Source organism: Neisseria sp. HMSC068C12, from assembly GCF_001814095.1.
Lineage (GTDB): Bacteria > Pseudomonadota > Gammaproteobacteria > Burkholderiales > Neisseriaceae > Neisseria > Neisseria perflava.
In genome coordinates this window covers 121,670-178,290 of the sequence record NZ_KV814829.1, presented here as the reverse complement: position 1 = coordinate 178,290, position 56,621 = coordinate 121,670, and the positions used below count along the sequence as shown (strand labels likewise).

Genomic DNA, 56,621 nt, shown 5'->3' with positions numbered 1-56,621 from the left:
CAGCCAGCGCGCGCAGCAATGAAGTTTTACCGCAACCGCTCGGGCCGCGTATCAACAGGGAATTGCCGCTTTTGAGGTTGATGTTGATGCCGTCTAATAAAACTTCGCCGTTGTGGCGGTATAGGGCGACGTTTTCCAAGATCAGGCCATCTGAAACTTCAGTAAGCTCGGGTTGTTGTGCAGTGTGTTGTTCTTCCGTGCTCAGCAAAAAGCCGTATAGACGTTCCAATCGGGCGCGGTAGGCGGTGAATTTGTTGTAGAACATCCGGAAGAAAGACAGCGCGTTTTGCAGTCGTGCGAAGGCTTGGACGGTTTGCTGGATGTCGCCGATTTTGATTTGTCCGGCAAACAGGCGCGGGGCTTGCAAAATAATGGGGAAGAGCTTGATACCGTTGGTGAACATATCGTTAAAGCCGCTTAAGCAGACGCTTTGCCGCGCGATGCGCCAACGGTTGCGGATGATGGCTTTGAAGCGGTCGGCAAGCTGGTCGTGTTCGTGTTTTTCGCCGTTGTAAAACGCGACGCTTTCGGCATGGTCGCGCACGCGGACAAGGGAATAACGGTAGTCGCCGTTGAGTTTTTCGTTTTCATAATTAAAACGAATCAAAGGGTTGCCTATCCACATGGCGATAAAGGTCGCCAAAATTACAAACATATAGACAAACCAAACGATGCCGTGCGGAATATCGAAGCCGAACACGGTCAGGATGCCCGCCAAACCCCACAAAACAACGGCAAATTCCAGCGAGGTAACGACCGAATTGACCATGCCGCGCACAAATTCGATGGTCGAAGCGATGAATTCCTGCGCGTCCTGTTGGATACGCTGGTCGATATTGTCCGGCGCATGGCGGCGCATTTGCAGGCGGTAGTAGTTTTTGTCGGCAAGCCAGCGCGAAGTCAAAACTTCATTGAGCCGCTCCGACCATTTAATCGCCAAGCCTTGATCGAGAAAGTCGTTGACGACGTTGTTAAACGCCCGTATCAGCACCACGCCCGCATTCATCGCTGCAAACATCCAAAACGCGGAGGCGTTCAAATCCTGCATCGAGTCGTAAAGCCCTTTGGACATAAATGTACTCAACACATTCAGCCGCACTTCGGTTAACAGCAACGTAATCATCGCCGTAATCAGCAGCAATACTTTAACTGCACTTTTCGGCGTCAGGCAAAGGCGCAGGATATAGCTAAACTCGCGCCCGAAGCGTGTGTTGCGTGCAAAAAACAGAATCACCGCCGAAGCTGCGGCGACCATCAACAAGGTCTGCACCAACCAAGACGGTGAGGAATAAAGCTCGGTTTGCCATTTTTGCATGGGTGTATTCTCTAAAAGGGTCGTAAAGGCCGTCTGAAAAGGACGGCAAATTTATTAAATTATGATCACTATGAAAATAGTTTTTCAAACTGTTGTATTTTTGTATTTACAAACAGTTCTTATTTGTTTTTGTGGAAAGTAGGAATCTTATCAAATATAATCACAAAGCTAAATTACTTTGTAATTTTTTACCCGATATAAGAATTATTAATATTTCAACTCAGAAGGAATTTATGAAAAGCAAATTAGCCTTAATGCCGCTTGTGGTTGCAAGCGCATTCGCCTACGCCGCCGATGAAGCCACTCCTGCTCCCGAAGCCCATGCAGAAGTGCAGGAAGTCAAAGTCCACGCCAACGCCAAACGCGTGAAGGCCGCACGCTCGTATTCTATTGCCAGTGACGGCGATATGCGCGACCGTGTGAATTTGGGTGTATTGGGTAAAGCCAATGCCTTTACCGCACCGATTACCGTGGTCAATTACGACGAAAAAGCCCTCAATAATACCGAAGCGCGTACTTTGGTAGATGCCGTAGCGAAAAAAGACGCTTCCGTTTGGCAGTTTGGCGGCGAAAGTAATACCTTGACCGGCCTGTATTTCCGCGGTTATCAGCTTGACTCGCGCCAATTCAGCGTCAACGGCTTGGCCGGTATGTATGGCACACAAGGTACGGCCAGCGTGCAAGCCGGCTCCGCACAACTGATTAAAGGCGCGTCCACCGCCGTAAACGGCATGGACCCTGAAGGCGCGGTATCCGGTTCCGTCAATATCGAAACCAAAAAAGCCGCCGACGAAGGCAACCGCAAAATCGGTTTGGGCTGGTTCAGCAACAACCGCGCCCAAGGTACGTTCGACTTGGGCCAACGCTTCGGCGAAAACAAAGAATTCGGCGTACGCGCCAACGGCAAACTGCGCCACGGCGACACCCCGCGCCACGGTTACAGCGAAGACAACAAAGAATTTGCTTTAAATGCCGACTACCGCGGCGAAAAAGTGCGCGTGGCGTTCGACTCCATCTACGCGAAACGCAAAACCAACGGCGGCCGCGCGCGTATGCAGGACATTCAAAACCTGCAAGGCCGTCTGTTTGATGCACCTGACGGTAAAACCAACCTGCTGCCTTCTTGGAACTGGCAAAACACCGTCGGCCAAACCAATATGCTGACGTTTGAATGGGATGCGTTCGACAATGCACAGATTACAGGCGGTATCGGCTACAACAAAGCGCGTTATTACGGTACGCTGATTTCCCCTACTGTATGTTTGAATGCCACCAGTACTTGTACCGATGCGCAAAACACAAACGCCAGCGGCAAAGTAACGGCCCGCAACTATGACTACAACACCGGTACGGCCCGTCTGACCGACCAATACTTCCGCACTTTAAGCATGAACCTGTCTGCGCGAGGCGAATTTGAAACCGGTCCGGTTACGCATAACTGGAGTACGGCTTTTGACCGTGTTATCCGTCAACGCGCCACTACGCGCGGTTTGTCAGCAGGCAGCAGCAGCGCGAAAATTTCTGCAAGCGGCGATATTGCTGAGCAACTTGATTCTTTCCAACCGGACTATGCAACCGATTGGGAAAGCTCTGCCAATCTTGATGCCAATATCAAAGTCAACAGCTTAGCCTTGTCTGATACACTGGGCTTTGCCGACAACAAATACCGTCTGACTTTGGGCGGTCGTTTCCAAGCGGTTGAATATACCGATAAAAAAGCAGGCCAAAGCGGCGATGCCAAACGCTTCAGTCCTATGTTTATGGCCGCGTGGGTGCCGCAACCTGATTTGGTCGTTTACGGCAACTACATGGAAGACTTGGAGCCTGCGGATATCAAAACCGACGATGACGGTAATACCACCATGTCTAAACCGCGTGTCAGCCGTCAGTTTGAAGTGGGTGTGCGTAAAAACTGGGGCAATTTCGTGACCACGTTAAACGCGTTCCAAATCAAACGTCCGGGCTACTGGCGCGGTTCTACCACCGGCAAAACAGACTTTGCCGCGTATAAAGCTTTGGGCGGCGCGGCAGGCGACAAACAAGGCATGGAACGCAGCCGCGGTATTGAGTTCAATACCTACGCGAACTTGCTCAACAATACTTTGCGTCCGACTTTGGGCCTGATGTATCTGCAATCGACCGTGAAAGACTACCCAAATTCACGTGATATGCTGGTTAACGGCGTACAAGTTGCCAATCCGCGCGTAATTGCCAAAGCAGGTTTGGAATGGGATACCCCGTTTACCAAAGGCTTGACCTTGAGCAGCAATGTTTCGTATTTTGGTAAGTCTTACCAAGACACGCAAAAACAATACGCCTTCCCGTCCTATACCTTGGTTGACGTAGGCGCGCGCTACAAAACCAAGCTCGGCAAAAATACTTTAACCGTCAGCAGCTCGGTAGAAAACCTGTTCAACAAAAACTACTGGCAGGTACAACGCGGCCAATACGACCGCAGCTTCGCCGTTGTCGGTATGCCGCGTACTTATTGGCTGAAAGCGGAATTGGATTTCTAATCTGATTTCGGTTTGACCGTAATAGCAGGCCGTCTGAAAGGGAATGATAAAAAGCAAAAATTTGTTTTTTATCCCTTTTCAGACGGCCTGATTTGATTGCCTTATGTTTTTTGCTTGAAAAATCTTACATGTTTTTTATGGATTTCACGCGAAACAAGGTTAATATTCCATTTTCACAATACATTATTCGAGAAAACATATGAAAAAATCCATCAAACTGACCCTGTGCGCCCTCGCACTCTCACTTTCCGTGCAAGCGCAAGCGGTTACCCATGCCGTGATTGAAACCAATATGGGCAACATCCAACTGGAATTGGATGAAGTCAAAGCGCCGAAAACCGTGGCAAACTTTGTCAATTATGCCAAAAAAGGTTTTTACGACAACACGATTTTCCACCGCGTTATCGACAATTTTATGATACAAGGCGGCGGATTTACCGAGAAAATGGTTCAAAAATCCACCGATAAAGCCATCAACAACGAAGCAGACAACGGCTTGAAAAATAACGTCGGCACCATCGCCATGGCGCGCACCGGCGATCCGAATTCCGCAACCAGCCAGTTCTTTATCAATACGGCCGACAACGATTTTTTGAATTTCAAAAGCAAAACCCCTCAAGGCTACGGCTATGCCGTTTTCGGTAAAGTTACTTCCGGCATGGACGTTGTCCGTAAAATCAGCAAAGTGAAAACAGCGACACGCGGTTTCCATCAAGATGTACCGACCGAAGCCGTGATTATCCGCAAAGTCAGCATCAAATAATTTTGATTGTTTGAATCCAAACAACAGGCCGTCTGAAACATTCAGACGGCCTGAATTTATTTATTTGATAATAAGCGGCAATTTGGGCGATAATTCAGCATCTACTATTTAAGGAGTCGATTATGCAAACCCGCCTGCCTTTTTTCGGCGTTGTCCGTGTCAGCGGTGAAGACAGAGCTTCATTTCTTCATGGCCAATTATCCAACGATATTAATAATTTAGCTTCCGGTCAGGCATGTTACGCCACATACAATACGCCTAAGGGCCGTGTGTTGGCGAATATGCTGGTCGTCAATCGCGGAGAAGATTTACTGTTGGTCATGGCGCAAGATTTGACCGAAGCCATCGTCAAACGCCTGAGAATGTTTGTTTTGCGTGCAAAAGTCGTCTTCGAGTTGATGCCTGATTTAGCAGTCAGCGGCGAGTTGGCAGACAATGCAGCACCACATCCTGCTGCCGAACCGCAACTGTCTTTCCCGGCCCAAATTCAAGCAAACACCGTAGAAATCGCCTTGCCGCACACAGGCCGTCTGAAAATTTCAGCAGCCGAAAACGCAGCAGAATATCAAGCAGAAGCCGAAAACGCATGGAACCTGCACGAAATACGCAGCGGCTATCCGTGGATTTGCGCCGCAACCAAAGAAGCGGCCGTTGCCCAAATGCTCAACCAACACATCATCGGCGCCGTCCATTTCCGTAAAGGCTGCTACCCCGGCCAAGAAATCATCGCCCGCGCCCAATACCGAGGCCAAGTCAAACGCGGCCTGGCCGTATTAAGCGGCGATTCTTTGGAAGCTGCCGGTATTGCCGTCAAAATCGGCGAGGAAGAAGCAGGCGTTATCCTCAATGCGGCACTGACTGAACAAGGCAGCCTCAGCCTCGCCGTTATCAAGTTTTCCGCAGCAGAAGCAGCATTGACCGATGCAGACGGTAATGCTTTGAAACAGGAAGCACTGTTTTTTACGGTTGAGAAAGATTGATGTTAGATGATTGAATAAAAAGCTTAAATTTAAGGATTAATCAGCTTGAAATGAAAACAGAAAGGCCGTCTGAAAATTATTTTTCAGACGGCCTTTGATATTAAGTTTTGTTGGGTCATGACCCAAGCTGCGTTTGCTGCCGACTGGATTACGGCATGATTTGAAATCATTCGGTAGCAACAAAAACCGCGTGCGTGCGTACCACACACACCCTACACCTCAATCTTAAGGTTTGCGTCGCCCGCAGTGGTAGGGTGTGTGGTCTAGCCACGCACGCGGTTGACAGGGGTGCGGGCTACAGCTTGCTGCGCCAGTGTCGGGCTGAAATAACCCGCCCCGCAGCCCACTTCCAAAATGCGGTGGTGCGGCGCAAGGTACAGCCGTTACACGATTTGTTGCGGCGAAAGCGCCCAGTTGCGCAAAGGAATTAGTAGCGTGAATGCAAGCTGATGCGGGAAGATTTTGCCTTTTTGCGTAAGTCCCTGCCAAATGCTTTTGAGCGTCTTAAACATGGGGATTCCTTTGGGTAGTTTGTTTCGCCGTGTACCTGCACAATATACAGTATAAAAATAGTGTGCGTTTTTTCTAATCATCACAAAAAGCAGCCTGCATTTCGATTTTTGAAAGTGCAGGCTGCTTTCGATAGAGAGGGGCCGTCTGAAAATTATTTTTCAGACGGCCTTTGATATTCAGTTCCGTTGGGTACATGACCCAAGCTGCGTTTGCTGCCGACTGAATTACGGCATGGTTTGAAATCATTCGGTAGCAACAAAAACCGCGTGCGTGCGTACCACACACACCCTACACCTCAATCTTAAGGTTTGCGTCGCTAGCAGGTAGGGTATGTGACATGGCAACGCACGCGATTAGTGGAAATGCAAAGCTACAACTTGCTATGCTTGTTGATAGCTTTAAAATTCAATTCATTTTTATTTGTACTATTTTCATTTGTTTCATTTTGTAATACATTATTGTCAATGTCGATACTTTTATCTGTATTTCTAACGGCAAGATTCTTAGTCAATTCTTCATTATTTCTGTTAGGTAGATTTATAGTTCTTACTAAATTATTATATTTACCTTCAAAATCATTTTTTAATTCTTCAAGTTTTTGTTTAAAATCGTTACTGAGTTTTTCAGTTAATTTTTCTTTAAGTTCATCAATTTCATCTAATGCTTCATTAATTATTTCAGTTGATTTTTCTTTAAATTCATCAATTTCATCTAATGCTTTATCAATTCTTTGTGACTCTCTCAATGAGAAAAATATAGAAATTACAGTTATTAATACTGCGTATAAAGAAACTGAAAATGTTAGGGAGTTAATTATTTTATCTTGGTTATCTATTTTTATTTGTATATTTTCTATATATTCCTTTTGAATTTCATACCTAATTTGCTGGATTTTTTGTTGTATAACTTGACATTCACTTTTACTCTTACAAGTATATATCATATTCTTGGATGAAATTTCCTCTAGATAATTTTTATTGCTTTGTGTATTGTTGAAGTATATAAAAATTATTGGACTTATGCATAATAAAAATATGATCGTCATCCAAGAAATATTCCAAACAACATTCCAAATTTTATTATTTTTAGGTATAGATTCAGTTTTATTTTCATTAGACATTATTGAGTACCATTATTCAGATAAAAATTCATTTTTTAAGGAAGCAATACTTTCCTGTATGGCTGCCAGTGCGCGCTCAATTTTTCTATGTGAAATCTCTTCTTCTTCATCAATAAATATATCAACAAAGCAAATAGCAGTCTTTTCTTCTTGAAGTATAGTCCATTTAATTAACTTTTTTGTTAAATTTTCCTTAAGCAAGGTTTCTTGAATGTCATTACAAATTGGATTTAACTTTAAAACAGAAAAAAATTGTATAAAATCACCACCTTCTTGAATAGAGATTACTTGCATGAATCTCATATCCTGCTGTTCTTCGATGGAAAAACCTAATAAAAAACCATTAACTTCTTCATCGTATTTATATTTTAAAGAGTTCTTATTTAAATATGATATAATTTTTTTCTTTGTTGATTCAGTATTATATGCCATAATAATATCCTTTGCTGAGATTATTGTTTAACTTAAAACCAAATATAGAATAATTTGCCCATCTAGTTTTCTAATGTTTTTCACTAAAACTTAAATGAAATTAGATTTTTAAAAGGAGGTCGTGTGAGAGTTTTTTAGACGACCTCCTTTATCTACATATCACTCATTGTCAAAAACAAGTTTACTGTTCACCCAACCTTCCACGCTTCCCAGCATTTCAGGCAGTTTCGCAGCATCCGTACCGCCTGCCTGCGCCAAGTCAGGACGGCCGCCGCCTTTGCCGCCGACTTGTTCGGCTGCAAATTTAACCAGATCGCCTGCTTTGACTTTGGCAGTCAGCGGTTTCGATACGCCGGCGCACAGGGAGACTTTGCCGTCGTTTACTGCCGCTAAAAGAATCACGGCGTTGTCGGATTTGCCGGTTAAATCGGTCACGATTTCGCGCAGGGCTGCGGCATCGGCTTCGATTTGGGCGGCAACGAGTTTGGCTGAGCCCAGGTCTTTTGCATCGTCCAAGAGTTTGGCGCCTGCGTGGACGGCGAGTTCGGCTTTGGCGCGTGCCAATTCTTTTTCCAATGCTTTGGCGTGTGCTGCGCCTGCTTGGATTTTCGCCAGTACGTCTTTTTCGGTTTGGGCTTTGGTTTCGGCAATAATGTCTTTAACCAAACGCTCTTGATCTTGCGCCCATTTGAGTGCGTTCAGGCCAGTGATGGCTTCGATACGGCGCACGCCTGCGGCAATACCGCCTTCGCTAATGATTTTGAAGAGGCCGATGTCGCCGGTGCGTGAAACATGCGTGCCGCCACACAATTCGGTAGAGAAACCGCCCATTTGCAGCACGCGCACTTCGTCGCCGTATTTTTCGCCGAAGAGCATCATGGCGCCAGTTTTTTGGGCGTCTTCCATGCTCATAATGGCTGCGTTGACGGCAACGTTGGCCAAAATGGCTTCGTTGACGCGGCGTTCTACTTCGGCGATTTCTTCGGCAGTTACCGCTTGAGGATGGGAAATGTCGAAACGGGTGGATTCGGCGGTAACCAAAGAGCCTTTTTGTTCAACGTGTTCGCCCAATACATCGCGCAGGGCTTTGTGCATCAAGTGGGTGGCGCTGTGGTTGCGCATATTGGCATTGCGGATTTCGTCATCCACTTTGGCGGTAACGCTGTCGCCGACTTTCAGACGGCCTGAAGTTTGTACGCCGAATTGGCCGAATACGGCCGCTTTGATTTTTTGGGTGTCGCGTACTTCGAAGCGGTTTTCGCCTGCGAAGATATAGCCGACGTCGCCGACTTGACCGCCGGATTCTGCATAGAACGGGGTAAAGTCGATAACGACGGCACCTTCGTCGCCTTCGTTCAATTCGTTGACTTGCTCTCCGTTTTTGTAGAGGGCGAGGACTTTGGATTCGGTTTGGCGTTCGCTATAACCTTTAAACTCGGTGTCCTGACCTTCGTAAGGCAGTTGGGCGTTGGCTTTGAAACTTTGTGCGGCGCGTGCGCGTGCGCGTTGGGCTTCCATCTCGCGCTCGAAGCCTGCTTCGTCCAGTTCGATATTGCGTTCGCGGCAGATGTCGGCAGTCAAGTCGTATGGGAAACCGTAGGTATCGTAGAGTTTGAAGATGATTTCGCCATTTAAAACAGAAGAGGAAGATTCCAACTCTTTAGTAAAATATTTTTGAAGGGCTACTACATATTTTTTAGCAGTATTACTGTCCCAGTTATCACTTGATAATAATAATGAGCTGTCATTAAAAACTACAATAATATTTCCATTATCAATAGGTACAGCTCTAAAACATTTACCAATTTCATTATTTTGGTCAATGGTTAAAGGGTATTCTTCAATTGAATACTTAACAATAGGGATATCAATACCATATTCAATCTTCCAATTATTTAAAATAGCACTATCAACATCATTTATCGAAACAGCTTTAGCCCTTTTCGACAAACTATTCCAATTACTTGATAAATACAATTGGTTAATTGCTTTATTGAACAAGCCCATACCTTTTTCTAGTGTTTCACCGAAACGGCTTTCTTCGTTTTTCAACGCTTCTTCGATTTGGGCTTGTTTTTCTTTCAATTCAGGGTAGGCATCGCCCATCTCTTTGACCAAATCAGCCACCAGTTTGTGGAAGAATGGTTTGCTTTGACCCAATTTGTAGCCATGACGTACGGCGCGGCGGATAATGCGGCGCAATACGTAGCCGCGGCCTTCGTTGGAAGGCAATACGCCGTCTGCAATCAGGAACGAGCAGGAGCGGATGTGGTCGGCGATGACTTTCAGGCTTGGTTCTTCCATGCTGAAAGCTGCGCCGGTTTCGCGGGCAACGGCTTTGAGCAGGTCTTGGAACAGGTCGATTTCGTAGTTGCTGTGAACATGCTGCATGACGGCCGCCATGCGCTCCAAGCCCATGCCGGTATCGACGGACGGCTTAGGCAGCGGGTTCATATTGCCTTGCTCGTCGCGGTTGAACTGCATGAATACGCAGTTCCAAATTTCAATCCAGCGGTCGCCGTCTTCTTCAGGGCTGCCCGGAATGCCGCCCCAGATTTCTTCGCCGTGGTCGTAGAAAATTTCGGAGCAGGGGCCGCAAGGGCCGGTGTCGCCCATTTGCCAGAAGTTGTCGGATGCGTATTTTGCGCCTTTGTTGTCGCCGATGCGGACGATGCGTTCGGCAGGCATACCGATTTCGTTCAACCAGATGTTGTAGGCTTCGTCGTCTTCTGCGTAAACAGTCGCCAAGAGTTTGTCTTTAGGGATGTTCAACCATTCAGGGGAGGTCAGGAATTCCCAAGCGAAGTGGATCGCGTCGCGTTTGAAGTAGTCGCCGAAGGAGAAGTTACCCATCATTTCAAAGAAGGTGTGGTGGCGGGCGGTGTAGCCGACGTTTTCCAAGTCGTTGTGTTTGCCGCCTGCGCGTACGCATTTTTGCGCGGTAGTGGCGCGGTTGTAGGGGCGTTTGTCAAAGCCGAGGAATACGTCTTTAAATTGGTTCATGCCTGCGTTGGTAAACAGCAGGGTCGGGTCGTCGTGTGGCACGAGCGAGGAGGAGCGGACGATGGTGTGGCCTTTAGATTCGAAAAATTTTAGGAATTTTTGGCGTAGTTCGGTGGTTTTCATAATGTCTCGATAAATTTTTTACAAGGATTTCAGACGGCCCGGACGGCGCGTTGCGATTAAAAACGAATGGGCGTTATCTTACCGCAAAACCATATTTCAAGCTATCGGCAGAAAGGTTTTAAGTTGGCTGCAACCTATCTTTCAGACGGCCTTAAGCGGGACGATATCTTTTAACAATGAAGCCTATCCGCTCGGGCTTGCCTGCTTTATAATGCCTCTCTATTTTCAACCGGATACGCAAGGAATGATAATGACCAAACATCTGCCCCTCATCGTACTGACTGCGCTGGCGCTGGCCGGCTGCGGCGGCTCGGACAAAACTTCTGCCGACAAGGCGGCTCAAACCGATAATCAAAAGGTATTGAGCATTTACAACTGGTCGGAATATGTCGATCCCGAGACGGTTGCCGCGTTTGAGAAAAAACACGGTATCGCAGTAACTTACGATGTATATGACAGCGATGAAACGCTGGAAAGCAAGGTATTGACCGGCAAGTCGGGTTACGACATCGTGGGTCCTTCCAATGCGTTTGTCGGTAGGCAGATTAAGGCAGGTGCGTATCAAAAAATCGACAAATCCCTTATTCCCAACTATAAAAACTTGAATCCACAACTGATGAAGCTGATGGAAGGTGTCGATCCGGGGCATGAATATGCCGTTCCGTTTTATTGGGGTACTAACACCTTCGCTATCAATACCGAGCGTGTGAAAAAGGCTTTGGGCACGGATCAGCTGCCGGACAATCAATGGGATTTGGTGTTTAACCCCGAATACACGTCCAAACTCAAGCAATGCGGCATCAGCTATTTGGACAGCGCGGCGGAAATTTATCCTATGGTGTTGAACTATATGGGTAAAAATCCAAACAGCAGCGAAACGGCTGATATTAAGGCGGCTACGGAAGTCTTGAAGAAAAACCGTCCGTACATCAAGCGGTTTACCTCGTCCGGTTTTATCGATGATTTGGCACGCGGCGATACTTGTGTAACGATTGGTTTTGGCGGTGATTTGAACATTGCCAAACGCCGTGCGGAAGAAGCAGGCGGCAAGGAAAAAATCCGTGTGATGATGCCGAAAGAAGGCGTGGGGATTTGGGTGGATTCGTTTGTGATTCCGAAAGATGCCAAACATGTGGCCAATGCCCATGCATATATCAATGATTTCTTAGATCCTGAAGTTGCGGCGAAAAACGGCAATTTTGTTACTTATGCGCCGTCCAGCAAACCGGCTCAAGAGCTGATGGATGAAGAGTTTAGAAACGACAATACGATTTTCCCGACTGATGAAGATTTGAAAAACAGCTTTATCATGGTACCTATCCAACCGGCGGCGTTGAAATTTATGGTCCGCCAATGGCAAAGCGTGAAAGCAGGGACATAAGCTGATTTAAACGTATTAAGGCCGTCTGAATGGTGTAACCGAAATCCTTAATTTCATTTTACGGCTGTTCAGACGGCCTTTGTTTTGTGTCAGATTGGCTTGGGTAAGGTTTAAAAACAAAGGGCGTGTCTATCAATCACGCCCTTTGTGTTTGTTTCAGACGGCCTTAGAATTTCACGCCTTTATGCAGGGCAACGATGCCTGCGCTCATGTTGTGGTAATCCACGCTGTCGAAGCCTGCATCCAGCATCATTTGCTTCAAGGTTTCTTGGTCGGGGTGCATACGGATGGACTCGGCGAGGTATTGGTAGCTGTCGGCATCTTTGGCAATCAGTTTGCCCATAATCGGCAACAGTTTGAAAGAGTAGAGGTCGTACACGCCTTCCAAAGGTTTGTACACTTTGGAGAATTCCAACACCAGCAGGGTGCCGCCCGGTTTCAATACGCGGTACATTTCTTTCAGCGCGGCATCTTTGTGCGTCATGTTGCGCAGGCCGAATGCGACGGAAACCAGATTGAAATAGTTGTCGGGAAACGGCAATTTTTCAGCGTCTGCCAACGATACGGGCAGAATCATGCCTTCGTTGAGCAGGCGGTCGCGGCCGACCGTCAGCATGGAGGAGTTGATGTCTGTCAGCCAAACTTCGCCTTCTTTGCCCACACGTTTCGCCCAGCCTCGGGACAAATCGCCAGTACCGCCGGCGATGTCCAATACTTTGTCGCCTTTTTTCAGGCGGGCGGTATTGATGGTGAAATGTTTCCAAACACGGTGCAGACCGCCGGACATTACGTCATTCATAATGTCGTAGTTTTTTGCCACGGAGTGGAAGACTTCGGCAACTTTGCCTGCTTTTTCGTCTTCGTCAACGGTAGAGAAGCCGAAATGGGTTTTGTGGTCGCTCATAGTGTCTGCCTTCTTAAAATAATACGGATTCAGATATTGAATACGTCGAAATCGCCAACCACTTTCGACGCGGGAAATATAGTTTGTGGCTGCCGCTCCAGCATCAGGCATTGCTCTTCTTCGGTATAACGTGCGCTGATGTGGGTCAGGTAAAGTTCTTTCACATTGGCTTGCAAGGCCAGCTTGGCGGCATCGGATGCGGTCGAATGGAATACTCGTTCCGCTGTTTCTTCATCGCCTGCCGCAAAGGTTGCTTCATGCACCAAAACATCTGCGTTTTGCGCGGCGCGCACTGCCTGCGGGCAGGCTTTGGTATCGCCGAAGATGGCCACTACCCATCCTTTTTTGGGCGGGGAGATGAACGCTTTGCCGTCAATGATTCTGCCGTCGTCCAATGTCGGCTTCGCCTTTTTTCAGACGGCCTTTCCGCCGCAACCGCCGCTACCGCAGGAATGTGTGCGTTTGGGTTTTAAATCTTCTGCACTTGGCGTTCTAGACGCGCCTGCTTTCTCGAGGCGGTCGAGATAGTCTTGCCAAAGCGCGTCTTGATTGTGCGCCAGTCGGTAGAGATAGTCCCAGTCGTAAAGGCCGCTGTCGTGGCCGTCTGAAAAAGTAATTTTCAAGGCGTATTGGCCGACGGGGTCTAAATCGGTAATGCTGACTTCGGCTTTGCCTGTTTGCAAAACATCTTGGCCGGCACCGTGTCCGCGCACTTCCGCGCTGGGCGAGTACACGCGCAGGTATTCGGCAGGAAGGCTCTTGGCACCGTCAACATAGACCAAAGTCAGTACGCGCCGCTCTTGCTGGAGGCGGATTTCTTGTGGGATTTTATCGGCTTGGGTCATGTCATGCTCCGTTCTTTTTACGCAAATAGGCAACGCGTACAGAAAAAATACCGCCAAGTACGGCAAATAGCACGATTGCGTAGAGTGAAAACCGTATTAGGCTCACTTGGGTGTCCGCCGTCAGCCCCAAAGGCAGCAACATCACGGCAACGAACAGTAAAAATGCGGCCAACATGGCGGCAATGCTGGCAAAGGCATAGCGGGTATTGGCTGCTGTTTGCGGATGTTTGGTCATATTGGATAGCTTGCCATAGGGGGGTGAGGCGGTATTTTATCAGCTTTTTGGTGCTTCATGCCGTCTGAAAACGGCTTTATTTCCATAAATAAAGTGTAATGGCGCGCCTGTCTTCGCCTTCGGGCATTAAGCGGATGCTGCTGCCTTTGCTTCCGTTGACACGGATAATAATACCGCCGGCCTGTCGTTCGATAATGTCGATTTGGGTGTCGCGGTTCATGCGGTAGTTGTAGCGTTCGCATTGCTTCAAGCACCAAAAATCCTGCCAATGGATAAAATATTTTTGTCCGGATTCGATGGCCAGCGTTTCACCGCCTTTGACGATGAAGTAAGGATAATCGGGTTTTTGCGTGCTGAATGTCCATTCGGCCGTTTTGTCTTTTCCGTTTTGACGGTATTCGAACACGGCTCGGTAGTCGGTGTCGTATTCCAATGGTTGTAAAGGAAACAGCGCAAATTGACGTTCGGTCAGGAGGCGGTTCGGGTCATTATCTTTATCTAAGATTTTGACGTCTCTGATTTCTTTTGTGTCCTGATACAGTTTGAACGAACGCATTTTGACCGGAGGCGATTGTTCTGAGAAGGCGATGCTGATCGGATTGCCGGTCATTTCATAATGCGGCATAGGGTCGGGACGTTCGCCGTGGAAAACCGGCGAAGCGAAGTTGCCTTGCGGATAGGTGATGTAAGGCTGGGTTTTGCGGTTGGAAATTTCATCCGCATAAACAATGGCATGACCATGACAGGCATCTTGATAAAACGAACGGCTGAGGTCGGATAGGGGGCGGTTTTTTTGGCAGAGGCTGTTGAATCTGCTGTCGCCTTGATTGATGCTTAACGCGATTTGTTTGCCTTGTGATTCAAACGACGCTCCGGCCTCGTCGATATTTTGATCGAGTAAGGAGAGACGGTGGTAAATCGCCGTCATTAGATTGTCCAGCTGATGTTGGGCAGGCAGATGGTCGTTGATTTTTTCGTTTGGCGGGTGCTGGCCGGTGCTGACGTTTTCGTGCACGCCTTTATAGGCATAACCGGCTTTGCGCGTGCGGTCTGATGGGCGTGGGCCTGTATAAAAGGGATTGCGTATATTTTTTTCGTCATGTCCGTCGTCAGGGTTTTGCAGCAGATAGCGGGCATGATTACGCGCGGCGCGTTCGAGTGTGGCTGAGTGCGCCAGTGCGGGCAGATTGGCTGAGGCGCGGAGGAAGTTTAAATACGCCAAGGCGTCAAAATCGGCAACGGCAGAACGATTTTGCGGCGGTTGGGCGTAGATGAGCTGGTCTTCGGAATAGCGATGGGTTTCGTAGTATTGGAATATACCGAGGGCGACGGCAAAACCACCCAGCCAGTAAAGAATGTGTTTCATTATATGTACTGCGTTCAGACGGCCTTGAGCTACGGCTCTTTTTCTTTGAAACTCATGCCGTTAAATGATTATTTTGATAGCGGCTTGACTTGGAATGCTTCAGGATGGGATTTGAAATATTCGACAGCGATAAATCCGCCGCCAATAATAATCAACAGGGCAATGGCCATGCCGATCATCGCTAAAATGAATTTGTCCATATTTGTCCGTTTGAATGAAGGCCGTCTGAAACACTTGAAAGCGTTCAGACGGCCTTAAAGTCAGGTTAATTAACGTTCGATTTGCGATACGTCGCGTACTGCGCCTTTGTCGGCGGAAGTCGCCATCGCGCCGTAGGCACGCAGGGCTGCGGAGACGTAGCGGTCGCGGTTTTCCGGTTTCCACGCTTTGCTGCCGCGTGCTTCCATTTCGGCACGGCGTGCGGCAAGCTCTTCATCGGAAATGACAAGGTGGATGCTGCGGTTTGGAATATCGATTTCGATGGCGTCGCCTTCGTGTACCAAACCGATTGCGCCGCCTTCTGCCGCTTCAGGCGAAGCGTGACCGATGGACAGGCCGGAAGTACCGCCGGAGAAGCGGCCGTCGGTCAGCAGGGCGCAGGCTTTGCCCAAACCTTTGGATTTCAGGTAAGAAGTCGGATACAGCATTTCTTGCATACCCGGGCCGCCTTTAGGGCCTTCGTAGCGGATAATGACGATATCGCCGGCCACGATTTGATTGCCCAAAATACCTTCTACTGCGTCTTCTTGGCTTTCAAACACGCGGGCGCGGCCGGTAAATTTGAGGATGCTCTCGTCCACGCCTGCGGTTTTCACCACGCAGCCGCGCTCGGCGATGTTGCCGAACAATACTGCCAAACCGCCGTCTTGCGAGTAGGCATGTTCAACATCGCGGATACAGCCTTTTTCGCGGTCGAGGTCGAGGGTTTTCCACATACGGTTTTGCGAGAACGCCTGAGTAGTGCGCACGCCGCCGGGAGCTGCTTTGAAACGCTCGATGGCATGGGTGTTTTCAGGGTTGGTCACGTCCCATTTTTCAATTGCGTCTTTCAGGGTCGGCGCGTGGATGGTGTACACGTCGGTGTGCAGTTTGCCTGCTTTGTCCAATTCTTTCAGGATGGCGAAAATGCCGCCGGCGCGATGCACGTCTTCCATGTAGTAGTCGTGGTTGTTTGGCGCGGTTTTACAGATGCAAGGTACAACGCGGCTCAGGCGGTCTATGTCGGCCATTTTGAAATCCACGCCCGCTTCGTTGGCAACGGCGAGCAAATGCAGGATGGTATTGGTAGAGCCGCCCATGGCGATGTCCATGGTCATGGCGTTTTCAAACGCTTTTTTAGTGGCAATACTGCGCGGCAATACGGTTTCGTCGTCTTGCTCGTAGTAGCGTTTGGTGATTTCGACAATCATGCGGCCGGCTTCGAGGAACAATTCTTTGCGGCCTGTGTGGGTCGCCAAGTATGAACCGTTACCCGGCAGGGAAAGGCCGAGTGCTTCGGTCAGGCAGTTCATGGAGTTGGCGGTAAACATGCCGGAGCAGGAGCCGCAAGTCGGGCAGGCGTTTTGCTCGACTTCTTCGACTTGTTTGTCGCTGATATTGTCGTCAGCCGATTCGATCATAGCGTCAATCAAGTCCAAACGGCGTTCTGGTTGAATATTGGCTACGCCGATAACTTTACCGGCTTCCATCGGGCCGCCGGAAACGAAGATGGTCGGAATGTTCAGGCGCATGGCGGCAATCAGCATGCCTGGGGTGATTTTGTCGCAGTTGGAAATGCAGACCAGAGCATCGGCGCAGTGGGCGTTGACCATGTATTCGATGGAGTCGGCAATCAGGTCGCGGCTGGGCAGGGAGTAGAGCATGCCGCTGTGGCCCATGGCGATGCCGTCGTCAATGGCGATGGTGTTGAATTCTTTGGCAATGCCGCCGGCTTTTTCGATTTCACGGGCAACCAGTTGGCCCATATTGTGCAGGTGCACATGGCCTGGGACGAATTGGGTGAAGGAGTTGGCAATGGCGATAATCGGTTTGCCGAAGTCGGTTTCCATGACGCCGGTCGCACGCCACAATGCGCGCGCGCCTGCCATATTGCGGCCGTGGGTAGAGGTTTTGGAGCGGTATTCAGGCATTTTTGTTCCTTTGTTTTATGCTGAGGCCGTCTGAAATAGGCTGGTTGGTTGGCGGCCCGTTGTAGAAATAACTGGCTATTTTATACCAATTACGAGCGATGAAGCACGCTATTTTGTAATAAAACTAAACTGTGTTTGCTTCACCTGAATTTGCTGTCCTCTCGTTCAGACGGCCTGAAGTTTTCTTAGGATGAAACGTTGTCTTTCTCATTTGCAAAAAATGTTGGCATCAAAAAGTGATATGATAGGGAACTTCTCACATTTCTAAGGATAAGACGATGAAAAAAATCATGTTTGCATTGTGTTCGGCCATGTTGGCTTCTGCTGCGTCTGCCGCTGTTTATAAAGTGGACGAATTCCATGCCAATGCCCGCTTTGCCATCGACCATTTCAACACCAGCACCAACGTCGGCGGTATTTATGGTTTGACCGGCAATTTGGAATTTGACCGTGCCAAACGCCAAGGCTCAATCGATATCGTATTGCCTTTGTCCAAACTGCAAACCGGTTCTGACCGCTTTACCCAACACTTGAAATCTGCCGATATTTTCAATGCAGACAAATACCCTGAAATCCGTTTTGTATCCACCAAATTCAATTTCAACGGCAAAAAACTGCTTTCCGTTGATGGCAATCTGACTATGAACGGCAAAACTGCGCCGGTGAAACTCAAAGCCGACAAATTCAACTGCTACCAAAGCCCGATGTTAAAAGCAGAAGTGTGCGGCGGCGATTTCAGCACCACCATCGACCGTACCAAATGGGGCTTGGATTATTTGGTAAGTGCCGGTATGAGCAAAAAAGTTAACATAAATATCCAAATCGAAGCAGTGAAACAATAATACTGCTTGATTTCAAAATAAAGGCCGTCTGAACAGGTAAGGCAGAAATCGTTGATTTCGTTTATCCCTGTTCAGACGGCTTATGATTAAAGACGTTTAGGATTCTTTATTTTTATCGGCTTTGGCTGCCCAATAAGTTGCCAGAAGCGAGCCGGAGATATTGTGCCACACGCTGAACAATGCGCTGGGAACGGCAACGACCGGCGCGGCGGCAAAGTGTGCGGCGGCAAGGGCGGCACCCAAGCCTGAGTTTTGCATACCGACTTCGATGGCCAGCGTTTTTTGTGCATCATAAGGCAGGCCGGTCCATTTGGCGGCAAAGAAGCCGAGCAGATAGCCGATGCCGTTGTGGAGTACGACAACCGCGAAAATCAGCAGGCCGCTTTCAATAATCTTGCCTTTGCTGGCGCCGACTACCGCGCCGATAATCAGTACGATGGCGGCAACGGAAACCAGCGGCAGCGCGTCGGTCAGTTTTTCAGTTTTGTTGCCCAAGGCTTTATGGACAATCAAGCCCAAAACGATGGGGAATAAAACCATTTTGACGATGGACATCAACATACTGCCCGCTTGGATTTCCAGCATTTCACCGGCAAGCATCAGGAAGATAGCGGGGGTCAGCAATGGAGAAATCAGAGTAGAAACCGATGTAACGGCAACCGACAAAGCCACATTGCCGCGCGCCAGATAAGTCATTACATTGGAAGCCGTGCCGCCCGGGCAGCAGCCGACCAAAATCACACCGACTGCGATTTCGGCAGGCAGGTTTAACAGCTTGGCCAGCAGATAGGCGGTTGCCGGCATGATGGCGAATTGTGCAATCACGCCGATGATGACGGCTTTGGGGCGTTTGAACAAAATATCGAAGTCGGAAGGTTTGAGCGTCAAGCCCATGCCGAACATAATGATGCCCAGAAGCCAAGGAATGTAAGGGCCGACCCATTTGAAGGTGTCGGGTGCGAAAAAAGCGATGCCGGCAAAGAGCGCCGCCCAAAGGGAAAATGTTTTTCCAATAAAGTTGCTGATTTTATTGAGGATACTCATGATAATATGTTGTGAAGTTGTTTTTAAGGGAAATCAAGGATACACGCCTTAACCTTAATTTGCAAAATGACTTAAAAATAAACCAGGCCGTCTGAAAATAGAGATTGATTTTCAGACGGCCTGCAATTTGTATTTATGATATAGATAGTATTACTCTTTTGATAAAATATTGCGCAGCCATCGGGCGGCAGGTGCGATTTCTCCGGCGAGCATACCGGTTTCGATTTGGCCGCTGTGTTTGATAACATCGGCTGCCGCTCCGTGCAGCCATACGCCGGCGCAGGCGGCTTGGAATGTCGGAATGCCTTGTGCCAGCAGGCTGCCGATAATGCCGCTCAAGACATCGCCGCTACCTGCGGTGGCCAAACCGGCATTGCCGCTGGTGTTGGTATAGACTATGCCGTCTGCCGTGGCCACCAATGTATGATGGCCTTTTAACACGACGGTTGCGGCATATTTACGGCTGATTTCGGTTACGGCTTTTTGCCTGTCGGCTTGAACTGATTGAGTATCGGTACCGAGTAGGCGGGCGGCTTCGGCCGGATGAGGTGTCAGGATGATATGTTTGTACGATTTGAGGCGTTCGGCCAATTCGGGAGAACGGGCCAGCAGTGTCAAGGCATCTGCATCGAGCAATAAAGGCCGGTCATGGTGTGTCGACAGGATTTGGAGCAGCAGCTGCTCTGATAATCCGTCCAAACCGAATCCGCAGCCGATTACCCGTGCGCTGACATCGTTGTGCTCCATCAGTTGGGCCGCAGTGGCGAGCATGATTTCAGGGCGTTCGGGAATGATGGCAAAAGGCAGCGTGGCTTGGTTGAAACCCGCCCAAACCTTGCCGCATCCTTGATATATGGCGGCTGTAGCTGCCAAAACTACCGCACCGCTCATTCCCGTTGCGCCGCCGATAATGGTAAGCGTGCCGTATGTGCCTTTGTGCGACTCTTGGGCACGAGGGCGGAATACGTCGGGAAATACTAAGGCCGTCTGAAAGGCCTGAAGCGATTCGGGAAGCGTGTAGATGGGCTGCATGGCGTAATCTTCCAAGATAAGAAATTTAATTTTAAATCAGAAAGTAAAAGGTAATGAAGCAAAAAATAAAAGTTTGGGACGCACCTACGCGCCTGTTCCATTGGCTCTTGGTGTTATTGATGGGATTCATGTGGTACAGCGCCACCCGAGGCGGCGATATGCTGGTATGGCACTTGCGCGGCGGCTTGTTGATGCTGGCTTTGGTGGTTTTCCGCTTGTGCTGGGGGATATGGGGCAGCGATACGGCAAGATTCAGCCGTTTTGTGCGTCCTTTTTCCGAAATCCGCCGCTATACGCAAGGTCAAATGTCTGAAGACGAATTGGTCGGCCACAATCCTTTGGGCGCGCTGATGGTCATCGCTTTATTGGCCGCCTTGGTTTTTCAGACGGCCACAGGCTTATTTGCCGCCGATGAAAATACGTTTACCAATTCCGGCTTTTTAAATCATTTGGTCAGCGAACACGCCGGTACGCTGGCGCGAAAAATCCATGTCAATTTCTTTAATGTTTTAGCTGTTTTGGCGGGTGTACATATCGCGGCTGTTTTGCTGTATCGCTTTGTGAAAAAACAGGATTTGATTACGCCGATGATGAGTGGCTTTAAAACTATTGATGCCCAACAGCCTAAATTGGCAGGAATGGGACAACTGCTTGCCGCTTTGTCGGTAGCGATTGTGTTAGTGTGTGCAATATGGATGTTGCGCGGCTGATGTTTTAAAACGGATACCAAAAACAAACCGACCCCGATAGCCGAAATGGCTGTTGGGGTCGGTCTCTTTTTAGGGTTTAAAAGATGATGTTCAGACGGCCTTAACGCAGCGCAAGATGCTGTGGCCGCGGCCGATGCCGTCTGAAATTTCCGCTACTTTCAATCCGGCTTTTTCAACGCAACGGATCAGGTCTTCAGAATGGAAGATTTTGCTGTTGCCGTTGGCCATGGCAGTGAAATACAGGCTGGTCATGGTCAGGCAGTAGGCAGCGGTTTCGTAGCGTTGTCTGTCCCAGAAAGGCTCCATGATGTAGAGGCTGGTGTTTTCGCTCATAGATGCAGCGGCGCGTTGAAGAATGCTGGTGGCTTGTTCTTCGGTGAAACAGTCTAGGAATTGGCTCATCCAGATCGCGTCAAAACCGGTTGGGAACGGAATCTCAGGATCAAGCAGGTTGGCCGGATGGGCGTGGATACGGTCCGCGCCGTTTTTGCCTTTAGTCGCCTCGCGCATCAAGCCGATTTGTTGCGGCAGATCCATGATGGTTACTTCGACTTTGGCATTGTGGTTGACGCATTGTTCCGCCCAGCGGCCGGTATTGCCGCCGACATCGAGCAGTTTTTTAACCGGTTTGGCGAACACGGTGTTCAGTGCTTCGGCGAAGGAGTTGTCGGAATAATAATGGTCGAATGCAAACCATTTTTCCTGCGCGACGCTTGGCAATGAAGACAAGCCTTCGTAAATGGTCGGCCAGTCGCCGAATACTTTCAGGCCTTCGGGCTTGCCGGTTTGCAGGGTTTTTTCCAAATCAAACATGCCTAGGTAGCAGATTTCCTGCGTGAAATCCATGTTGACGCGGGCCATTTTGTCTTTGAGGACAAACCAACCGGCCTTGCTGATGAAATAGCGGTTGTCGCGAGTCAAGACAGTGCCGATAGACAGCGAAGCTTCCAGCAGGACTTGTGCCGCGTAGTTGCTGATTTTCGCTTTTTCAGCAATTTCGGCTTGAGTGAGGCCGTCTGGATGGTCGTTCAGCAGGTCCAGAATGCCAAATTTCACCATCAGGCGGGAAACTTGGAACACAATCGGTGCAAAAGCGATTTCTTGAGCCAGACGTTGAGCCTCGCCTGCGGACTGGTGTTCGTGGGAATAGCGTTGTTCTAGGGCAGGGAAGAGTTGCATATTGTTGGTTTTCCACTAAAAAGTTAATAAGTATATTCAGACGGCCTCAAACACAATCCGTCCTGATACACACGGATGCTCTCCGTTGTTGATTTTAAAGCTTAGTTTATTTTTACCTTCATCAAATTTCAGCTCTACCGACACTTCATCATGAGGACGGATAAACTGCTGATATTTTAGATTTTCGATGCGGATGATGCGCTGTTTGCCCCATGGCTGGGGTGCGATCAGGTTGCGCACCCATTGCAGCTCGACCACGCCGGGAACCAGCGGGAAGGTGGCAAAATGGCCGCCGAAATAAACCAAATCCAAAGGCACGCGGCCAATAAAAGTTTCGGTATTGTTTTCATCGTCAGATGTTGTTTTCGACCAAACAGGCGAAGTTTGGGCAACGGTAAAGGCCGTCTGAAAATCCGCCGCAGCGATTTTGGCTTGGGCATTGCGCGGCAGGCTGTCAGTAAAACGCCAGTAGCGCGGCAGGGCGATGGTGTCCTGCGTGGCGGCCAGATGGCGTTTGAGCGTATCGGCGACCGCAGCGCGGCCTTTCTCGCGCAAGGCAGCGATACCGTCTGCGTTCAATGCCGCCCATATGGCAATGCGTTGATGTTGCGGATGACGGCCGCAATGGGCGTCGGCAATCCAAGGGTGTTGTAAAAGTTCGTGTTCGATTTGGGTCAGCGACACGCGTTTGTCCTCAAATTTAATAATGCGGTCTTGGCGACCGAGTAACAGAAAACCATCATCTTGCGGCTCGATCAAATCGGCTGTTTGACGGCGTTCGGGCGACCAAGGCGAAGAAGCCCAAAGTGCGCCTTCTTTGTTTTGCCCGATTTCCACGCCATTGAAAGGCTGCCATTCTTGGCGTTCGCAACGTGAGGCAATTACGCCGGTTTCGGTACTGCCATAGACTTCAAACGGGCGGACGGCAGCCTGTTGCAGCAAATCTGCCGTGGCTGCGGGCAATGCGCCGCCGGCCGAGACAATGCCTGCAATTTTATGGCCGATACTCTGCCAGTTGCGGTTTTCACCCAAGCGATTGAGTACGGCCGGGCTGGCAATCCAAACCACTTTATCATGTGCGGCCGTGCTGGAAAGCAGGTTTTCCGGATAAACCGCCTGCTGTCGCTCCATAGTCCAACCCATTGTCAGCGCGAGTGCGAAGCGGAATGTGAAGCCGTAAAGGTGTTGCGGAATCACGCTGCCGATCACGGTTTCACCGTGTTGTCCAAATGGCAGCGTATTTGCCAAAGTCAGGACTTCTGCCTGCATTTGCGCGGCGGTTTTCACAATAATCTGCGCTTCGCCGCTGGAGCCTGATGTTTTCAGCCATGCTTCGGCATCGTCGGGAATCAGATGGTTTTCAGGATAGGTGTGCAGCGCTTCCGATTCTGTTTGAGTCAATACATCAGGCAAGTGCCAAATGTTCAGGCCGTCTGAAGACAGCTTTTTATCTGTTGAATCCGTTAAAAACGCTTCTGCCGTCTTGCCCCAATCCAAATTGTCTTGCGCCAAATTGGGTAATAATAAAACCTTTCCGCCAGAATGCCATACTGCCAACACGGCACAGGCAAACAGCGCGGCATCGTCAAACCACAACGCGGCCGTTTGCACGCCTGCCTCTTTCAGACGGCCTGACAGATGGAAAACCGCACGGTTGAAATCAGCACGCGTCCAATTCGGATGGGTGGCGATAAGGTCGTGTTGGGGTAGGTCGGGGGATAGGATTCGGGTTAGGTGCATGATGGTTCTAAGGTTTTATAATTTCGATGTATTTGCTTTGGCATCTTCTTTGAGTTGTGCCAAGCATTCATCGTATTGTTTGTTTGTCGTTTGGCGTACCAATTCGTAATCATTTGCCTGCCACTCTTCCAATGAATGGCTTTCACTTCTTTTGAAGCAATGGAGTAAGCGATCGGTTTTGCCGTTTTGTCCATCTAAAAAAAGGCTGACTTCATTGTTCAGAAAGAATCGGTCTCGTTTATTGAATTTTTCATAAACCAAATAGAAACGGCCCGGTTGGACAAATAGTTTTTTATTGGCACTATTGCCTTTAAATGACCGTTTTGCCGCCCAATCGCGAACTTTGGGGGAAAATTGTTCAAAAACGGGATTCGCAAAATTCGGTTTAATGGGCTTCCCGCTTAAATTGTGTTTGCCCAGCAGGTCAGGGCCTTCATATCCAATATGACCGCTACTACCGGCAAGAATGAATAATGCAAAAGTTGCTGTAAATACGGCTGTTTGTGCAGCCCTTGCTTTTACCGTATTGGATTTCCGAATAATCATCAAATTCATGCTGCTGGTTGTAGTATCGTCAGAATAACGATTGTGTATTCGGTCAATGACAGTCAGGTTTCCCGAGCGCGTTTTGATGGTGTGGCTGGCAACTTCCGTATAATTTTTCTTGTATTCGGCTTCCGCCTTTTCTTCAGGGGATAAAGGCGTTTTAGACGTCGAAGAGCATGCGGTAAATGTGAAGGAAATCAGGGTGAGTAGGATAATTTTTTTCATTATGGTTATTCGTCCAATTGATGAAATAATTTTAATGGTTTAAACCTTCAAAACCAATTTCCGATACACCCATTCTCCGGCAAATAAGATTCCCATTAACACATACGACACAATGCCTGTATAAGCCGCCCACCAGTCGTAATATTGCAAGCCTGCCAAAATGGCGGCGGTTGCGCCGTTAAAGATAAAGAACGCGCACCAGATTTGCGTAACGCGCCGGGTGTGGCGCACGCCTTCGGGCGGCAGGTCGGGGTGTTGCAGTCGGGCGAGGCGTTCGATAACGGTTTGTTTGGCAAACAGGCTGCCGCCGAAAACGGCAAGCATCAGCGTGTTGACGGCGACGGGATACCAATACATCGAGTCGGGCCGTCTGAAAACCAGTACCGCCGCAAAAAAGGCGGCAAGGATAATCGCCGTAATGCGTTGGGCTGTGGTTTGCGGCATGGCGGCGCGTATCAGCCATAATACACACATGGCCGCTGCAAGCCAGAAAAATGCGCCGTTTTCCCTGCCGTAATACCATAGGAGCGGATAGGCGAGGCTGGCGAGGGCCAGTAGGAGTTTTCCTAGTATTTTCATGTTCGCGATTGATTTTCAGACGGCCTTGCCGATTGACAAGGCCGTCTGAAAATATGCTGATTCAAAGCGTAATCAGGAATCTTGTTGTACTTTCAAAACTGCTTGAACCACGTCTTCTACGGTACGCACATTGCGGAAGTCTTCGGCTTGCAGTTTGCGGCCGGTTTCGCGTTTGATGTGGTCGATAAGGTCGATGGCGTCGATGCTGTCGATTTCCAAATCTTCGTAGAGGTTGGTTTCGGGTTTGATGCGTTCCGGCTCGATTTCAAACAGGTTAACCAGTGCATCGGTCAGCAGGGTGCGTACTTCTTGTTCGGTCATCTTCTCTCTCCCTTATGCTTGGCGGCTCTTGACGAACTCGGCCAGAGTTTTGACGTTGGCGAAGTTTTCGCGCAGGTTGTCGTTTTCACCGTCGAGCTGGAAACCGAAGGTTTTTTGTACAGCCAAACCAAGTTCCAATGCATCAACCGAATCCAGGCCCAGGCCGTCGTCGCCGAAAAGCGGATCTTCGCTGCCGATGTCGGCAACGGTAATGTCTTCCAAGCCCAAGCTGTCGATGATTAATTGTTTGATTTGGTTTTCTAAATTGCTCATGTGGTTTTCCTTGTAAAATAGTCTTGCAGGTATTCGTTTAAACGGCGTGCCGCGATGGGCAGGGGTTTTTCTGCCAGCCATTCTTCCGGCAGGATGTCGTCGCCGACGGTAATTTCATAATGAATTTTTTGTGGCGGGATTTTGTACCACGGCTGCCCCTTTTTAAAATTGGGCGGCGTCATCTTGATGCACACGGGCGTGATGACTGATGCGCTGCGCAAACCGAGCGATACGGCGCCGCGGTGCATTTTAACCTGTCCGTCCCAACCTGTGCGCGTGCCTTCGGGGAAAATCAGCAGACTTTGCCCGCTTTTGAACACGGCATCGATTTCTTCCAGCATTTCCATGCTTTCATCGTTGGGGATGTAGCCGGAAGCGATAATCTGGCTTTTCATGCTGGGGTTGTGCAACAGGTCTTTTTTAACCAGTACGTTCGGCTCGGAATAATGGCTGATCAGCAAGACGACATCCAAAAGCGAGGGATGGTTGGCAAGAATGAGCTGACCGGGTTTGCCGAGTTTTTCCAAGCCGTTGAAACGGACGCTCAATACGCCCGACCATTGCAGGTAGCCGACGAAGAAACGCCAAACTTTGCCTATCATGCGTCTTGCTTCAAGTTGGCGTTTGATGTCGCCTTTGGTCGATTTTAGCGTATAGGGCAAAAGTGCGATTTTGAACAATACGCCTGCAACGCCGAAGAGGATGAAGCCGAAGAGTGTAGCAAAAAAGCGACGGAAATAGTCTAAAGTCTTCATGCGTTTTTCTGCCAGTGCCAGTTTCTACCGATATAGTGTTGAGTATGTTGTCGGCCGTCTGAAAGCAGGAAGCGTATCCACTCCAAGCTGCTCCAATAGGGCTCGACTGTTGTATCGTTAGGATTTTCAGACGGCCTTGCGGCTGTGGTTTCCAAGCTTAAGGTATAGTCTTCGCCTTTGGTAATGACCAGTGCCAATGCATAGGCAAACGGTGCACGTGTAGCCAAGACGGGATAGTCTTCGGATAACGGATCATCGGCGACAATTACTAAAACAGACGGTGCACCGTCTTGCAAAAGCGCGAATGCCTCGGTCAACGCGGTTTCAAAGGAGTCGGCGGCAACGGCCAACGCGGTATGTTCGCTCATGTCTTTGCGCAACATCGACCATTGCCCAATCGTTGCGTTGTGGACGGACAGGCCGAATGAGGTCGGGGATACGGTATGCGTGTTCAAAAGCTCTTGCCATAATTCAAAGCTGCGGTTGCTTTCGCCGTCGTGCGAAACGTAAACCGGTACGCTTTCGGGATATTGGTCAGCCAGATTCCATGCGGCATCACAAACCAAGCGTGCCGCTTTACCCAAGCGGCGGCGTTGCATAGGCGGCAAAAAGGAGAGCGCGGGTTTGCACTCCGGCAGGGAGGTGGTATCGAGTTTTCCCTGCGCCCAGTCCTGCCATTGCTCCGGCGTACTGATTTTGCTGGAGGAGGCCTGCCATGCGGCGATATTGAAGCTGAAACGGCAAACGTTTTGAGGCATGATGTCTTTCAATGTTTTACATTTTCATACATTGTAATGAAATGAGTTAGTAAAAGCTAGGCTCTGTTATAATGCATATTGTAACGTAATTTATTCCCGGATGACATTTTATGCCTTCAATACCGAGTGCCCCGATTTATGATGTGGCTTCGCTGCTTCCGCACAGCGGACATATGGTGCTTATCGACTGTGTGAAAGAATTTGGCGATGACTATACGGTTTGCCGTGCGCCGGTTGGCGATAAGCATATTTTGCTGCAGGACGGCGTGTTGCCGTCTATGGCTTATATGGAATTGATGGCGCAGGGCATAGGCGCGTTTGCAGGCATTGAGGCTTTAAAGGCCGGAGAGCCTGTCCGTTTGGGTTTTTTATTGGGAACGCGTAAGCTGGATTTGTTTGCCGATTCAGTGCCTGTCGGTATTGAGTTGGAAGTCAGGGCGCATGTGTCCATTCAGGATTTGGGCGGCATGGGCGTATTTGATTGCGAGTTGCGCTGGACGGATGCGCCGGAAGATGTGAAGCATCTGTTGCCGCCGGACGGTTTGCTGGCAAAAGCCTCTTTAAATGTGTACAGTCCGAAAGACGGTCAAATCATTTAAACCGTTTACAAGGCCGTCTGAAAAGACAAAGATTCAGACGGCCTGTCGATATAGTGAGAAAACGTATGAGTGAAACTATTTTAATTACAGGGTCTAATCGCGGTATCGGCAAAGCCGTCGCACTTGGTTTGGCGCAGGACGGCTTTGATATTGTCGTCCACTGCCGCAGCCGCCGCGATGAAGCGGAAGCTGTCGCGGAAGAAATCCGTGCATTGGGTAGAAATGCGCGCGTGTTGCAGTTTGACGTATCTGACCGTGAAGCCTGCCGTGAAATTTTGATTGCCGACATTGAGGTAAACGGCACATATTACGGCGTGGTGTTGAATGCCGGCCTGACGCGCGACAATGCGTTTCCTGCGTTTACTGATGATGATTGGGACTTGGTGCTGCGTACCAATTTGGACGGTTTTTATAATGTGTTGCACCCTTTGACCATGCCGATGATCCGCCGCCGCAAAGCAGGACGGATTGTGTGCATGGCATCGGTGTCCGGTTTGACGGGCAACCGCGGTCAGGTCAATTACAGCGCGTCCAAAGCGGGCCTAATCGGCGCAGCAAAAGCCTTGGCAGTTGAGTTGGCAAAACGCAAAATTACCGTCAACTGTGTGGCGCCGGGTCTTATCGATACCGATATTATCGATGAGAACGTGCCTGTCGAAGAAATCTTAAAGGCCATCCCTGCCGCGCGTATGGGATTGCCCGAGGAAGTGGCGCATGCGGTGCGCTTTTTGATGGATGAAAAAGCGGCGTACATTACGCGCCAAGTGATTGCTGTGAACGGAGGTTTGTGTTGAATACCAGAAGAGTCGTAGTAACAGGTATCGGCGGTATTACCGCCTTCGGCCGTGATTGGCAAAGTATTCAGACGGCCTTTAAAGCCGAAAAAAACGCGGTCAAATACATGGACTGGAGTGGACGCTTTCCTGAATTGGAAGCGCAACTGGGTGCGCCGATTGAAGGCTATTCTCCTCCCGAACACTGGACGCGCAAGCAGCTTAGAAGCATGGGTCGCGTATCGCATTTGTGTGTTGATGCAGCGGAACAAGCCTTGACGGATGCAGGCTTGCTGGGTGATGAAAGCATTACAGACGGCCGTATGGGCGTAGCGTGCGGTTCGTCTGTCGGCAGCACCAAGGACATCGGCGATATGGGCGAACTTTTGATAACAGGCACATCGCGCAATTTCAACGCCAATACTTATGTGCGTATGATGCCGCATACGACTGCCGCCAATATCGGTATTTTCTTCGGCTTGAAAGGCCGCATTATCCCGACCTCGAGCGCGTGTTCTTCGGGTAGCCAAGGCATTGGTTATGCTTACGAAGCGATTAAATACGGCCTGATTGATATGATGCTGGCCGGCGGCGGCGAAGAATTTTGTCCGTCTGAAGTTTATGTTTTCGATTCACTTTATGCCGCCAGCCGCCGCAACGGCGAACCTGAGCTGACGCCGCGCCCTTACGACAACGCTCGAGACGGCTTGGTCATCGGCGAAGGCGCAGGCATTTTCGTATTGGAAGAATTGGAACACGCCCGTGCGCGCGGTGCAAAAATCTATGCCGAGCTTGTCGGCTATGGTGCCAACAGCGACGGCAGCCACGTTACCCAGCCGCAAAAAGAAACCATGCAAAAATGTATGGAGCTTGCGCTGAAAGACGCCGGTATTACGCCTGATATAGTCGGCTATGTCAGCGGCCACGGTACGGCGACCGAAAAAGGCGATATTGCCGAAACATTGGCTACTGAGGCGGTGTTTGGTTTTGTGCCTATGAGTTCGCAAAAAAGCTATCTCGGCCATACACTCGGCGCGTGCGGCGCGTTGGAAGCCTGGTTTACCATCGAAATGATGAACAGCGGCTGGTTTGCGCCGACTGTTAATTTGGAAAACATCGATCCGCGTTGCGGCAAGGTGGATTACATCCAAACTGGCGGACGCGAGATTCAAACCAATTATGTGGTCAGCAATAACTTTGCTTTTGGCGGCGTCAATACTTCGCTGGTGTTCAAACGTTGGCAAGAATAATCATCGCTTGATGTTATGATTAAAGGCCGTCTGAAACGTATCTTGAGTTTCAGACGGCCTTTATTTCATTTAGAGCTTGAGCCGCTTTTGGATTTTATTCATTTGTTTTCTTCTGACTCAAATCCACCAGCCTTGTTCCGGCCAAGAAGTCGTAGAGGAACTGGCGGTCGGGATGGAACAGGGCGAAGCCCCATGGCAGGATGAGCCAAATGAGCGCGGCACCGAATGCGCCTTTAGGCGGGATATTGAGCAGATGGCGCAATCCGGCGTAGGCAAATAGAGGAATGAAAACAATAAAAATGCTAGCCCAAATAAAGCGCAGGCGCAGTTGTGGTAGGGGCGGTTGGGTATCGTTTTTATCGGCTAAACCGATCTTCCATGTCTGCATGGCGAGGGTTTGGCCTTTTTTGTCCCAGTTGGCGCGGAAGTAGAGCCACCATGCGTAGAACAGAATCAGACAGGTTGTCAGCATGGACAGGCGCGTGGAAATTGGATTGAGAAAGATGGCGACAATACCGGCTGCAAGGGCGGCAATGCTGGTCACGGCGCCGGTCAGTAGAAGTTCGTAAACCAGTGCGGCGAGGCGGCGTTTGAGTGGGGCGGTAGGAAGACGGGTCATAATGCGATGGAAACGGAAATGGGTTTGATGGAAATAAAAACAGGCCGTCTGAAACGGGATAGGATGTTCAGACGGCCTGTTACTGTCAGGATTAACGATGTGGACGTTTTTGACCGCGTGCCTGTTGGGCAGCCATTTGGTTCATTTCCTGACGGGTCGGACGTTTTTTGAAGATGGCGTGCGCTTCGTCAACGGAACATTTTTGTGACAAGCAAACCAAGGTAATTGCGTCTTTTTGATGTTGGCCGCCGCTGTGGTACATACGGCGCAGGTTGGCTTCGTTGATACGGCCTTTTTCCGGATCGATGTCGAATTTTTTCAGGCGCTCGAGGAATTGGCGTTGCTGACGGCGTGAAGTCCAAACGAAACCGCCTGCGGCAGCGGCTACGATGATGGCGGCCAACAGGATGGCGAGCGGCCATGAGTCGACGATCAGAACGATGATGAGGCTTAATACGGCAGTGGTCAGCAGGGCCAGACCGCCGATGCGAAGTTTGGTTTTATTATCCATATGGTTGGTGTTTCCTTGTTTTTTGCTGGAAGAGGCCGTCTGAAATGCGAGGTTCAGACGGCCTGAATTTGAGTTTACGCTATTTTACAGTATTTTCTGTTTTTGGGGCGTATTGCGTGCAAGTTTCTTGACGCGTGGAAACGGTTTTTAGGCGGCCAGCGAAGTAACGAGTTGTTTGAACTCGGTCCATGCATCGCCTTCTTCCGCGCCTTTGATGATGCGGTCGATTTTGGCGCAGGTTTTGAGCGCGTCGAGCAGGCGGTTGATGGAAATGCGTTTGGCCGCCATCGGTGCAAGGGTCTGCTTGTCGCCCCATAAACGCAGGCTGTTGCGCAGGCTTTGGATGTTTTGTCCCTGCTTGAGTGCGGCAGTCAGGCGGATTAGGGTGCGGATGTCTTCGGAAACCGCCCACAACAGCAAAACCGGCTCTTCGCCTTCTTCTTCCAAACCGTCCAGCAAACGGGAAACGCGCAGGGCATCGCCTTTCATCCATGCGCCCGCCAGTTGGAATACGTCGAAGCGGGCGACGGTGGCAACCGCGGCCTCTGCGTCGGCAATATTGATCAAATGGCCTTGAGGATGGAGCAGGGCGAGTTTTTCGATTTCCTGACGGGCGGCCAAAAGATTGCCTTCGACGCGCTCGGCAAAAAGGGCGAGTGCTTCAGGTTCGATATCCAAACCCTGCTGTTTCAGACGGCCCTGTATCCATTGCGGCAAAGCATGTGGCGCAACGGCTTTGGCTTCTAAGACGATGCCTTTGCCTGCCAATGCGGAAAACCATTTGGACTGTATTTGCGCTTTTTCAAGCTTGGGCAGGAGGATAAGCGTAACCGTATCTTCGGGCAGGCGTTCGGCGAAGGTTTGCAGGGCATCGCCTCCGTTTTTGCCGGGTTTGCCGTTGGGAATGTGGATTTCCAGTAGTTTCAAATCTGCAAACAAACCTGCGCTGCCGGCACTTTGCAACAGCTCGTTCCAGTCAAAATTGTTTTCGGCGGTATAGACTTCGCGGTTGAGATAACCTTGTTTTTTTGCGGCTGCGCGCAGCGTATCCAAAGCCTCGATGCGCAACAAATCCTCTTCGCCGTGAATAATGTACAACGGTTTGAGCGGCGTATCGGGGCGCAGGCTCTCAATGGGCGCGGCAGCCATTATTGCGCCTTCAGAAAAGTCAGGCGGCGGACGATTTGATCTGCGGCGTCAATGCGCATTTCAGACCAAATGGTTTCTTCCTCTTCCTGTTTACCCAAAACTTCGCTGTCGGCGTAGTCCATGGTGCGGTGAACCTTAATTTCCAGCGGTTCGCCAACCGGCTCGCCGTTGCGGAAGGCTTGGGCTTTGACGGTCATGGCCAGCAGGTATTCGTTGATTGCGGCGGCGCGGGTGATGGTGTAGATATCGCGGCGTTTTTGAAAGTCGACAACGCGCAGGGTGATTTGTGATTCGGCTTCGCTAACCGGATGACCGTCGGCACGGCGTAAGGCATTTTCCAGCGCTTTTTGCATGACGGCTCCGCCTTCTACATGCCAGTTTTGATAAGGCAGCGGCTGAGAAGTCACGCCTGTGCCTTTCAGGTGGAAACCGCAAGAGGCAAGCAATAGGGCGAGTGCAGGCAATAGGATTTTTTTCATTGGATATTCCTTCGTTGAAACCGGTTACGGTATCGTCGGATTATAACGAATAATGTTTAGGCCGTCTGAAACCGTAAACGGAAAGTCTTTCAGACGGCCTTGTCTTTGATGGCGAAAATCTTATTTTTCCAACCAAATCAGGCTGACCATGCGGCCGGTTTGTCCGTCGCGGCGGTAGGAGAAGAAAGTATCGCGCTCCAAGACAGTGCAATGGGTGCCGCCATAAATCATGTTCACGCCTTCGCGGTGCAGAACCATGCGCGCCAAAGCGTAAATGTCGGCAAGGTATTTGCCGCCGCCGATGTCTTCAAACGCATCTGCAGCTTCTGGCATGGGTGTGCAAAACGCATCAAATACATCTTGTCCCACCTCAAACGCATCAGGGCCGATGGCAGGGGCGAGATAGGCCATGATTTCCAACGGCTCGACATTCATTGCTGCAATAGTGTTTTGCAAAACGCCACCGGCCAAACCGCGCCAACCTGCATGAGCTGCTGCAACGACTGTCCCTGCTTTGTCGCAAAACAAGACAGGCAGGCAATCGGCAGTCATCGAAGCGCAAGCGACTGTTCCCGTTGTATCCACCGAGGCATCAGCGTCGGGTGTATTTCCTAACGCTTCGACGGCATTTACAACAATGGTGCTGTGGATTTGATTGAGGTAGGCAACGGGCAGGCCGACTTGTTCCTGTACGATTTCGCGGTTGCGGAGCACGGCTTCCAGATTGTCGCCGACGTGCGAACCGACATTCAGGCTGCGGTATACGCCTTCGCTGACACCGCCGTTGCGCGTGGTAATAAGCGTTTTAACATTGGCAGGAGCAGACCAGTCGGCAGTTAAAAAATTTTTGCCTTGCGGGGTGAGGTTTAGGGTATCTGTGATGGTTTTCATAATCTTTGAGTCGCTGAAATATTGGAACGGATTGATTTCAGACGGCCTCAAAATAATATTTTAGGCCGTCTGAAAAATGGATTTAATCCCTCACATAAACCACTTCGACATCGTAGTCGTCTTCATTCCAATCGTCGTCATCGTCCATGCCGAATTTCTCTTGCCATTCTTCCTCGTTGCTTAGGGACGAATCCAAACCGGCTTCCAGACGCAGGACGGAAAGCAGGTGGTACATATCGTCAGGCATAGGCGCTTCAAAGGAAACGGTTTCGCCGGTTTTCGGGTGTACAAAGCTCAAGCGGTAGGCATGCAGGGCTTGGCGCGCGCCGAGGGCTTTGATGGCTTCTTTAACCGCATCGCTGCATGGATGGCGCAGGTTGCCGTAAACAGGATCGGCGGCCAGCGGATGGTTGGCTTCGCGCATATGAACGCGGATTTGGTGGGTGCGGCCGGTTTCGAGCGAGCATTCGATGTAGCTGTGCGCCAGATAACGTTCCAACACTTTGACGTGGGAAATGGCAGGTTTGCCGCCAAATTTGACGACTGCCATTTTCAGGCGGTTGTGTGGATCGCGGCCGATTTGGGTTTCAATTTTGCCGTCGAAAGGAACAATGCCGTTGGCGACTGCACGGTAAATGCGTTTGACTGTGCGCTCTTGAAGTTGTTGAACCAGTGAGTTTTGCGCCGGCAGGGTTTTAGCGACCACCATCAGACCGCTGGTTTCTTTGTCCAAACGGTGTACGATACCCGCACGCGGCACTTGGCTTAATTCGGGACAGTGCGCCAACAGGCCGTTGAGCAGGGTGCCGCTCCAGTTGCCTGCGGCAGGATGGACGACCAATCCGGCCGGTTTGTTGATGACGATGACGGTATCGTCTTCGTAAATAATGTCCAAATCCATCGGTTCGGGCGTGAACGCGAGGTTTTCTTCGCTCGGACGTACCGTAACGGCAATCAATTCACCGCCTATCATTTTATCTTTGGGTTGCGCGGGCTTATCGTTTACAATGACTGCACCCTCTTTAATCCACGAACTCAGGCGGTTGCGCGAGTAGTCGGGCATGAGTTTGGCCAATACGGCATCCAGCCTTCCGCCCGCCATTTCGAGCGGAACGGTCAAATTAACACAACTTTCTGTTTCAGGGGATGACGGAAAGTCTAAATCATCGCTATAATCGGCTTCGTTATCAAAGGAAGTATTCTGCATGAAAAAAATTCTTTTAGTAGTTTCTTTAGGTTTGGCACTGAGTGCCTGCGCAAATAAAGGCACAATCGATAAAGACGCCCAAATTACTCAAGATTGGAGTGTGGAAAAGCTTTATGCCGAAGCGCAAGACGAGTTGAACAGCAACAATTATACGCGAGCTGTCAAGTTATACGAAATTTTAGAATCCCGTTTTCCAAACGGCCGCTATGCCCAGCAGTCCCAGTTGGATACGGCGTATGCCTATTATAAAGACGATGAGCCGGAAAAAGCCTTGGCTGCCATTGCGCGCTTCCAACGCCATCATCCGCAACATCCGAATATGGACTACGCGCTGTACTTGAAAGGTTTGGTCCTGTTTAACGAAGACCAGTCTTTCTTGAACAAGCTGGCTTCCCAAGACTGGTCCGACCGCGACCCGAAAGCCAACCGCGATGCTTATCAGGCGTTTGCCGAGTTGGTTCAACGTTATCCAAACAGCAAATACGCTGCCGATGCAACCGAGCGTATGGCCAAACTGGTGGACGCTTTGGGTGGTAACGAAATATCTGTGGCGCGTTATTACATGAAACGCGGTGCTTATGTCGCAGCGGCCAACCGTGCGCAAAAAATCGTTAGCCGTTACCAAAATACCCGTTACGTCGAAGAAGCTTTGGCGATGATGGAATTGGCATACAAAAAACTGGACAAGCCGCAACTGGCTGCCGATACACGCCGTGTTTTGGAAACCAACTTCCCGCAAAGCCCGTTCTTGCAACACGAATGGCGATCTGACGATATGCCTTGGTGGCGTTACTGGCGTTAAGCATCGGGTTGTTTAGGCATGAATAAGGCCGTCTGAAAACGATGCAGCTATGCATTTGGTTTTCAGACGGCCTTTGTTTTTAATGTTTTTTTACGCTCTCTGTAAACAGGGTGCAAAATTCGTTTTAATATGGTAAAGTCTGATTTTAATAACTCGACGGTTTGAAGCCGTTACTCAGGGGCTGTTTAAATTTAAAATCAGTTTTGTTGAAGCCGCATCGGATTTGCCGTTGATGCATTCAGGAAAATTTCAGTCGTCAGGCTGATTTGGTTTTAAATTTAAGCAGCCCTTTATGTTTACAAAAAAACAGAGGTAGATTCTCATGAAGTCTTGGCAGCTTCCTGAACACGTTGCCGACGTGTTACCGACCAATGCCCGACAACTGGAAAGCGCCCGTGAGCGGCTGTTGGCTTTGTTCCGCGTGCATGGTTATGAATTGGTGCAACCGCCATTGATGGAATACAGCCATTCCTTATTGACGCATATCGATGCCGGTTTGTCTTTGAAAACCATTTTGGTCGTCGATCAGCTCAGCGGCCGCCAGCTCGGTATCCGTGCGGATATTACGCCGCAGGTGGCGCGCATTGATGCCCACTTGCTTTCCGCCAATCAAGGCATCAACCGTTTATGCTATGCCGGTTCGGTGCTTCATGCGCGGCCTGACGGATTGCTCAATATGCGCGAGCCTTTGCAGGCAGGTGCGGAAATGTACGGCTTGGAAGGCATTGAAGCGGATATTGAATTGATTGATTTGATGCTGAAAAGCATGAAGATTGCCGATATGGGCGAAGTTTTGCTTTCATTAGGCCATATCGGCGTATTCCGTTCTTTAGCAAATGCCGCGCATTTAGATGAGCAGCAATCGGCAACCCTGCTGTCATCGATGCAGGACAAAGATGCCGAGGTTGTCAGCCAGTTGGTTAAAGAGTGGAAACTTGACGGTATGTGGGCAAAAGCGTTTTCATTGTTGCCCCGACTGTACGGTGGTCGTGAAGTGCTGACTGTGGCTCGTGAGAAATTACCGGAATTGTCCGCAGTCAGTGCGGCCTTGGATGAATTGCAGGCAGTATGCGATGCGTTCACAAATCAAAAAGTGCATATAGATTTGTCGGAACTGCGCGTTGACAATTACCACACCGGTTTGCTTTACGCGGCTTATGGTTCAAACCGTCATGATGCCGTGGCACGTGGCGGCCGTTATGACGGATTGGGCGGATACTTCGGACGAGCGCGTCCTGCAGCCGGATTCAGTTTTGATTTGCGCAGCTTCATCGGCCGCCTTCCTGCTATCGGACGGGAATCCGTGGTGGCTGTTGATGTAAAAGACATGCCCGCAGCTCAAGAAGCGGTAGATGCTTTGCGCGAACAAGGACAATGTGTCGTTATCGATTACGGTATCGGCTATAACGGTTCGGAAGAGGTTACAGGCCGTCTGAAACAGGTAGACGGCGTTTGGAAAGTAATCGCTTTGAACGATTGAGTTTTATTTTGAAATTTTGTATCTGAAATAAGGTTAGATGGCTATGGCTAAAAATGTTGTCGTAATCGGTGCCCAATGGGGTGATGAAGGCAAAGGTAAGATTGTTGACTGGCTGGCGGAAGAAACCAGCGGTGTAGTACGTTTCCAAGGCGGCCACAATGCCGGCCATACTTTGGTCGTCGGTGGCAAAAAAACCATTTTGCGCCTGATTCCAAGCGGCATTTTGCACGAGACTTTGGACTGCTTCATCGGCTCAGGCGTTGTCGTTTCTCCTGAAGCATTGTTGGGTGAAATCGATGAATTGAACGCTGCCGGTGTGAAAAACGTCGAAGGCCGTCTGAAAATTGCGCCAACCTGCCCATTGATTCTGCCTTACCACATTGCGCTTGACCAAGCACGCGAAGCTTCCCGCGGTAAAAGCAAAATTGGTACAACCGGTCGCGGCATCGGCCCAGCCTATGAAGATAAAGTTGCCCGTCGCGCGATTCGCGTGGTGGACTTGTTGCACCCTGAAAAACTGGTTGAAAAACTGGAAGCTGTTTTGGCTTATTACAATGTTCAGTTGCAACACCTGCACAATGCCGAGCCGGTAAAAGTTGAAGATGTGATGGCGGTCATTGAAAAAGTTGCACCGCGCATTACGCCGATGATTACCGATGTTTCCCGTGTTTTGAACGAGAAAAACCGCAAAGGCGAAAGCCTGTTGTTTGAAGGCGCACAAGGTACGTTGCTGGACATCGACTACGGTACTTATCCGTTTGTAACTTCGTCCAACTGCTTGGCAGGTGCCGCTTCTGCCGGTGCAGGCGTGGGCCCGCAAATGCAGGATTACGTTTTGGGTATCGTTAAAGCCTATACCACCCGCGTGGGTTCCGGCCCATTCCCGACTGAATTGTTTGACGAAGTGGGCGCAGGCTTGGCTGAACGCGGCCATGAGTTCGGCTCCGTAACCGGTCGTGCGCGTCGTTGTGGCTGGTTTGACGCAGCTGCTCTGAAACGCTCTATTCAAGTTAACGGCATTTCCGGCATGTGCATTACCAAGCTGGACGTGATGGATGGTATTGAGAATATCAATATCTGTGTAGGTTATGAATTGCCTGATGGCAGCAAAACCGACATTCTGCCTTGCGGCTCCGATGCGGTAGAAACCTGCAAACCGATTTATGAAACCATGCCGGGTTGGAGCGAGTCGACTTTCGGTGTGAAAGAGTACGACAAGCTGCCTGAAAACGCTAAAGCTTATCTGAAACGTATTGAAGAAGTGTGCGGTGCGCCTGTGGCCATTGTTTCAACCGGTCCTGACCGTGAAGAAACCATTGTTTTGCATCATCCGTTTGCTTAATTGATTAAGTGAATAAAAGGCCGTCTGAAAATTCAGACGGCCTTTTATATAAAATGCAATAAAAACTCAGCCCTGAAGAACACCTGTCTTCAGGGCTGAATTTTGTATTTTACGCTGTTTTTAAGTACGAATGTTTGGAAAGTGAGATGTAGTGCCAAGTAACAATTATTCTCATTGACGTAAATCAAGAAAAACCAAATCTGTAATTTTATTTCATAAAAACCCCTGTAAATAAATGGGTATTGATGTTATCCTTTCAGAAAATTTACAGTCTATATTTTCAATAAAATTAGGAGCTTGATATGTCAAATGATGTTCAGCAACGTCCAGCCGCTTGGGAAGGTTTTGTCGGTGGCAACTGGGAAACCAACGTAGATGTCCGCGATTTTATTCAAAAAAACTACACGCCATATGAAGGCGATGCCTCTTTCTTGGCACCAGCAACCGAAGCCACAACCAAACTGTGGGCGGAAGTGATGGAAGGTATCAAGGTTGAAAACCGTACACACGAGCCGTATAAAATCGACGCGCAAATCGTCTCCGGTATTACCAGCCACGCTCCAGGCTACATCAACAAAGATTTGGAAACCATTGTCGGCCTGCAAACAGACGAGCCTTTGAAACGCTCTATCATGCCGTTTGGCGGTTTGAAAATGGTGCAAGACGCGTGCAAAGTGTACAACGTTGAATTGAATCCCGAAGTCAGCGAAATTTTCACCAAATACCGCAAAACCCACAACCAAGGCGTATTTGACGTTTATACGCCCGACATCCGCCGCTGCCGCAAATCAGGCGTGATTACCGGCCTGCCGGATGCTTATGGCCGCGGCCGTATTATCGGCGACTACCGCCGCGTGGCATTGTACGGTATCGACTTCTTGATGAAAGACAAACTCAACCAGTTCAACTCACTGCAAGCCGATTTGGAAAACGGTGTGGACTTGGAAGAAGTGATCCGCCGCCGCGAAGAAATCAATGAGCAATATAAAGCATTGAACCAAATGAAAGAAATGGCAGCTTCTTACGGCTACGATATTTCCGGCCCTGCAAAAAATGCACAAGAAGCCATCCAATGGACTTACTTTGCCTACCTCGCTGCCGTTAAATCTCAAAACGGTGCGGCGATGTCTTTCGGCCGTGTATCTTCATTCTTGGACATCTACATCGAACGCGACCTGAAAAACGGTGTGATTACCGAAACCCAAGCGCAAGAATTCATTGACCACTTGGTGATGAAACTGCGTATGGTCCGTTTCCTGCGTACTCCGGAATACGATCAACTGTTCTCCGGCGACCCGATTTGGGCAACCGAATCTATCGGTGGCATGGGCTTGGATGGCCGTACCTTGGTAACCCGCACCAACTTCCGCGTGCTGCATACTCTGTACAACATGGGCCCGTCTCCTGAGCCAAACATCACTGTATTGTGGTCAGAACAACTGCCGCAAGGCTTTAAAGAATTCTGCGCCAAAGTATCCATCGATACTTCGTCCATCCAATACGAAAACGACGATTTGATGCGCCCTGACTTCAATAGCGACGACTACGCCATTGCCTGCTGCGTCAGCCCGATGGTGGTCGGCAAACAAATGCAGTTCTTCGGCGCACGCGCCAACTTGGCTAAAACTCTGCTGTACGCAATCAATGGCGGCGTGGACGAGAAATCTAAAGAGCAAGTTGGTCCGAAAACCGAGCCGATTATGGACGAAGTTTTGGACTACGACACTGTCTTTGAGCGCATGGACAAATTCATGGATTGGTTGGCAACCCAATACGTTACCGCGCTGAACATTATTCACTACATGCACGACAAATACAGCTACGAAGCTGCATTGATGGCATTGCATGACCGTGATGTGAAACGTACGATGGCATGCGGTATCGCCGGTTTGTCTGTGGCTGCCGACTCATTGTCCGCCATTAAGTACGCCAAAGTGAAACCGATTCGTGACGAAAATGGCATTGCCGTTGACTTCGAAATCGAAGGCGAATACCCACAATTTGGTAACAACGACGACCGCGTTGACGATATTGCTTGCGATTTGGTTGAACGCTTCATGAAAAAAGTGGCAACCCACAAAACTTACCGCAACGCCACTCCGACTCAGTCCGTACTGACCATTACTTCCAACGTTGTTTACGGTAAGAAAACCGGTAATACTCCAGACGGCCGCCGTGCAGGCGCTCCGTTTGGTCCGGGTGCAAACCCAATGCACGGTCGTGACGTCAACGGTGCAGTCGCTTCATTGACTTCCGTAGCCAAACTGCCATTTGAGTTTGCCAAAGACGGTATTTCCTATACCTTCTCCATTATTCCTGGCGCGTTGGGTAAAGACGAGTATTCTCGCGAACGCAACCTTGCCGGTTTGATGGACGGTTATTTCCACCATGAAGACGGTATTTTGGAAGGCGGCCAACACTTGAACGTCAACGTATTGAATCGCGAGACTTTGGAAGATGCGATGCACAATCCAGAGAAATATCCGCAGTTGACCATTCGTGTGTCCGGTTATGCGGTTCGCTTCAACTCGCTGACCCGCGAACAACAGCTTGACGTGATTACCCGTACATTCACAGAAACCATGTAATCCGGGTGGAGAAACAAACCGGAAGCTAAATTTGCATTTGGTTTGTTTTGAAACAAAGCTCCGAGGCCGTCTGAAATGTTCAGACGGCCTTTATTATCGTACAATCCATATAAGCAAAAACATTTTTGAGCCGAACACTATGTCCACGACTTTTGCCATTACCCCCGAGCCGGCACTGAAAGACCTTGGCCACCGTCACTATAACGGTAAAGGCATTATTCATTCGATTGAATCTTGCGGTGCTGTCGATGGTCCGGGTTTGCGCTACGTGCTCTTTTTGCAAGGCTGCCTGATGCGTTGCCTGTATTGCCATAATCGTGACACATGGGATCTTCATACTGAGCAGGCGCAGGAATTGGATGTGGCAACTGTGATGAAGCAGGTCATGACCTATCGTCATTATTTGCGTGCGACAGGCGGAGGCGTAACGGCAACCGGCGGCGAGCCGTTATTGCAATATGAGTTTGTATGCGATTGGTTTACGGCCTGTCGGGAACACGATATCCATACCTGTCTAGACAGCAATGGCTATGCTTTGCACTATGATTCGATTTTGGATGATTTGCTCGATCATACCAATTTGGTCATGCTCGACTTAAAACAAATCGATCCTGAAATTCATAAAGTGCTTGTCGGTATTCCAAATACCAAAACGCTGAAATTCGCGCGCTATCTTGCTGAACGCAATCAGCCGACGCGTGTGCGTTATGTGGTTGTTCCCGGTTATACCGATGATGAGCGGTCAGCGCATTTATTGGGCGAGTTTATCGGTGATATGGATAATGTCGAAATGGTCGAGCTCTTGCCGTATCACGAATTGGGCGCACACAAATGGGCTTTGTGCGGCGACGAATACAAATTAAAAGGCGTACATCCGCCGCCCAAAGAAACCATTCTGAAAATCAAAGAAATATTAGAGAGCTACGGAAAAAACATTATTTATTAAAACAGAAAAAGGCCGTCTGAAACGAAATAATCAGTTTCAGACGGCCTTTTCATTATTGAAAAAAATTTAAGCGTTCAATGCGGCCAAAACCTTGGCGACAACTTCTGATACTGCAACGGCTTGAGCCTGATTGTTACGGCGCTCGGCATATTCGACATTGCCTTCTTTCAATGCGCGATCGCCGATCACGATGCGGTGAGGAATACCCAACAGCTCGGAGTCATTCAGCAATACGCCTGCACGTTCGTCGCGGTCATCCAACAAAACATCCGCACCAGCAGCCAAAAGCTCGGCGTAGATTTTGTCGGCGGCTTCGCGCACGGCGTCTGATTTTTTGTAGTTCATCGGCACGATAACGACTTCAAACGGCGCCATTGCTTTGGTCCAAACAATGCCTTTTTCGTCGTTGTTTTGTTCGATGGCGGCGGCCACAACGCGGGTAATACCGATACCGTAGCAGCCCATTTCCATGATTTGGGATTTGCCGTTATTGTCCAAGAAGCTGACATTCATGGCTTGGGTATATTTGTCGCGCAATTGGAAAACGTGGCCGACTTCAATACCGCGCGCCAGTTTCAGACGGCCTTGTTCGTCAGGGCTAATGTCGCCTTCGATGACATTGCGTAAATCGACAAATTCAGGCTCGGCAGCATCTCGGCCGAAGTTGAAGCCGGTATAGTGGTAGTCGTCTTCGTTTGCGCCGATAACCCAGTCTGCGCCTTTTTCGGTGGCGAAATCGGCATAGACTTTGCCTTTGAAGTTGACAGGGCCGAGAGAGCCGCCGTTGGCGCCGAACTGTTCAATAATCGCGGCAGGGCTTGCCATGGTCAGTGGCGATTTCACGCCGGCCAGTTTTTCCGCCTTGATGTCGTTAAACTCATGGTCGCCACGCAACAGCAGCAGGACGAGTTCGCCTTCGTTTTCGCCTTCAACCACGATGGATTTGAGGGTTTGTTCAACCGGAATATTGAGGAATTCAACCAAAGACTCAATGGTTTTGACATTTGGTGTATGTACTTTGGTCAACTCGGCCTGAGCAGCGGCGCGTTCGCCTTTGAGCGGCAAGGTGGGTGCCAATTCGATATTGGCGGCGTAATCGGAAGTATCGCTGTATGCGATAACGTCTTCGCCGCTTTCAGCCAATACTTGGAATTCGTGAGAGCCGGTACCACCGATGCTGCCGGTGTCTGCGGCTACGGGGCGGAATTCCAAGCCCAGACGGGTAAAGATACGGCAGTAAGCGTCGTACATATCCTGATAGGTCGTCTGAAGCGAGGCATAGTCGGCATGGAAGGAATAAGCGTCTTTCATGACGAACTCGCGCGCGCGCATCACACCGAAGCGCGGACGCACTTCATCGCGGAATTTGGTTTGGATGTGATAAAAGTTTTTCGGCAGTTGTTTGTAGCTGTTGACTTCTTTGCGCACGATGTCGGCAATCACTTCTTCACAAGTCGGACCCATACAGAAATCACGGTCATGACGGTCTTTCAGGCGCAGCAGTTCTTTACCGTAAAACTCCCAGCGGCCGGATTCCTGCCACAGCTCGGCAGGTTGTACCACCGGCATCAGCAGCTCCACGCTACCTGCGCGGGCCATTTCTTCACGCACGATATTTTCAACTTTGCGCAATACGCGCAGACCCATCGGCATCCAAGTATAAAGACCGGATGCGTTGGCTTTGATCAAGCCGGCACGAATCATCAGCTTGTGGCTGGCAAGTGCGGCTTCGGCAGGGGCTTCTTTAAGGGTAGAAATGAAGAACTGGGAGGCTTTCATGGCGTATTTTTCTTTCTTAAAAATAAGTGCGTATTGTAACGCAAAATGTATGGCCGCGTGTCTTTTGAATGGCATCTGATGAAATCGGCCGTTGTTTTACGCAGCTTTTGATTCGGGGTGATTTTTAGGGATGTCAACCCTAATTTATGCACAAAGCCGCATAACCTTGTTTTACCTATAAATTTTCACTGTATGATTATAGTAAAATCTTATAAATATAACCACTTGATTTTATTATATTTTATTTGATTAAATTTTAGTCAATTTAAGACTTGGTTTGTTCCTAAAGAAAATTTTACGATTACCCAAAGCTTATCAACAGATTTATCCACAGAGATTGTGTATAGATTTTAAATGCTGTCGGCGTAATGATTTCGCATGATTGGCAAGCCTTGTTTAAAGCAGATTGGGTTGCCTTAAAAAGATGGGGCAACAACACGATGAGCAGGTTTTGCGCTAACATTCTGCTCATTGTTGTTTCCTTACAAGGAATAAAATGAAAAATTCAGAATTGCATTTGCTGGAACGCAGAAAGATGTTTAACGGGTATCAGGAACGGTACCGCCATTTTTCTCAAACCTGCCGGACGGATATGGTATTTGATGTCTATCTGCCGCCACAAGTCTTAAAAGGCTATCCCGCGCCTGTTTTATATTTTCTTTCCGGCTTAAATAGTGATGGTTCTGAATTGGTTCAACAAAGCGGGATCCAACGTTTTGCGGCGCAATGGAATATTATCGTGGTTTTCCCGGATACCTCGCCACGCGGTCGGCATGTTGCCGACAGTGAGGAACATTATCTTGGACAGGGCGCCGGATTTTATGTCAATGCAACTGAAGCACCTTGGGCGCAGCATTACCAAATGGAAAGCTATATCAGCCAAGAATTGCCTGATTTGATCGAGCATCATTTTCCGGTAACGCAAGAGCGCAGCATTGCAGGTTTCAGCATGGGCGGGCATGGTGCGCTGCAGTTGGCTTTGAAGCATCCCGGCCGATATGCTGCGGTTTCAGCCTTTGCGCCTTTATGTCATCCTATCGATACGGAAGGCGGCAGGCAGGCGTTTTCGGCTTATTTGGGCCAAAACGTGGAAACGTGGAAACGCTATGACAGTACAGAGCTGCTTCAGACGGCCTCGCATAAATTGCCTGTTTTGATTGATGTCGGCAGTGAAGATGCTTTGTATCCTGAAGTCCTGCAACTGGAAGGGTTTGTCCGCTCAGCACGCGAAAAAGGTTTCAATATCCAATATAAAGTACGCCCGGGCTATGGGCATGACTATTTCTTTATTGCCAGCTTTATCGATTCGCATATTGAGTTTCATGCTCAGGCATTGGGGCTTTAAGCAGTATTGAATAAAAGGCCGTCTGAAATCCGATTAATGGTCGGATTTCAGACGGCCTTTTATTTGGTCTTTAACCTTTAATTTCAGACAGACTTATTCCTCAGGACGTTCGCCGTCGGTGTCGTCCAATTTGCCTTCGGTAATATCGACATTGATACCGACTGCCGCACGGATTTTGGCATCGATTTCGTTGGCGATATCAGGGTTTTCTTTCAGCCAAACGCGTACATTGTCTTTACCTTGGCCGATTTTTGCGCCGTTGTAGCTGTACCATGCGCCGGATTTTTCAACGATGTCATGTTTGACGCCCAAGTCGATCAATTCACCTTCCCAGCTAATGCCTTCGCCGTAAAGAATATCGAATTCGGCTTGACGGAACGGAGGGGCAACTTTGTTTTTGATGACTTTGACTTTGGTTTCGTTACCAATCACGTCATCGCCTTTTTTAATCTGACCGGTACGGCGGATGTCGAGGCGGACAGAGGCATAGAATTTGAGCGCGTTACCGCCGGTTGTGGTTTCAGGGCTGCCGAACATCACGCCGATTTTCATACGGATTTGGTTAATGAAAACAACCAATGTATTGGTGCGTTTGATGTGGCCGGTCAGTTTGCGCAGGGCTTGGCTCATCAGGCGGGCTTGCAGGCCGACGTGGCTGTCGCCCATTTCGCCTTCGATCTCGGCTTTAGGCACAAGTGCGGCTACGGAGTCGACAACGACCATATCGATACCGCCGGAGCGTACCAAGGTATCACAGATTTCCAATGCCTGTTCGCCGGTATCCGGTTGGGAGAGATAGAGTTCTTCAACTTTTACGCCGAGTTTGCGGGCGTAAATCGGGTCAAAAGCATGCTCGGCATCGATGAATGCGCAGATGCCGCCATTTTTTTGGCATTGGGCAATGGCTTCGAGACAGAGTGTAGTTTTACCGGAGGATTCCGGGCCGAAAATTTCAACCACGCGGCCGCGGGGCAGGCCGCCGACGCCGAGTGCTAAGTCCACGCCGAGGGAGCCGGTGGAAATAACATCAAGGTTTTCTTCCTGTTGGCTGCCGTCCATTTTCATGATGGAGCCTTTGCCGAAGTTTTTTTCGATTTGGGCAAGGGCTGCGGCTAAGGCTTTGCTTTTTTCGTCTGACATGTTTTCTCTCCGAAAGGAAATATGAATCGCTAAGAATTTATTTAGCTATTATCGCACAAATTAAGAAAAAGTATAGTTTTATTTTTATTTTTCAGACGGCCTGTGTTTTTTGTATGCAACAGGCCGTCTGAAATGTTGAATAATCAATCAGTTGGTCAATGATGCAAAAACTTGGAAATAGTCGGGGAAAGTTTTATGCGTACATTTCGGGTCGTTGATGATGACGGGGACGCCCAAAAGCGAAACCAGCGAGAAACACATGGCCATGCGGTGGTCGTCGTAAGTGTCGATAACGGCATCGGGGGTAAGCGTTTCGGGCGGCGTAATATGGATGGCTTCGGCTTCTTCGATGACGTCTGCGCCCAGTTTGCGCAGTTCGGTTGCCATGGCGGCGATACGGTCGGTTTCTTTGACGCGCCATGAGCCGATATTGCGCAGGGTGCAGGGTTGTTTGGTGGCCAGCGCAACAATGGCCAAGGTCATGGCCGCATCAGGAATATGGTTGGCATCTAAATCAAAAGCCTGAATCTTGCGCTCGGCAGGACGGGAAATTTCTACAAAATTTTCGCCCCAAATGACATCTGCGCCGATTTTTTCCAATTCACGCGCAAAGGCAACGTCGCCTTGAATACTGTGTGCGCCGATGCCGGTTACGCGGATGGGTGTACCGGCAATCAGGCCTGCGCCCAAGAAATAAGACGCGCTGGAGGCATCGCCTTCTACATATAAATGTTCGGGCGCATGATATTTGGCACCGGCCGGGATTTTAAATACACGGTAGTCTTCATTGATGATGTCCACACCGAACTGCGCCATCAGCTTGAGCGTGATGTCGATATAAGGTTTGGAAATCAACTCGCCTACCATGTGGATTTCAAATGCTTGTCCCGTCAAGGGCAAAGCCATCAGCAGGGCGGTCAGGAATTGGCTGGAAACATTGCCTTTAATCGGAATAACGCGCTCGCCGTTGTCTTGGCGTTTGCCGATCTGAAGAGGCGGATAGTTTTCATTGCCCAGATATTGTACGTCCGCTCCGGCAATACGCAACGCGTCGACCAAATCGCCGATAGGGCGTTCGTGCATACGCGGTACGCCATGCAGATGATAGTCGCCGCCCAAAACGGCAAGTGCGGCAGTCAAGGGGCGGAATGCCGTACCGGCATTGCCTAAAAACAAATCGGAGGATTGGTTGGGAAAGCGGCCGCCGGCACCATGAACTTTCAGACGGCCTTCAGGTAAAGATTCAATTTGCACGCCGAGTTTGTCGAGTGCTTCAAGCATTCGGTCGGTATCGTCGGATTTGAGCAAAGAATGGATTTCGCAAACGTTGTCGGAGAGTGCTGCCAAGAGCAGCGTGCGGTTGCTGATGCTTTTGGAACCGGGCAGGGCAACGGTGGAGGGCTTGAGTGTGGAAGCGGGCAGGCGGATGGATTCGGTCATTGGTTAGGATTTCAAATTGTAGACAAAACGATATTATACGCAGGCAAAGGCCGTCTGAAAAATGGAAGTGGCGTTGCAGGCAAGAAAAGCCGGACTCTTTTTGAAAGTCCGGCTTTGGGATGCTCGATATTTTAATGGTTAACCTAAAATATGCATTAACTGGTCAATGTTGAACGTACCTTCGTCAAAGCGGAATTCGCTGACTGAGGGGATTTTTTGACCTTGGACGTCGGTATGGATGTCGGCATATTGGTGGTCGATGGTGATGAGGTCGTTGTGATTGTTTTCGCCACGAATGGTGATGTTCCAAGTCGTGCCGTCTTTTTCGTTGACCGTTTCGAGCGACAGATCCGAGAGGGAAATGCCAGCGCCGAATTGGATGGCGTTTGTGCTGTGATGGTCGAAAATGGTGTCATGGCCTTCGCCGCGATTGAATACGTAGGTATCGTTACCGGCTTCGCCGTGCAATATATCGTCCCCTAAGCCACCAAACAGTGTGTCGTTGCCTGCGCCGCCGTGAAGGATGTCGTTGCCTGCTTCGCCCAACATAGTATCGTTACCGGAGCCGCCATACAGCGTGTCGTTGTCTAATCCGCCGTTCAGATGGTCATTGCCACCGCCTCCGTAGAGAATATCGCTGCCGGCATCGCCGTTGATGACATCGTCGCCGGTGCCGCCGGACAATTTGTCATTGCCGCTGCCGCCGTGAATCTCATCATTACCCCGGTTGCCGTAGATGATGTCTTCGCTTTCAGTACCTTTGATATGGTCGTCGGCGTGGGTGCCGTTGAATGTGGTTTTGCCGTCGGCAAAGGTTTGGCTGACGCTTGCCTGCCCTAAATTGCTGACATAAAGCATATCCCAGACATCCAGGCTCGGGACGGTGACTTCCAGTGCCACCGGTTTGCCGTTTTCATAGATGACGGAAGATTCCAATGTGTGCATGGATATATCGTCTGAGTCGGGGGAAGCCAGTTGTACGATGGCTTGCTCGGCCTGTTCTGCGCTGATTTCCATATCAAACGGGATTCTGACTTTAGGGTTGTCGAGTTTCAGCGTGTGGTGGTTGGAGCTGTTCCAATTGGTGTCTTTGTCGAGGCCTGCGAGATTGATTAATTGGACAACTCGGCCGCCGTCTGCGGTGGCCTTGGTCCATGTATAAACTTTGCCTCCTTCGCCTGAAGTGGAAGTCATGTCATAGCCGTCGGATGCTACGATGGAGGCATGACTGTCTTTGAGTTCAACCAAGCCTTCGCCGCGAAGCAGCTCCTCATAGGCGGTAATGAATTGTTGATAGTTGAATTCTGATTTGGCCAGGGTTTCGTTGGTTTTGAGCGTCTGAGCGGGATAGTATGGATCTTGCAAAATACCAAAACCATGTGCGTTTTTATCCGGGAGGTTGTTTAATGCGGCAACAGTCATGTGGTAGCCGCCACTCGCTGCGATAACGGCATCGACCAGCAATTCGTTGTCCGGATTGAGTTCGGAAGAATTATCTTCCGGGTGGGTACCTTTTCGAGTATAGGCGGCAATAATCGGGGAAACGTGATTGTAATCGTACAGACGGCCTACCAAGCGTTTAAGCTCGGCATAGTTGTGGTTTTCATAATGGGTATTTCCGGCTGTATCTTTAAAATCGCGCGGCCAGATTTCTGAGTAAGGAACATCCATGCCGGTGGTGGATAAGACATCGGCCCTGCCTGTGCTGATGTCGTTGATCATATAAGTTTGACCGTAATCGTGTAACTTTTCCGCAGCCGCGGCTGACAAATCGTCATAACCGTCAGACATTCTGAAGTTTTCAGTCTTTTGGCCATTTTGTATTTTGTAAACGAGGTTATCACCCATGGTATCGGCCTGCCAGCCGTCAAAGCCGCCTGTTTTCAGGGCTTTGATCATGGTGTTGACGATATAGTTTTGCCAGCTTTTGTCGGCAGGATCGACGAATTGTTGTACGGATGTTTTGGTCTCTGCACCGGCTTTGCCGAAGTTGGAATGCTCTTGGGCATTGTAGAGTTTGACATTATTTAAAATTTCTTTGATGGCCGGATTATCGAGTTCGTCATTGGAGGCGGCGTTAAGCATATTGTAGAGCATGGCACTGCCGCCTTTTTCGTGAATTTTGTTCACGAGGTTTTTAATCAGCAGGGTATCGATTTGGGGAGGGTTGGGTTGGCCGTTGTCGACAGCCCAAGTCGCCCATTCTTGCTTGAAGCTGTTGACATTTGGAAATGGATTGGAGGTTGTGTCGTACACATCATAGAAGAAATAATTGTTGATGTGCATTTGTGCCAGCTGATCGATATTGTTTTGATAGCCTTCGAGCTGGTCATTGGTCATGGCGTTGTTTCGTTCTGCCGAATTATCGTTAGATCCTGCCACTACGCCATAGCGGGGAAAAATAGTCCAGTCGTCTTCGACAGACAATCCCAGTGTTTTGCTGGTGTGGTTGCCGGTGTTGTCAACGGTTTCTACTTTGACGACGTAGCCTGAATTGGGTGAAAAAATATCGGAAGAGAGTTTGACGGAGGTTGAGTTCAGATGATCCAATTTTTGGATTTCCGTACCCAAATGGCTGACGGTGACAGAGGTGATTTTGTCTGTCGCATTGGAGATGTTCAGAATAACATCATCGCCGTTGGTATAGGCTACCTTGTTAAAGAGAATAGTCGGTAAAGGGGCTGTTTTTGCTTCAGTTGTCATGCTGTATATTCGCTTCTAAATATTATATTTTGAAATTACCTTAATAAATCAATATCACTTAAGTTGTTGATATGAATAATTGTTAAGACTTTTTAGTAGGCAGAGCGGAAAATAAGTTCCCCGTTTGATAGCAAATATCTAAAATAATTCGGTTTGTGATTGAAATTTAAAAATGCTGTCTGAATGTTTTGTTATTCAAAAGACGGTTTTTTGCAGGTATATAACCAAACACCATAAGAAAATCAGAAACCATTCTTTCCTATTTTTTCAGACGGCCTTTAATATCGGCGGACAATCATTGATAAAGTAAGAGCACGACTATGAGCCATTATCCGTTGTTTGCCGATTTGAAAAACCGCCCTGTTTTACTGGCAGGTGCGGGTAAGGTTGCCGAGCGTAAGGCGGAAAGCCTGTTGTCTGCCGGAGCGCGCGTGCGTGTTGTTGCGGAAACTTTGAATCCGCAGTTTCAGCAATGGGCGGCTGAAGGGAAAATAGTTTGGCTGGGTGGCTTGTTTGAAGAAGCCATGCTGGACGAGGTGTATTTCGTTATTGCGGCGACGGATAATGGCATGTTTAACCGCCGTGTTTTTGAAGCGGCGGAACGACGGGTGAAATTGTGCAATACGGTGGATACGGCGGACTTGTGTTCGTTTATCGTGCCTGCCGTGGTGGATAGGGGGCCATTGAAGATAGCCATATCCAGCGGCGGTACTGCGCCTGTATTGGCGCGTAAATGGCGGCAGATTATTGAAACATTGATTCCGCTGCATACGGGCACGATGGCGCGTATTGCCGGTAAATGGCGCGAAAAGGTTAAACAGACTATTCATCATGTCGAACGACGCCGTTATTTTTGGGAAAAGTTGTTCGACAGCCGTTTCAGTATTTTTGCGGCTCAAAACAATATCGAGGCGGCAGAACGTGAATTGATCACGCAGTTAAACCGGGAAACGCCGTTTGGCGGCGAAGTGGTTTTGGTGGGCGCAGGGCCGGGAGATCCGGGCTTGCTGACCATACATGCTTTGCAGGCGATACAGGCTGCGGATACCGTGTTTTACGATGCTTTGGTGTCGGATGAGATTTTGGCGATGGTGCGTAAAGATGCGGTGAAAATCAGCGTGGGTAAACGTGCTGGTGCGCACCATGTTCAGCAGGAAGAAACCAACCGTCTATTGGTTGAACACGCTCAAAAAGGCGAGCGTGTGGTAAGGTTGAAAGGCGGCGATCCTTTTGTGTTCGGTCGCGGCGGGGAGGAAGTGCAAACCCTGCATCAGGCCGGGATTGCCTACCGCATTGTGCCGGGTATTACTGCCGCGCTTGGAGCTACTGCTTATGCCGGTATTCCGTTAACCCATCGCGATTGTGCCCAAGGTGCTTTATTTGTAACCGGCCACAGCAAACACGAGGGCAGTCAGCCCGATTGGCAGACTTTGGCTTTAAGCCGCCAAACGTTGGTAATCTATATGGGCACGCTTAAAGCGGCTGAGATTGCGGAAAAGCTGATGGCTTATGGCAGGCAGCCTTCTACACCTGTTGCCGTGATTTCCAATGGGACTTTACCGCATCAAACCGTGCGGACAGGCCGTCTGAAAGATTTGGGCTTGTTGGCTGCCGAAGCAGAACGTCCGGCTTTAATGGTAATTGGCGAAGTGGTTGCCCTGCGCGATGAGATGAAATGGTTTGGAGAATTTGTCGAATGCTATGAAGAAGCTGCATAAAGAGGATTGATCAAACAAGGCCGTCTGAATATTGGTTTTCAGACGGCCTTGCCTTATTTAAAAGCTTGGCAATATTGCTGATAACGTTCTGCCAGTCCATATAGGATGATTGCTGTCAGCCCCCAGATGTCGTAGTGTCGGAAAGGCAGGGCGGGGAGGGCGAGGGTTTGATTGTTGTGATGAAGATGACGGTATGAGTAGTTTTGCAGGTTTAAGGTGAAGTCCAAAGGCAGATAAAAAATTTCTGCTACTTCATCGGGATTTGCTTTGGGGTTGACGGGCTGGGTGCAAATTGCCGGAACAGGCGTAACACGGTAGCCGGAAGGTGTGTCATAAAAGGGTAGCGGCGCAAAAGTCTGCCATGCGGCAATCGGAATGGCGGTTTCTTCGTAAGCTTCTCTTAACGCCGTTGCCGTTAGGCTGTCGTCTTGGGCATCTTTGCGGCCGCCGGCAAAGGCGATTTGTCCGGTGTGTTGCCTTAAGGTCTCGGCCCTTTTGGTCAGTAAAATTTGCCACGCTCCTTCATGCAAGGCGATGCCGACCAAAACGGCTGCTTCTTTGACCGTTTTAGTGGTAACTAATTGATTGCGCTCTGCTTGCATACGGCTGCTGAAGCGTGAAGCTTGAGTTAGGAAATGGATAAGGTGGTCGGTATTCATTTTTGGCGCTGATCGTTTTATGCAGATGAGGATTACACAAGGTTTACGGTTACCGTGTCAACAAAATAGGGTGCGTGTGTTACAGTTATGCCTGAATGATAAATAAAGCTTTGCGTCTGTTCTGCAAGTGCTTAGGCCGTCTGAAAATGTCGGCAGGTTCTCAAAAAGGATAGTTATGTTGTTTTCCCCATCCCGTATTCGAGTGGCAGCTGCGGCTGTCATGATGTTGTTTGTTACACAAACTTTTGCCGCGCCCGGCGATTCAAATGCAGTTTTTGAATCGGCTAAGATTATTAAAAAGAAAAGCCGTACCGACCGTTTTTCTCCCGAAGAGCGCGAGCAGGAGCGGATACGTCTGTTGGGTATACAAAACCGTACATCTCAGGTTTTCACTTTGTTAAATTCAGAACTGGCCCTGCAAAAGGGTGATGCAGCTTCTGCGTTGTTTACTTATATTTTAACGTTGCATCGCACCAAATCTCCCGAAGTGGCCGAACGCGCTTTGGAGATGGCGGTTTCGTTAAACGCATTTGAACAGGCTGAAGCCATTTACCAAAAATGGCGCGAAATCGAGCCGGAGCCTGGTGAAACACAAAAGCGTATGACTTGGTTGCGCAATTTGCTGCTGGGTAAAGCCGATAAGAATTTGAGCGGATTGGACAAGGTAATTGCCGGCGGTAGTGAAGATGAGCAAAAGCGCGTGTTCCTGCTTTTAGCACAAACCGCAGCACAACAGCCGAATCTGACCAGCGATGCGGTTAAACAGGTGCATAAAACGGCCTTGAATTATAAAGACTTTCCAGAAGCGGCGATTGCGGATGCAATTTTTAGTGCAAAAGACGGTCAAAAGAAACACGCCATTGCGGCATTGCAGCGATTGGCCAAGTTGGACAACGAAATTTTGCCGCCGACTTTTGTGACGTTGCGGCTGATGGCGCAACGGCATCCTGATATTTTGGACGGCTTCTTCAAAGAGACAGACACCAAAACCTTATCTCCGATTTGGCAGGAATTGGACATCGCCAATTTGATCGCCCATGGTCAAAATGATAAGGCCTTTAAGCGTTTGCAGACTTTATTGGAAGAAAATCCCAACCCTGATTTGTATATTCAGGCTGCCTTATTGTCAGCGAGCAAGACAGAAAATATTTCTGCGGTAAACAGCTATCTGGAAAAGGCTTATAAAGCTGGCACGGAAGAGCAGCGCAGCCGTGCAGCGTTGATTGGTGCGGTTTCATATAATGATGTAGAAGAATTGGCCAAAGCCAAACAATGGCTGGATAAGGTAACGGCTACGGCTTATACGTTTGATAAAACCATTTTGGCTGCTTCTATCGAAGCCAAACAGGGCAACCATAAAGAGGCTTGGGCTTTGGTACAACGCGCACAAAAAATGCCCGAGCAAAGAGGACGTTATTTTGAAGTTAAGGATTTGTTGAGTACGGCTTTGTTCGTATTGTCTAAAAATACCAATCTTCAAGAATCGTTGAACGCTTTGAACAGCTTGGTAAATTCCACCGAAAAATCCTTGAAAACCCAAGCTTCTCCGGAGCTGCTTGCCAATGTGCTGTATCAGCGTTCGATGGTGTATGAGAAGCTGAATCAGCCAGGCAAGGCGATTGCCGATTTGCGCCGAGTTGTTGAGTTGTATCCGGACAATCCGCATGGTTGGAATGCTTTGGGCTATACCTTGCTGTCCAACGGCAAGGATTTGGACGAGGCTTTCAAAATGGTTCAGATGGCCTATCAAATGGATCCGGAAAGCGCAGCCATTAATGATAGTGTAGGCTGGGCATATTATCTTAAAAGCGATGCCCAAATGGCTTTGCCGTATATCCAATATGCCTATGGAAAAGAACCTGAAGCCGAAGTCGCCGCACATTTGGGCGAAGTCCTATGGACGCTTGGAGACCAAGACAAGGCCAAAGAAATCTGGAATGACGGCTTGAAACGTGGAAGCAATCTCCGAGTATTAAAAGAGACAATGTCCAAATTCGGTATAACGCCCAGCAAACCGCATACTCAAAAACACAAATAAAACCCAAAGGCCGTCTGAAAGCGTTTGATTTCAGACGGTCTATGAAGGAATATCCATGAATTTAAAACGATTATCATCGGTTGCAGCCTTATTGCTTTTAGCTGCCTGTGCGCAGCCAAACTTACCTCAGCAAAACAGTTGGCAAGCAGCAGAGCAGGTGCAGGATTTTAGCGCAGACGGTCGTTTGGCTGTCAAAGTGGAAGGAAAAGGCTCTTATGCCAATTTCGATTGGACTTATCAGAACGCGGTTCAAACCATTGATGTGAATACCCCATTGGGCAATACCGTAGGCCAGCTGTGTCAAGACAGTGAAGGTGTATTGGCGGTAGACAGTAAGGGTAAGGTTTATCAGGCGGAAACTGCTGAGGAATTGAGCAGACAGCTTTTGGGCTTTGCTTTGCCGGTACAATATTTGCATATTTGGGCAGATGGTAAACGCGTTGCCAATGCGCCATACAAAATCCTGCCTGATGGACGTCTGGAGCAGTTTGACTGGACGATATCGCGCACTTTAAATAGTTCAGGACAGCCCAAAACGCTTCAACTTGAAAATGCCAAGTTTAATATCCGCTTGGTGTTTGACACGGTAAACCACTCTTTGGATAAGAATGGACAAACCCGATGCGCAGCACGCAAATAGAGGATGCCATGTCTGTTTCAGAGGAAATCCAAGCCTTTCCTGCGCCGGCTAAATTAAATTTGGATTTGAGGATTACCGGCCGCAGGAGCGATGGTTATCATAATTTGGAAAGTATTTTCTGTTTGATCGGCTTATATGATACCGTTCATCTGAAAATCCGTACTGATGGGCAGATTATTCTGCATACGCCGGTCGAAGGGCTTGAACCTGAGCAAGACTTAACTTATCGGGCGGCTAAATTATTACTGCCATATGCAAGCGTAGCGCACGGTGTCGAAATCTGGTTGGATAAAGTGATTCCAACCGGAGGCGGATTGGGCGGCGGAAGCTCTGATGCAGCCACGGTTTTAATGGTTTTAAACCAATGGTGGCAATGCGGTTTGAGTAGGCAGCAACTGATTGATTTAGGCGTAAGTCTTGGTGCAGATGTTCCTTTTTTTATTTTTGGCAGAAGTGCTTTTGCCAAAGGTGTGGGTGAGAAGCTGGCTGAAATAGATGTCCCTAAACAATGGTATGTTATCGTTAAGCCCCCCGTCCATGTGGCAACAGTTAAAATTTTTGCACATGAAGGCTTGACACGGGATTCCAAACCCAGCATAATGCCGACTTTCCAATCGTTACAGCCGTTTCAAAATGATATGCAGGCGGTTGTATTTCAGGAATATCCTGAAGTTTGGAAGGCTTATGTTGAGTTATCCCAATATGGTCATGCATTAATGACCGGTTCTGGGGCTTGTTTGTTTATAGCAAGTGAATCTCATCAAGAAGCAAATACAATTTACCAACAGGTTTCTCAATCATATGAAGCTTATTGTGTGGAAGGGTTAGATATTCATCCGCTGTTTCATATGATTTAGTAAGTTGGGGAGTCGTCAAGCGGTTAAGACACTGGAT

Annotated in this window: 52 protein-coding genes and 1 pseudogene (1 of these 53 cut by a window edge); 19 read left to right on the top strand and 34 right to left on the bottom strand. The window is 49.2% G+C overall.

What is annotated here, in order from left to right:
- Window positions 1-1,315, bottom strand: partial view of an ABC transporter ATP-binding protein/permease gene (locus HMPREF2952_RS10455; RefSeq protein WP_070695659.1) — the 5' portion only. Its footprint begins 452 nt before the window's first position; 1,315 of the gene's 1,767 nt are visible here — the first part of the coding sequence; it begins with the start codon at window positions 1,313-1,315; its stop codon lies off the left edge, out of view.
- Between the two features lie 233 nt (window positions 1,316-1,548).
- On the opposite strand from HMPREF2952_RS10455, the gene HMPREF2952_RS10450 reads away from it, so the two are divergent.
- The 3 genes from HMPREF2952_RS10450 (at window position 1,549) to HMPREF2952_RS10440 (ending at window position 5,574) form a co-directional block, all read left to right on the top strand.
- Complete coding sequence (locus tag HMPREF2952_RS10450) at window positions 1,549-3,831, top strand: TonB-dependent receptor (RefSeq protein ID WP_070695658.1); 2,283 nt, start codon at window positions 1,549-1,551, stop codon at window positions 3,829-3,831.
- Between the two features lie 199 nt (window positions 3,832-4,030).
- Window positions 4,031-4,594: a peptidylprolyl isomerase gene (locus HMPREF2952_RS10445; RefSeq protein ID WP_004519955.1), complete on the top strand. Its 564-nt coding sequence runs from the start codon at window positions 4,031-4,033 to the stop codon at window positions 4,592-4,594.
- Window positions 4,595-4,716: 122 nt separating this feature from the next.
- Window positions 4,717-5,574 (top strand): CAF17-like 4Fe-4S cluster assembly/insertion protein YgfZ, encoded by an 858-nt coding sequence (locus HMPREF2952_RS10440; RefSeq protein WP_070695657.1) that lies wholly within the window; start codon window positions 4,717-4,719, stop codon window positions 5,572-5,574.
- 305 nt (window positions 5,575-5,879) lie between these two features.
- Here the strand turns inward: HMPREF2952_RS10440 and HMPREF2952_RS11610 are convergent.
- The 4 genes and pseudogenes from HMPREF2952_RS11610 to alaS form a co-directional block, all read right to left on the bottom strand.
- Window positions 5,880-6,086, bottom strand: a pseudogene (locus HMPREF2952_RS11610) (methyltransferase type 11); the annotation flags it as partial.
- Between the two features lie 371 nt (window positions 6,087-6,457).
- Window positions 6,458-7,207, bottom strand: a complete 750-nt coding sequence (locus tag HMPREF2952_RS10430; protein ID WP_070695656.1) for a YtxH domain-containing protein — start codon at window positions 7,205-7,207, stop codon at window positions 6,458-6,460.
- Between the two features lie 12 nt (window positions 7,208-7,219).
- On the bottom strand, window positions 7,220-7,639 hold the full coding sequence (locus HMPREF2952_RS10425) for a hypothetical protein (protein ID WP_070695655.1): 420 nt from the start codon (window positions 7,637-7,639) through the stop codon (window positions 7,220-7,222).
- 159 nt (window positions 7,640-7,798) lie between these two features.
- Window positions 7,799-10,765, bottom strand: a complete 2,967-nt coding sequence (gene alaS / locus HMPREF2952_RS10420) for an alanine--tRNA ligase (RefSeq protein ID WP_070695654.1) — start codon at window positions 10,763-10,765, stop codon at window positions 7,799-7,801.
- A gap of 250 nt (window positions 10,766-11,015) precedes the next feature.
- Here alaS and HMPREF2952_RS10415 point away from each other — a divergent pair, with 250 nt between their 5' ends.
- Window positions 11,016-12,146: a polyamine ABC transporter substrate-binding protein gene (locus tag HMPREF2952_RS10415; protein ID WP_003685623.1), complete on the top strand. Its 1,131-nt coding sequence runs from the start codon at window positions 11,016-11,018 to the stop codon at window positions 12,144-12,146.
- Window positions 12,147-12,312: 166 nt separating this feature from the next.
- Here HMPREF2952_RS10415 and ubiE read toward each other — a convergent pair whose 3' ends face one another.
- The 7 genes from ubiE to ilvD form a co-directional block, all read right to left on the bottom strand.
- Window positions 12,313-13,050 carry a bifunctional demethylmenaquinone methyltransferase/2-methoxy-6-polyprenyl-1,4-benzoquinol methylase UbiE gene (gene ubiE / locus HMPREF2952_RS10410; protein WP_004519946.1) on the bottom strand — a complete coding sequence of 246 codons (738 nt, stop codon included), beginning with the start codon at window positions 13,048-13,050 and terminating at the stop codon, window positions 12,313-12,315.
- 29 nt (window positions 13,051-13,079) lie between these two features.
- On the bottom strand, window positions 13,080-13,445 hold the full coding sequence (locus tag HMPREF2952_RS10405; RefSeq protein WP_224783360.1) for an MBL fold metallo-hydrolase: 366 nt from the start codon (window positions 13,443-13,445) through the stop codon (window positions 13,080-13,082).
- A gap of 18 nt (window positions 13,446-13,463) precedes the next feature.
- A complete protein-coding gene (locus HMPREF2952_RS10400; protein ID WP_049344227.1) occupies window positions 13,464-13,895 on the bottom strand; it encodes a gamma-butyrobetaine hydroxylase family protein in 432 nt (143 codons plus the stop codon).
- A 1-nt stretch (window position 13,896) separates the two neighbouring features.
- Window positions 13,897-14,130 carry a hypothetical protein gene (locus tag HMPREF2952_RS10395; RefSeq protein ID WP_003679719.1) on the bottom strand — a complete coding sequence of 78 codons (234 nt, stop codon included), beginning with the start codon at window positions 14,128-14,130 and terminating at the stop codon, window positions 13,897-13,899.
- A gap of 76 nt (window positions 14,131-14,206) precedes the next feature.
- Window positions 14,207-15,496 carry a CAP domain-containing protein gene (locus HMPREF2952_RS10390; RefSeq protein WP_004519942.1) on the bottom strand — a complete coding sequence of 430 codons (1,290 nt, stop codon included), beginning with the start codon at window positions 15,494-15,496 and terminating at the stop codon, window positions 14,207-14,209.
- 68 nt (window positions 15,497-15,564) lie between these two features.
- Window positions 15,565-15,696: a hypothetical protein gene (locus HMPREF2952_RS11570; RefSeq protein ID WP_256388404.1), complete on the bottom strand. Its 132-nt coding sequence runs from the start codon at window positions 15,694-15,696 to the stop codon at window positions 15,565-15,567.
- A 69-nt stretch (window positions 15,697-15,765) separates the two neighbouring features.
- On the bottom strand, window positions 15,766-17,625 hold the full coding sequence (ilvD, locus tag HMPREF2952_RS10385; RefSeq protein WP_070695653.1) for a dihydroxy-acid dehydratase: 1,860 nt from the start codon (window positions 17,623-17,625) through the stop codon (window positions 15,766-15,768).
- Window positions 17,626-17,903: 278 nt separating this feature from the next.
- On the opposite strand from ilvD, the gene HMPREF2952_RS10380 reads away from it, so the two are divergent.
- Window positions 17,904-18,467, top strand: a complete 564-nt coding sequence (locus HMPREF2952_RS10380) for a YceI family protein (RefSeq protein ID WP_004519939.1) — start codon at window positions 17,904-17,906, stop codon at window positions 18,465-18,467.
- A 96-nt stretch (window positions 18,468-18,563) separates the two neighbouring features.
- Here HMPREF2952_RS10380 and HMPREF2952_RS10375 read toward each other — a convergent pair whose 3' ends face one another.
- On the bottom strand, window positions 18,564-19,511 hold the full coding sequence (locus HMPREF2952_RS10375) for a bile acid:sodium symporter family protein (protein WP_004519938.1): 948 nt from the start codon (window positions 19,509-19,511) through the stop codon (window positions 18,564-18,566).
- 150 nt (window positions 19,512-19,661) lie between these two features.
- Entirely contained in the window at window positions 19,662-20,543 is an 882-nt protein-coding gene (locus HMPREF2952_RS10370; protein WP_004519937.1) for an NAD(P)H-hydrate dehydratase, read from the bottom strand.
- Between the two features lie 53 nt (window positions 20,544-20,596).
- Here HMPREF2952_RS10370 and HMPREF2952_RS10365 point away from each other — a divergent pair, with 53 nt between their 5' ends.
- Window positions 20,597-21,253 (top strand): cytochrome b/b6 domain-containing protein, encoded by a 657-nt coding sequence (locus HMPREF2952_RS10365; RefSeq protein ID WP_004519936.1) that lies wholly within the window; start codon window positions 20,597-20,599, stop codon window positions 21,251-21,253.
- Window positions 21,254-21,343: 90 nt separating this feature from the next.
- Here the strand turns inward: HMPREF2952_RS10365 and HMPREF2952_RS10360 are convergent, their stop codons facing one another.
- From HMPREF2952_RS10360 to HMPREF2952_RS10325, 8 genes are all read right to left on the bottom strand, one after another.
- Window positions 21,344-22,432, bottom strand: coding sequence for a FlxJ family methyltransferase (locus HMPREF2952_RS10360; protein WP_004519935.1), 1,089 nt, complete (start codon window positions 22,430-22,432; stop codon window positions 21,344-21,346).
- 36 nt (window positions 22,433-22,468) lie between these two features.
- Complete coding sequence (locus HMPREF2952_RS10355; RefSeq protein ID WP_070695652.1) at window positions 22,469-24,172, bottom strand: ApeI family dehydratase; 1,704 nt, start codon at window positions 24,170-24,172, stop codon at window positions 22,469-22,471.
- Between the two features lie 15 nt (window positions 24,173-24,187).
- Window positions 24,188-24,943, bottom strand: coding sequence for a hypothetical protein (locus HMPREF2952_RS10350; protein ID WP_070695651.1), 756 nt, complete (start codon window positions 24,941-24,943; stop codon window positions 24,188-24,190).
- A gap of 39 nt (window positions 24,944-24,982) precedes the next feature.
- Window positions 24,983-25,522: a COG4648 family protein gene (locus HMPREF2952_RS10345; RefSeq protein WP_070695650.1), complete on the bottom strand. Its 540-nt coding sequence runs from the start codon at window positions 25,520-25,522 to the stop codon at window positions 24,983-24,985.
- A 72-nt stretch (window positions 25,523-25,594) separates the two neighbouring features.
- The gene (locus HMPREF2952_RS10340; protein WP_003680823.1) at window positions 25,595-25,843 is read right to left on the bottom strand and encodes an acyl carrier protein; all 249 of its coding nucleotides are present in this window, start codon (window positions 25,841-25,843) and stop codon (window positions 25,595-25,597) included.
- A 12-nt stretch (window positions 25,844-25,855) separates the two neighbouring features.
- Window positions 25,856-26,116: a phosphopantetheine-binding protein gene (locus HMPREF2952_RS10335; protein WP_003680822.1), complete on the bottom strand. Its 261-nt coding sequence runs from the start codon at window positions 26,114-26,116 to the stop codon at window positions 25,856-25,858.
- The gene (locus tag HMPREF2952_RS10330; protein ID WP_070695649.1) at window positions 26,113-26,871 is read right to left on the bottom strand and encodes a lysophospholipid acyltransferase family protein; all 759 of its coding nucleotides are present in this window, start codon (window positions 26,869-26,871) and stop codon (window positions 26,113-26,115) included. Before HMPREF2952_RS10330 ends, HMPREF2952_RS10335 begins: the two co-directional genes overlap by 4 nt.
- Window positions 26,868-27,629: a beta-ketoacyl synthase chain length factor gene (locus tag HMPREF2952_RS10325; protein ID WP_070695648.1), complete on the bottom strand. Its 762-nt coding sequence runs from the start codon at window positions 27,627-27,629 to the stop codon at window positions 26,868-26,870. Before HMPREF2952_RS10325 ends, HMPREF2952_RS10330 begins: the two co-directional genes overlap by 4 nt.
- A 110-nt stretch (window positions 27,630-27,739) precedes the next feature.
- On the opposite strand from HMPREF2952_RS10325, the gene HMPREF2952_RS10320 reads away from it, so the two are divergent.
- From HMPREF2952_RS10320 to HMPREF2952_RS10310, 3 genes are all read left to right on the top strand, one after another.
- Window positions 27,740-28,228, top strand: coding sequence for a hotdog family protein (locus HMPREF2952_RS10320; RefSeq protein ID WP_141754823.1), 489 nt, complete (start codon window positions 27,740-27,742; stop codon window positions 28,226-28,228).
- Between the two features lie 65 nt (window positions 28,229-28,293).
- Window positions 28,294-29,022, top strand: a complete 729-nt coding sequence (gene fabG, locus HMPREF2952_RS10315; RefSeq protein ID WP_070695646.1) for a 3-oxoacyl-ACP reductase FabG — start codon at window positions 28,294-28,296, stop codon at window positions 29,020-29,022.
- A complete protein-coding gene (locus tag HMPREF2952_RS10310; protein ID WP_070695645.1) occupies window positions 29,016-30,251 on the top strand; it encodes a beta-ketoacyl-ACP synthase in 1,236 nt (411 codons plus the stop codon). Before fabG ends, HMPREF2952_RS10310 begins: the two co-directional genes overlap by 7 nt.
- 94 nt (window positions 30,252-30,345) lie before the next feature.
- Here the strand turns inward: HMPREF2952_RS10310 and HMPREF2952_RS10305 are convergent, their stop codons facing one another.
- The 6 genes from HMPREF2952_RS10305 to rluD all read right to left on the bottom strand — a co-directional run bounded on the left by HMPREF2952_RS10305 (window position 30,346) and on the right by rluD (window position 35,107).
- Complete coding sequence (locus HMPREF2952_RS10305; protein ID WP_070695644.1) at window positions 30,346-30,870, bottom strand: RDD family protein; 525 nt, start codon at window positions 30,868-30,870, stop codon at window positions 30,346-30,348.
- Window positions 30,871-30,961: 91 nt separating this feature from the next.
- A complete protein-coding gene (locus HMPREF2952_RS10300; protein WP_070695643.1) occupies window positions 30,962-31,381 on the bottom strand; it encodes a hypothetical protein in 420 nt (139 codons plus the stop codon).
- A gap of 147 nt (window positions 31,382-31,528) precedes the next feature.
- Entirely contained in the window at window positions 31,529-32,530 is a 1,002-nt protein-coding gene (holA, locus tag HMPREF2952_RS10295) for a DNA polymerase III subunit delta (RefSeq protein WP_070695642.1), read from the bottom strand.
- Window positions 32,530-33,009 carry an LPS-assembly lipoprotein LptE gene (gene lptE, locus HMPREF2952_RS10290; protein WP_070695641.1) on the bottom strand — a complete coding sequence of 160 codons (480 nt, stop codon included), beginning with the start codon at window positions 33,007-33,009 and terminating at the stop codon, window positions 32,530-32,532. Before lptE ends, holA begins: the two co-directional genes overlap by 1 nt.
- 120 nt (window positions 33,010-33,129) lie before the next feature.
- Complete coding sequence (gene pgeF / locus HMPREF2952_RS10285; RefSeq protein WP_070695640.1) at window positions 33,130-33,900, bottom strand: peptidoglycan editing factor PgeF; 771 nt, start codon at window positions 33,898-33,900, stop codon at window positions 33,130-33,132.
- Window positions 33,901-33,982: 82 nt separating this feature from the next.
- The gene (rluD, locus tag HMPREF2952_RS10280; RefSeq protein ID WP_070695639.1) at window positions 33,983-35,107 is read right to left on the bottom strand and encodes a 23S rRNA pseudouridine(1911/1915/1917) synthase RluD; all 1,125 of its coding nucleotides are present in this window, start codon (window positions 35,105-35,107) and stop codon (window positions 33,983-33,985) included.
- Here rluD and HMPREF2952_RS10275 point away from each other — a divergent pair.
- The 5 genes from HMPREF2952_RS10275 (at window position 35,106) to pflA (ending at window position 42,265) form a co-directional block, all read left to right on the top strand.
- Window positions 35,106-35,909 (top strand): outer membrane protein assembly factor BamD, encoded by an 804-nt coding sequence (locus HMPREF2952_RS10275; protein ID WP_003680807.1) that lies wholly within the window; start codon window positions 35,106-35,108, stop codon window positions 35,907-35,909. The two genes, rluD and HMPREF2952_RS10275, sit on opposite strands and share 2 nt — an antisense overlap.
- 322 nt (window positions 35,910-36,231) lie before the next feature.
- Complete coding sequence (locus HMPREF2952_RS10270) at window positions 36,232-37,389, top strand: ATP phosphoribosyltransferase regulatory subunit (RefSeq protein ID WP_070695638.1); 1,158 nt, start codon at window positions 36,232-36,234, stop codon at window positions 37,387-37,389.
- 43 nt (window positions 37,390-37,432) lie between these two features.
- Window positions 37,433-38,731, top strand: a complete 1,299-nt coding sequence (locus tag HMPREF2952_RS10265) for an adenylosuccinate synthase (protein ID WP_049336775.1) — start codon at window positions 37,433-37,435, stop codon at window positions 38,729-38,731.
- 302 nt (window positions 38,732-39,033) lie between these two features.
- Window positions 39,034-41,319, top strand: coding sequence for a formate C-acetyltransferase (gene pflB / locus HMPREF2952_RS10260; RefSeq protein ID WP_049336774.1), 2,286 nt, complete (start codon window positions 39,034-39,036; stop codon window positions 41,317-41,319).
- 139 nt (window positions 41,320-41,458) lie between these two features.
- Entirely contained in the window at window positions 41,459-42,265 is an 807-nt protein-coding gene (gene pflA / locus HMPREF2952_RS10255; RefSeq protein WP_049336825.1) for a pyruvate formate lyase 1-activating protein, read from the top strand.
- Window positions 42,266-42,331: 66 nt separating this feature from the next.
- Here pflA and HMPREF2952_RS10250 read toward each other — a convergent pair whose 3' ends face one another.
- A complete protein-coding gene (locus HMPREF2952_RS10250; protein ID WP_039862211.1) occupies window positions 42,332-44,044 on the bottom strand; it encodes a proline--tRNA ligase in 1,713 nt (570 codons plus the stop codon).
- A gap of 301 nt (window positions 44,045-44,345) precedes the next feature.
- Window positions 44,346-44,516: a hypothetical protein gene (locus HMPREF2952_RS11360; RefSeq protein ID WP_004519914.1), complete on the bottom strand. Its 171-nt coding sequence runs from the start codon at window positions 44,514-44,516 to the stop codon at window positions 44,346-44,348.
- 24 nt (window positions 44,517-44,540) lie between these two features.
- Between HMPREF2952_RS11360 and fghA the strand changes: the two genes are divergently transcribed.
- The gene (gene fghA / locus HMPREF2952_RS10245) at window positions 44,541-45,389 is read left to right on the top strand and encodes an S-formylglutathione hydrolase (RefSeq protein ID WP_049336773.1); all 849 of its coding nucleotides are present in this window, start codon (window positions 44,541-44,543) and stop codon (window positions 45,387-45,389) included.
- Between the two features lie 93 nt (window positions 45,390-45,482).
- Here the strand turns inward: fghA and recA are convergent, their stop codons facing one another.
- The 3 genes from recA to HMPREF2952_RS10230 all read right to left on the bottom strand — a co-directional run bounded on the left by recA (window position 45,483) and on the right by HMPREF2952_RS10230 (window position 50,672).
- Entirely contained in the window at window positions 45,483-46,529 is a 1,047-nt protein-coding gene (gene recA / locus HMPREF2952_RS10240; RefSeq protein WP_003680794.1) for a recombinase RecA, read from the bottom strand.
- Window positions 46,530-46,676: 147 nt separating this feature from the next.
- Window positions 46,677-47,969 (bottom strand): 3-phosphoshikimate 1-carboxyvinyltransferase, encoded by a 1,293-nt coding sequence (aroA, locus tag HMPREF2952_RS10235; protein ID WP_039862183.1) that lies wholly within the window; start codon window positions 47,967-47,969, stop codon window positions 46,677-46,679.
- 138 nt (window positions 47,970-48,107) lie between these two features.
- On the bottom strand, window positions 48,108-50,672 hold the full coding sequence (locus tag HMPREF2952_RS10230) for a glycoside hydrolase family 66 protein (RefSeq protein ID WP_004519910.1): 2,565 nt from the start codon (window positions 50,670-50,672) through the stop codon (window positions 48,108-48,110).
- Between the two features lie 320 nt (window positions 50,673-50,992).
- Here HMPREF2952_RS10230 and cysG point away from each other — a divergent pair, with 320 nt between their 5' ends.
- Window positions 50,993-52,390, top strand: coding sequence for a siroheme synthase CysG (cysG, locus tag HMPREF2952_RS10225; RefSeq protein WP_004519908.1), 1,398 nt, complete (start codon window positions 50,993-50,995; stop codon window positions 52,388-52,390).
- A 53-nt stretch (window positions 52,391-52,443) separates the two neighbouring features.
- On the opposite strand, the gene HMPREF2952_RS10220 is transcribed toward cysG, so the two are convergent.
- A complete protein-coding gene (locus tag HMPREF2952_RS10220; RefSeq protein WP_049336772.1) occupies window positions 52,444-53,049 on the bottom strand; it encodes a CoA pyrophosphatase in 606 nt (201 codons plus the stop codon).
- A 175-nt stretch (window positions 53,050-53,224) separates the two neighbouring features.
- Here HMPREF2952_RS10220 and HMPREF2952_RS10215 point away from each other — a divergent pair, with 175 nt between their 5' ends.
- Genes HMPREF2952_RS10215 through ispE form a run of 3 tightly spaced genes read left to right on the top strand, consistent with a single transcriptional unit; the run spans window position 53,225 to window position 56,584 of the window.
- A complete protein-coding gene (locus HMPREF2952_RS10215; RefSeq protein ID WP_004519906.1) occupies window positions 53,225-55,087 on the top strand; it encodes a tetratricopeptide repeat protein in 1,863 nt (620 codons plus the stop codon).
- Window positions 55,088-55,142: 55 nt separating this feature from the next.
- Window positions 55,143-55,727 carry a lipoprotein insertase outer membrane protein LolB gene (gene lolB / locus HMPREF2952_RS10210; protein WP_004519905.1) on the top strand — a complete coding sequence of 195 codons (585 nt, stop codon included), beginning with the start codon at window positions 55,143-55,145 and terminating at the stop codon, window positions 55,725-55,727.
- A gap of 8 nt (window positions 55,728-55,735) precedes the next feature.
- Entirely contained in the window at window positions 55,736-56,584 is an 849-nt protein-coding gene (gene ispE / locus HMPREF2952_RS10205) for a 4-(cytidine 5'-diphospho)-2-C-methyl-D-erythritol kinase (RefSeq protein WP_039862210.1), read from the top strand.
- Window positions 56,585-56,621 lie beyond the last annotated feature (37 nt).

Excerpts from the sequence above, each read along its gene's own strand:
- HMPREF2952_RS11570 (WP_256388404.1), bottom strand. The coding sequence starts at position 15,696 with ATGGACAAATTCATTTTAGCGATGATCGGCATGGCCATTGCCCTGTTG.
- HMPREF2952_RS10350 (WP_070695651.1), bottom strand. The coding sequence starts at position 24,943 with ATGAAAAAAATTATCCTACTCACCCTGATTTCCTTCACATTTACCGCA.
- alaS (WP_070695654.1), bottom strand. The coding sequence starts at position 10,765 with ATGAAAACCACCGAACTACGCCAAAAATTCCTAAAATTTTTCGAATCT.
- pgeF (WP_070695640.1), bottom strand. The coding sequence starts at position 33,900 with ATGAAAACCATCACAGATACCCTAAACCTCACCCCGCAAGGCAAAAAT.
- HMPREF2952_RS10220 (WP_049336772.1), bottom strand. The coding sequence starts at position 53,049 with ATGAATACCGACCACCTTATCCATTTCCTAACTCAAGCTTCACGCTTC.
- HMPREF2952_RS10355 (WP_070695652.1), bottom strand. The coding sequence starts at position 24,172 with ATGCACCTAACCCGAATCCTATCCCCCGACCTACCCCAACACGACCTT.
- HMPREF2952_RS10370 (WP_004519937.1), bottom strand. The coding sequence starts at position 20,543 with ATGCAGCCCATCTACACGCTTCCCGAATCGCTTCAGGCCTTTCAGACG.
- HMPREF2952_RS10320 (WP_141754823.1), top strand. The coding sequence starts at position 27,740 with ATGCCTTCAATACCGAGTGCCCCGATTTATGATGTGGCTTCGCTGCTT.
- HMPREF2952_RS10340 (WP_003680823.1), bottom strand. The coding sequence starts at position 25,843 with ATGACCGAACAAGAAGTACGCACCCTGCTGACCGATGCACTGGTTAAC.
- fabG (WP_070695646.1), top strand. The coding sequence starts at position 28,294 with ATGAGTGAAACTATTTTAATTACAGGGTCTAATCGCGGTATCGGCAAA.
- rluD (WP_070695639.1), bottom strand. The coding sequence starts at position 35,107 with ATGCAGAATACTTCCTTTGATAACGAAGCCGATTATAGCGATGATTTA.
- ilvD (WP_070695653.1), bottom strand. The coding sequence starts at position 17,625 with ATGCCTGAATACCGCTCCAAAACCTCTACCCACGGCCGCAATATGGCA.
- HMPREF2952_RS10380 (WP_004519939.1), top strand. The coding sequence starts at position 17,904 with ATGAAAAAAATCATGTTTGCATTGTGTTCGGCCATGTTGGCTTCTGCT.
- pflA (WP_049336825.1), top strand. The coding sequence starts at position 41,459 with ATGTCCACGACTTTTGCCATTACCCCCGAGCCGGCACTGAAAGACCTT.
- lptE (WP_070695641.1), bottom strand. The coding sequence starts at position 33,009 with ATGAAAAAAATCCTATTGCCTGCACTCGCCCTATTGCTTGCCTCTTGC.
- HMPREF2952_RS10335 (WP_003680822.1), bottom strand. The coding sequence starts at position 26,116 with ATGAGCAATTTAGAAAACCAAATCAAACAATTAATCATCGACAGCTTG.
- HMPREF2952_RS10400 (WP_049344227.1), bottom strand. The coding sequence starts at position 13,895 with ATGACCCAAGCCGATAAAATCCCACAAGAAATCCGCCTCCAGCAAGAG.
- HMPREF2952_RS10300 (WP_070695643.1), bottom strand. The coding sequence starts at position 31,381 with ATGGATAATAAAACCAAACTTCGCATCGGCGGTCTGGCCCTGCTGACC.
- pflB (WP_049336774.1), top strand. The coding sequence starts at position 39,034 with ATGTCAAATGATGTTCAGCAACGTCCAGCCGCTTGGGAAGGTTTTGTC.
- HMPREF2952_RS10230 (WP_004519910.1), bottom strand. The coding sequence starts at position 50,672 with ATGACAACTGAAGCAAAAACAGCCCCTTTACCGACTATTCTCTTTAAC.
- HMPREF2952_RS10375 (WP_004519938.1), bottom strand. The coding sequence starts at position 19,511 with ATGAGTATCCTCAATAAAATCAGCAACTTTATTGGAAAAACATTTTCC.
- HMPREF2952_RS10445 (WP_004519955.1), top strand. The coding sequence starts at position 4,031 with ATGAAAAAATCCATCAAACTGACCCTGTGCGCCCTCGCACTCTCACTT.
- HMPREF2952_RS10450 (WP_070695658.1), top strand. The coding sequence starts at position 1,549 with ATGAAAAGCAAATTAGCCTTAATGCCGCTTGTGGTTGCAAGCGCATTC.
- HMPREF2952_RS10265 (WP_049336775.1), top strand. The coding sequence starts at position 37,433 with ATGGCTAAAAATGTTGTCGTAATCGGTGCCCAATGGGGTGATGAAGGC.
- aroA (WP_039862183.1), bottom strand. The coding sequence starts at position 47,969 with ATGACCGAATCCATCCGCCTGCCCGCTTCCACACTCAAGCCCTCCACC.
- holA (WP_070695642.1), bottom strand. The coding sequence starts at position 32,530 with ATGGCTGCCGCGCCCATTGAGAGCCTGCGCCCCGATACGCCGCTCAAA.
- ispE (WP_039862210.1), top strand. The coding sequence starts at position 55,736 with ATGTCTGTTTCAGAGGAAATCCAAGCCTTTCCTGCGCCGGCTAAATTA.
- HMPREF2952_RS10440 (WP_070695657.1), top strand. The coding sequence starts at position 4,717 with ATGCAAACCCGCCTGCCTTTTTTCGGCGTTGTCCGTGTCAGCGGTGAA.
- HMPREF2952_RS10425 (WP_070695655.1), bottom strand. The coding sequence starts at position 7,639 with ATGGCATATAATACTGAATCAACAAAGAAAAAAATTATATCATATTTA.
- ubiE (WP_004519946.1), bottom strand. The coding sequence starts at position 13,050 with ATGAGCGACCACAAAACCCATTTCGGCTTCTCTACCGTTGACGAAGAC.
- HMPREF2952_RS10270 (WP_070695638.1), top strand. The coding sequence starts at position 36,232 with ATGAAGTCTTGGCAGCTTCCTGAACACGTTGCCGACGTGTTACCGACC.
- HMPREF2952_RS10365 (WP_004519936.1), top strand. The coding sequence starts at position 20,597 with ATGAAGCAAAAAATAAAAGTTTGGGACGCACCTACGCGCCTGTTCCAT.
- lolB (WP_004519905.1), top strand. The coding sequence starts at position 55,143 with ATGAATTTAAAACGATTATCATCGGTTGCAGCCTTATTGCTTTTAGCT.
- HMPREF2952_RS10275 (WP_003680807.1), top strand. The coding sequence starts at position 35,106 with ATGAAAAAAATTCTTTTAGTAGTTTCTTTAGGTTTGGCACTGAGTGCC.
- HMPREF2952_RS10215 (WP_004519906.1), top strand. The coding sequence starts at position 53,225 with ATGTTGTTTTCCCCATCCCGTATTCGAGTGGCAGCTGCGGCTGTCATG.
- HMPREF2952_RS10325 (WP_070695648.1), bottom strand. The coding sequence starts at position 27,629 with ATGCCTCAAAACGTTTGCCGTTTCAGCTTCAATATCGCCGCATGGCAG.
- HMPREF2952_RS10430 (WP_070695656.1), bottom strand. The coding sequence starts at position 7,207 with ATGTCTAATGAAAATAAAACTGAATCTATACCTAAAAATAATAAAATT.
- fghA (WP_049336773.1), top strand. The coding sequence starts at position 44,541 with ATGAAAAATTCAGAATTGCATTTGCTGGAACGCAGAAAGATGTTTAAC.
- recA (WP_003680794.1), bottom strand. The coding sequence starts at position 46,529 with ATGTCAGACGAAAAAAGCAAAGCCTTAGCCGCAGCCCTTGCCCAAATC.
- HMPREF2952_RS10250 (WP_039862211.1), bottom strand. The coding sequence starts at position 44,044 with ATGAAAGCCTCCCAGTTCTTCATTTCTACCCTTAAAGAAGCCCCTGCC.
- HMPREF2952_RS11360 (WP_004519914.1), bottom strand. The coding sequence starts at position 44,516 with ATGAGCAGAATGTTAGCGCAAAACCTGCTCATCGTGTTGTTGCCCCAT.
- HMPREF2952_RS10395 (WP_003679719.1), bottom strand. The coding sequence starts at position 14,130 with ATGACCAAACATCCGCAAACAGCAGCCAATACCCGCTATGCCTTTGCC.
- cysG (WP_004519908.1), top strand. The coding sequence starts at position 50,993 with ATGAGCCATTATCCGTTGTTTGCCGATTTGAAAAACCGCCCTGTTTTA.
- HMPREF2952_RS10305 (WP_070695644.1), bottom strand. The coding sequence starts at position 30,870 with ATGACCCGTCTTCCTACCGCCCCACTCAAACGCCGCCTCGCCGCACTG.
- HMPREF2952_RS10390 (WP_004519942.1), bottom strand. The coding sequence starts at position 15,496 with ATGAAACACATTCTTTACTGGCTGGGTGGTTTTGCCGTCGCCCTCGGT.
- HMPREF2952_RS10415 (WP_003685623.1), top strand. The coding sequence starts at position 11,016 with ATGACCAAACATCTGCCCCTCATCGTACTGACTGCGCTGGCGCTGGCC.
- HMPREF2952_RS10360 (WP_004519935.1), bottom strand. The coding sequence starts at position 22,432 with ATGCAACTCTTCCCTGCCCTAGAACAACGCTATTCCCACGAACACCAG.
- HMPREF2952_RS10345 (WP_070695650.1), bottom strand. The coding sequence starts at position 25,522 with ATGAAAATACTAGGAAAACTCCTACTGGCCCTCGCCAGCCTCGCCTAT.
- HMPREF2952_RS10330 (WP_070695649.1), bottom strand. The coding sequence starts at position 26,871 with ATGAAGACTTTAGACTATTTCCGTCGCTTTTTTGCTACACTCTTCGGC.